Here is a 57671-nt window from a genome sequence, read left to right on the forward strand (position 1 = left end):
CAACGATCGGGATCAGGGCGAACACCATCCAGATCATGGCGACGATGCCCCACAGCACGCTGATCAAGCCCATCGTTCGGTACTCCGTTTCGGATATCGCCACTATGCCGCCAGATCGCGGCGGCGCAACAGTTCAGGCGTGGCTGCCGTCGATTTCCACCGCCAGTTCGCGCCGGCAGACGTGGCCATGCAGGACGATGCGGGGGACATCGGTCGGCAGGCGCGCGTCCAGCAGGGCGGCGACATGTGGCAGGGAACCCGCATCGCGCACATAGACCTTGAGGCGCGACGCCGTACCGAAGTGCGCGGCCAGCCCCGGCCGCTGCGCGCGCGCGGTGACGACCAGGCTGTCCAGGTTGGCCAGCACTTCGTCCAGCTGCGAGGCCAGCGAATCGCCGTGTTGCGAGGCGTGGCCGACGATCGCCGCCGTCCCCGACAGCAGCAGCGGCATCGTGGTTTGCGCCGGCAACAGGGCGCGGGCGAAGCCGGGTGCCTGCGGGCCATACTGGCGCGGGTAACGCCAGGCCTGCAGCTGGCGCGGATTTTCCAGCGGCTGGCCGGGCGTGCGCGCGGCCAGCCAATACAGCTGGAAGCGGCCGCTGCGGTGCGGCAGGCCGATGGCGGTGGCGGCCGGCAATTCGCCTGCCGCCAGTGCGCGCCCGATCCCGCGCGCGCGGCCCACGCAGAAGCGGCGATAGCGTTCGTCGTCGCCATCGCCCTCGGTGATCGCATCCATGTAGTTCCAGATGCGCAGCGGATGCGGGTAGCCACTATTTGCCAGCCATGTCTGCAGCCGCGCATACGCGTCGGCGGCAGCGGTTTCGATGTCGTCGTCGTCCGCCACGTCGAGTGCGCCGAATTGCAGCGTGCCGTCGCCACTGAAGGCGATGCCGTTTTCGCGACCACTGCGGATGCCACCATCCACGAACCAGCATTCGAACGGAGCATCGCCCAGCGTCGGCAAGGCGACATGCAGGTAGCGCGGGTCGACATGCGTGGCGGGTGCCGCGTCGCCGAAACCGAACACGGCCAGCAGCCGCGGATCTGCAAGCAGCGCGTCCAGCGGCTCGCGCCGGTAGTCCACGCGCAAGGCGGCCGTGGCAGGGTGCGGGGCGGTGTCGTTCAAGGCATGCATCGGGGCGCGGATGATAGCGCGCGGCCTGCGCGTGGCCGCGTCAATGCGGCAGCGGTTGCGCGGGCGCGGCGGCGAACTCGCCCGAGGGATCGTCGATCACCGGCGGGTTCTGCAGCACGCGCTTGTGCACCGCCCACAGCCCGCCGCGGCGCACGCACTGGGCGACGATATGGCTGGTGATCCGCCACAGGTCGCGCAGCGGGCGGAAGTGGCTGGGGCGGAAGTCCGGCGCGCCGTGGATCTGGTTGTAGCGGGCCTCGATCGGCACCGATACGCAGCGCGTGCCCAGCTCCTGCGCAGCCGACATCACGATCTGCGCCTCGAACACGAAGTCCTCGCCGGGGATGCCGCTGCAGCCCAGTCGACACACCTGCGCCGGATACAGGCGCTGTCCACTCTGGCTGTCGGCGACCTGGTAGCCAGTGCCCCAGGCGATGCCCCAGTCGCCGAATTCGTTGGCCAGCCGGCGGTAGGTGGGCTGGTTGGCGCGCTTGCGCAGGCGCGCGCCGATCACGATCCAGCCAGGGAAACGGTTGGCGGCAGCGAGCAGGCGCGGGATGTCCTCACCGCTGTGCTGGCCGTCGCCGTCCATCGCGATCACCGCGTCGAAACCCTGCCGTAGCGCTTCGGCAAATCCGTCGCGCAGGCCGGCGCCCTTGCCCATGCGGTTGGCGTGGCGGAGTACGGTGATCGGCAGGTCGGCCACCGCCTCGGCGGTGCCGTCGTCGGAACCGTCGTCGACCAGGATCACGTTCGGGCAGTGCCGCAATGCGCCCTCGGCCACCTCGCGGATACGCAGGGCCTCGTTCAGCGCGGGAATGACCACCGCGATACGATCAGGGGTCAGGGTGGGGGATGCGTTGGCGTTTTCCATCCACTCCAGTATGCCAGCCATGCCCTTCGTCACGGGCGACGGTGAGGTGGCTCGCGGTAGCATCGAAGGAATTGCCCCGGGGCGAATTGGCGACGAGGAACGGGATGAATGCGAAGTATTGGTTGTTGGGAGTGCTGGCCGTGAGCGGCATGGGTGATGCAACGGCGCAGGTCACGGCTGCCGATTACCAACGCGCGACGAAGATGCTGGGCGACCGCACCGCGCCGTTGGTCGACGATACGGTGCGCGCCACCACCTGGCTGGACGACGGCAGCCTGGTCTACGGCAAGACGGACGGCGGCAACACCGCCTGGCTGCGCTTGAACCCGGCCACCGGCACGCCGGCGCCCGCGTTCGATGCCAAGGCGCTGGCCATGGCCAGCGACAAGGCCAACCCGAAAGGCAAGCCGGCCGATGCCGACAAGCTGATGGTCACCGGCTTCAAACACGATGGCGCTGCGCTGCGCATCGATCTGCGCGGCAGCGCCTATCGCTGCGATGCCGCCGGTTGTGCGGCCATCGCCAAGGCCAAGAGCGGCGACGAGCCCGGCGCTGCATCGCCAGACGGCAGCCGCGAAGCCTTCATCCGCGGCTGGAATCTGTGGCTGCGCGATGTCGCCAGCGGCAAGGAAACCCAGCTGACCTTCGACGGCAAGCCGGATTACGGTTACGCCACCGACAACGCCGGCTGGAAGCACACCGACAACGCCATTCTGGTGTGGTCGCCGGATGGCCAGAAAATCGCCACCTTCCAGCAGGACCAGCGCAAGACCAGCACCATGACCCTGGTCGGGACCAACGTGGGTGCCCCGAAGGTTCAGCAGTGGAAGTACCCGTTCGTCGGCGACAAGGACGTGACGATGATCGAGCGGGTGATCATCGACCTGAGCGGCGACAAGGCGAAGACCATCCGCCTGCAGATGCCGGCCGACCAACACCGCTCCACCTGCAGCGACGACATCGTCTGCGACGACGGCTGGGAAGACGTGCAGTGGGCGAAGGACGGCAGGACCCTGGCCTTCATCAGCACCGACCGCGGCCACAAATCCGCCAAGTTGCGCGTGGCTGATGCCGCTACCGGCACCGTGCATGATGTCTACGAAGAAGTGGTGAAGACGCAGTACCAGAGCGCGCCTGCGCTGGGCGGGGTCAACTGGCGCTATCTGCCGGAAAGCAACGAATTCCTCTGGTTCAGCCAGAAGTCCGACTGGGGCCATCTGTACCTGCACGACCTGGCCACCGGCAAGCTGAAGCGACAGCTCACCAGCGGCGACTGGAATGTCACCCGCATCGGTCATCTCGACCTGGCCAGCCGCACGCTGTGGTTCGATGGCGTGGGCCGCGAAGCTGGCCGTGACCCGTACTTCGTCCACTACTACAAGGTGGGCTTGGACGGCGGCGGTGTGCAGTTGCTGACGCCGGAAGACGCCAACCACGCCGTTGTGCCTTCGGATGACGGCAAGTACTTCGTCGATACCTATTCGACCATCGCCACCGCGCCGGTCGCGGTGCTGCGTGACGCCGACGGCAAGCAGGTGCATGAACTCGCACGCGCCGACCTCACGCGCCTCAAGGCTACCGGCTGGGTGGCGCCGGAGTCGTTCACGGTGAAGGCGCGCGACGGCAAGACCGACCTGTACGGCCAGCTGTTCAAGCCGTCTAATTTCGATGCCAGCAAGAAGTACCCGATCATCACTTATATCTATCCGGGCCCGCAGGTGGGTTCGGTGCGCTCGCGCAGCTTCATGCCGGCGCATGGCGATCACCAGGCGCTGGCCGAACTCGGCTTCGTCGTGATTGCCGTGGATGGCATGGGCACCCCGCTGCGCAGCAAGTCCTTCCAGGATGCGTGGTACGGCAACATGGCGGACAACACCCTGCCGGACCAGGTGGCCGCGTTGAAGCAACTTGCGGCGAAATATCCGTGGATCGACGCCACCCGCGCCGGCATGTGGGGCCATTCCGGCGGCGGCAACGCCACCGCAGCGGCGATGTTCCGCTACCCGGACGTGTACAAGGTCGGCATCGCCGAATCCGGCAACCACGACAACCTCACCTACGAAGACGATTGGGCCGAGCGCTATCACGGCTTGCTCGAGGACAAAGGCGATGGCAAGACCAATTACACCGGCCAAGACAATGCCTCCGTCGCCAAGAACCTGAAGGGCAAGCTGTTCCTGTTGCACGGGCTGATGGACGACAACGTGCCGCCGCAATCGACCCTGCAGGTAGTCGACGCGCTGATGAAGGCGAACAAGGATTTCGACTTGTTGCTGCTGCCGCACGCGCGGCACGGCTTTGGTGCAGACAGCTACTACGTGATGCGCCGGCGCTGGGATTACTTCGTCAAGAACCTGCTGGGCGTGGAGCCGCCGGCACAGTTCGAACTGAAGCCGGCGATGTAAGGCCGGCTTGCGACACACGCACGACGGCGCCTGCGGGCGCCGTCGTCGTTTGTGATGTCAGCGTGCGCCCTGTCCGAACAGGATCTTCTTCTCCTCATCTGAGAGCGTCTTGCCGGCTTCCGGATTCACTTGCTTGGAGAGCGCATATGCGCGCATCGTCGCCGGCCGTGCGGCCACGTCGGAATGCCAGCGCTCGATATTCGGGAACGCGGTGAGGTCCAGCGGTGCCTTGTTGTATGGGCTGATCCACGGATAGCTGGCCATGTCGGCGATGCTGTAGTCGCCGCCGGCGATGAAGGCGCGGCCCTGCAACTGTTTGTCCAGCACGCCCAGCAGGCGTTCGGCTTCCTTGCGGTAGCGGTCTTTCGCGTAGCCGATGTCTTCCGGCGCATACACGTGGAAATGCCCGTACTGGCCGGTCATCGGGCCCAGCCCGGCCATCTGCCAGAACAGCCATTCGTTGACCAGGATGCGCTGGCGCAATGCGGTTTGCGCGTCCGCGCCCTCGGCAATGCCCAGGAAGCGGCTGGTCTTGTTGGCCAGGTACTGCAGGATCGCGCCGGATTCGAACACGCTGATCGGTGCGCCGCCGTCGGCAGGAGCGTGATCGACGATCGCCGGCATCTTGTTGTTCGGCGAAATCTTCAGGTAACCGGCATCGAACTGCGCGCCCTTGCCGATATCCACCGGCAGGATGCGGTACTCCAGCCCGGCTTCTTCCAGGAACAGGGTGATCTTGTGCCCATTCGGCGTGGGCCAGTAATGCAGGTCGATCATCGGATATCTCCTCGCACGGGGAGGCCACTCTAGCCCCGGGCCCGCAAGCATGCCGTCAACGCAGTGTTGCACTTGCTTGGCAGGTCCGGCTGCGCCCGTTACCCTGCGCAGGATTTTTCGCCTGAGCCACCCATGTCCACAGACCGCGATACACGCCTGAATCCGTTGCCCGCGCTGATCTTCTCCTCGCGCTGGCTGCAGCTGCCGCTCTACCTGGGCTTGATCGTGGCGCAGGGCGTGTACGTGTTCCTGTTCCTCAAGGAACTCACGCACCTGGTGGCCGACGCCACCACCCTGAGCGAACAGGAGATCATGCTGCTGGTGCTGGGCCTGATCGACGTGGTGATGATCAGCAACCTGCTGATGATGGTGATCGTGGGCGGCTACGAGACCTTCGTTTCGCGCATGCGCCTGGAGCGCCACCCCGACCAGCCGGAATGGCTGAGCCACGTCAACGCCAGCGTGCTCAAGGTCAAACTGGCGATGGCGATCATCGGCATCTCCTCGATCCACCTGCTGAAGACCTTCATCGAGGCCGGCAATCTGGATGGCATGCCGCTGTGCGGTACGCCGGGCGCGTTCGTGGCCGCGAAAGATGCACTGGCGATCGGCTACGCCGGCGTGACCTGCAGCAAGGTCACCGCCACTGGCGTGATGTGGCAGACCATCATCCACACCATCTTCATCCTGTCCGCGCTGGGCATCGCCTGGACCGACAAGGTGATGTCGGCCACGCCGGGCAAGCGCGCCGCGCACTGAGCCTGCCCCCATCGCGCCGGTAGAATGGCGCGATGGATGTTTCCCACCTGCTCGACGGGCTGAACCCGGCCCAGCGCGAAGCCGTGTCCGCCGCACCCGGCCATTACCTGGTGCTGGCCGGCGCCGGCTCCGGCAAGACCCGCGTACTGACCCACCGCATCGCCTGGCTGCACGAGGTGTTCGGCGTGCCGGTGCACGGCATCCTCGCGGTCACCTTCACCAACAAGGCGGCGGGCGAGATGCGCGCGCGCATCGGCGCGCAGCTGGGCGGCGAGCCGCGCGGGATGTGGATCGGCACCTTCCACGGCATCGCCCACCGCCTGCTGCGCCTGCACTGGCAGGAAGCGAAGCTGCCGGAAAGCTTCCAGGTGCTGGACAGCGACGACCAGCAGCGACTGGTGAAGCGCGTGCTGCAGGCGCTGGAGATCGACGACAGCCGCTTCCCGCCGCGCCAGATCGCGTGGTGGATCAACGCGCAGAAGGACGAAGGCCGCCGTCCGCAGCACATCCAGCCGTCCGGCGACGAGTGGGGCGAAGTGATGCTGCGCGCCTACACCGAATACCAGGCGCGTTGCGAACGCGCCGGGCTGGTGGATTTCGCCGAACTGCTGTTGCGCGCGCACGAACTGCTGCGCGACAACGCGGCCTTGCTCGCGCATTACCGCCACCGCTTCGGCCAGCTGCTGGTCGATGAATTCCAGGACACCAACGCGATCCAGTACGGCTTCGTGCGCCTGCTGGCGGGCGACACCGGCCAGGTCTTCGTGGTCGGCGACGACGACCAGGCGATCTACGGCTGGCGCGGGGCGAAGGTGGAGAACGTGCAGCGCTTCCTGCGCGATTTCCCCGGTGCGGTGACGCTGAAGCTGGAGCAGAACTACCGCTCCAGCGCCAACATCCTCAATGCCGCGAATGCGGTGATCTCCCATAACGACGACCGCTTGGGCAAGCAGCTGTGGACGGATGCCGGCGAAGGCGAATCCATCGACCTGTACGCGGCCTACAACGAGATCGACGAGGCGCGTTATGCGATCGAGCGCATCGCGCAATGGGTGCGCGATGGCGGCAGCTACGGCGAGGCCGCGATCCTGTACCGCAGCAATGCGCAATCGCGCGCCTTCGAAGAAGCGTTGCTGGCGGCGCAGATCCCGTACCGCGTGTACGGCGGCATGCGCTTCTTCGAACGCGCCGAAATCAAGGACACGCTGGCCTACCTGCGCCTGATCGCCAATCGCGATGACGACGCAGCCTTCGAACGCGCGGTCAACACGCCGACCCGCGGCATCGGCGAACGCACCCTGGACGAAGTGCGCCGCGCGGCGCGCGAACATGGCGTCTCGCTGTGGCGCGCGGTGCAACGCGTGTGCGGCGAGACCGTGCTGGCCGCGCGTGCGCGCAACGCGCTGGCGACGTTCAAAAACCTGATCGAAGCGCTGGCCGTGGAAACCACGGAGATGCCGCTGCAGGAAAAAATCGACCATGTGTTGGCGCGCAGTGGATTGCGCATGCACTACGAAAACGAATCGCGCGGCTCGCTGGATTCGCGTACCGACAACCTGGACGAACTGGTCTCGGTCGCCTCGCGCTTCCGTCGCGGCGACGACGAGGACGCCGCGCAAATGAGCGAGCTGGTGGCCTTCCTCAGTTATGCCTCGCTGGAAGCAGGTGAAGGACAGGCGCAGGCCGGTGCTGATGGCGTGCAGCTGATGACCCTGCACAGCGCCAAGGGCCTGGAATTTCCGCTGGTATTCCTGGTCGGATTGGAAGAAGGATTGTTCCCGAACATGCGTTCGGCGGAGGAGCCCGGTCGCATGGCGGAGGAACGTCGGCTCGCCTATGTCGGCATCACTCGCGCACGCCAGCAGCTGGTGTTGAGCCATGCGGAAACCCGGCGCATCCACGGCAGCGATATGTACGGCCTGCCGTCGCGTTTCCTGCGCGAGATCCCGAAGGCCCTGCTGCGCGAAATTCGCCCCAAGCCGCAGGCCGCGCGTGGCGGCTACTCGACGCAGCGCGATCGCTATGTGCCGCGCGATCGCGGGCATGCGGCGCTGGAAACCCCGGCGATCCAGCTGGGCTCGAATGTGCGTCATCCCACCTTCGGCACCGGCTTCGTCACCGATGTCGAAGGCAGCGGTTCGCATGCGCGCGTGCAAGTGAACTTCGAGGACAGCGGCAGCAAGTGGCTGGTGCTGGCCTACGCCAACTTGCAGCCGGCCTGACCGCAAGCACTCTCATCCCGAATCAATCCCGCAGTTGCGACATCGCGTCGCATCGAACGACGCCACCACGGAACCCGCCATGATCAACAACGACGTGCTGCGCAGCATCCGCTACATGCTCGACCTCAGCGACAACAAGGTGCTCGAGCTCATCAGCCTGCCGGACCCGGGCTTTGCCATCGACAAGGAGGCGCTGCAAGGCTTCCTGAAGAAGGAAGGCGAGGACGGTTTCGTCGAATGCCCCGATGTCGTGCTGGCGCATTTCCTCGATGGGTTGGTGCAGTACATGCGCGGCAAGGACGACAGCCTGCCGCCGCGCCCGGTGGAGAAGCGGGTCAACAACAACGTGGTGCTGAAGAAGCTGCGCGTTGCCTTCGAGCTGAAGGACGTGGACATGCACGAGGTGTTCGCCGCTGCCGGCTTCCCGATCTCCAAGCCGGAGTTGAGCGCGCTGTTCCGCCAACCCGGGCACAAGAATTTCCGCCTGTGCGGCGACCAGCTGCTGCGCAATTTCCTCAAGGGCCTGACCCTGCGCGTGCGCGGCGCCTGAAGCAACGGCCCGCGACAAGCACACACTTCGAAAGTACGGACATTCCTTGAACAACATCGATGAAAACTCGACGCCGGACACGGGCGATGACGCTGCGTTGATCGAACGCCTGCGCGCCGCGACCTCGGCGCTTGAACAAGTGGCCGACGATCATTCCCTGCTGGCGCGCTTGCCCAAGGAAGATCGCGACCGCCTGCAACGCGCGGTGGCCGGCGTCTATCACCCGGATCCGGTGGCGCGCCGCCAGCGCATGAAGGCCGCCGAACGCGCCCGCGCTGCCGAGGCGATCCGCAAGGACGATGCCCTGCTGGACGATACCGGCATCCGCGCGCTGCGCCGCAAGCCGGTGTTCACCGCCAGCAACTACTTCCCGCCGACCGGCTTCGAAGCCAACGACATCAAGCCCGGCGAGGAAGGCGCGCGGATGACCCAACGCGAATCGATCCATCTGCAGCATTGCTATGTCTGCAAGCAGAAATACACGCAGATCCACCATTTCTACGACCAGATGTGCCCGGCCTGCGCCGAGTTCAATTTCGCCAAGCGCACCGAACTCGCCGACCTGCATGGCCGGGTCGCGTTGCTCACTGGCGGGCGGGTCAAGATCGGCTACCAGACCGGACTCAAGCTGTTGCGTTGCGGCGCGCACCTGATCGTCACCACGCGCTTCCCGCGCGATTCCGCCCAGCGTTATGCGGAGGAGCCCGACTTCGAGCAATGGAAGCATCGGCTGGAAATCTTCGGCCTGGATCTTCGCCACACGCCCAGCGTGGAAGCGTTCTGCCGCGGCCTGCTGGAAACGCACGAGCGGCTGGATTTCATCGTCAACAACGCCTGCCAGACCGTGCGTCGTCCGCCGGATTTCTATACCCACATGATGCAGGCCGAGCGCGCGGCGCTGGCCGATGCGCCGGAACCGATCCGCGCCTTGCTGGGCCGCTACGAAGGCATGCGTGGCGCGGATGCGGGCGAGGCCGGCAACGATAGTGCGGTCGCCGTGCTCGGGCAGGGCGGATCGGCGGCACCCGGGTTGACCCATGCTGCCGAACTCTCGCAATTGCCGCTGTTGCAGGAAGAATTGCTGTCCCAGCAACACCTGTTCCCCGAAGGGCGGCTGGACCAGGACCTGCAGCAAATCGATCTGCGCGAGCAGAACTCATGGCGGTTGCTGATGCACGAGGTGCCGTCGGTGGAATTGCTGGAAGTGCAACTGGTCAATGCCGTCGCCCCGTTCCTGCTCAACGCGCGGCTGAAACCGCTGATGTTGCGCACGCCCGGCCGCGACAAGCACGTGGTCAATGTGTCGGCGATGGAAGGGCAGTTCTACCGCAACTTCAAGACCACCCGGCACCCGCATACCAACATGGCCAAGGCCGCGCTCAACATGATGACGCGCACCTCCGCGGCGGATTACCACGGCGACGGCATCCACATGAACAGCGTCGACACCGGCTGGGTGACCGACGAAGACCCGGTGGCGCTGGCGGCGCGCAAGATCATCGAGGAACGCTTCCATCCGCCGCTGGACATCGTCGATGGCGCGGCGCGCATCCTCGATCCCATCATCGATGGCATCAATACCGGCAACCACGTGTGGGGCCAGTTCCTGAAGGACTACCGGCCGACCGATTGGTGAGCCGTGCGGCTTCAGTTCAGCGCGCTTCAGTCCAGCTTGATGCCGAAGTGGAAGGCCTCGATGCGCAGGCCTTCGCGCAGGTAGAACGCATGCGCGTCCTTGCGCCCGGTGCCGGAGTCGAGTTGCAGGCGTTCGCAGCCCAGTCGCTTCGCTTCGACCTTCAACCAGTCCAGCATCGCCTTGCCGTAACCGCGGCTGCGCACGCCGGCATCGGTGACCAGGTCGTCGACATACACATGCTTGCCGACGGCCAGCATCTCCATCACCCGCCAACAGGCGAAGGCACGCGGTATGCCTTCGTCGTACAGCACGCTGGCGCGGCAACCGTCGGTCGCGATCTGCCGCAGCACCTGCGCCACATAGCCTTCGCCGTCGAATTCGGGACGTAGCTGCTGTACCACCGGCCAGGCGGCGCGCAGTGCATCGGCATCGGCGGCATCGCGGATTTCGATCGTGCCCGCCATCGTTACCAGCTGTAGAGCTTGTAGTAGGTCATCGGCGCTTCGCCCTTGCTCCAGTCCAGCTTGCCGTCGCCATCGCGGTCGTAGACGTAGTAGGTCGGCCCGCGGAACGGCACCACCTTCACCATCTTCAACGCGCCGGCCACGCGATATTCGGTGATGACGTCGCCATTGCCTTCGGTGCGGGTGACCGGCACGGCATCGGCCAGCATGTCTTCGGGCGGCACGGTCGCACAGGCGGACAGCGCGAGGGCGAACAGCAGGGGCAGGATCGGGCGCATGGGGTGGCTCCGGTGGGGCGTGGCGGGAAGTATGGGCGATGGGTGCGTGGTGTGGGGCGTCACGCTTCGCTGGCCTCGGTTTCTTCGATGTTCAATTCAAGGAACCCGCCAGACTGTCGTTGCCACAGCTGCGCGTACAGGCCGCCACTCGCCAGCAGTTCTTCGTGCGTGCCCTGTTCGACGATATGGCCGCTGTCCATCACCACCAGCCGATCCATCGCCGCGATGGTGGACAGCCGATGCGCGATCGCGATCACCGTCTTGCCCTGCATCAGCCGGTACAGGTTCTCCTGGATCACCGCTTCCACTTCCGAATCCAGCGCCGAAGTCGCCTCGTCCAGTACCAGGATCGGTGCGTTCTTCAGTAACACCCTCGCAATCGCGATGCGCTGGCGCTGTCCGCCGGACAGCTTGACCCCGCGTTCGCCGACCTGCGCGTCGTAACTGCGGCGGCCCTTGGCATCCACCAGCTCGGCGATGAAGCCGTCGGCATTGGCCTGCCGTGCGGCTTCGATCATCTCCGCGTCGCTGGCGTCGGGGCGGCCGTACAGGATGTTCTCGCGCACCGAGCGATGCAGCAGCGACGTGTCCTGCGTCACCACGCCGATCTGCGCGCGCAGCGAATCCTGCTGCACGCTGGCGACGTCCACGCCATCCACGGTGATGCGCCCGGCTTCGACATCGTGGAAGCGCAGCAGCAAATTCACCAGCGTCGACTTGCCCGCACCGGAACGGCCAACCACGCCGATCTTTTCGCCGGGCTTGATGTGCAGGTCCAGGTGCTCGATCACGCCGCCGCCCTTGCCGTAGTGGAACGCCACGTCCTGGAAGCGCACGTCGCCGGCCACACGTGGCAGCGCGGGCGCGCCGGGTGCGTCGTCCACCGTCGGCGGCAGCGAGATCGAACTGATGCCGTCGTGCACGGTGCCGATGTTCTCGAACAGCGCGGACAGCTCCCACATGATCCAGTGCGACATACCCAGCAAGCGCAGTGCCAGCGCGGAGGAGACCGCGACCGCGCCGACGCTGACCTGCCCATCCAGCCACAGCCAGATGCCCAGTCCGCCCACCGCCGCGAGCAGCATCATGTCCAGCGTGTACAGCACGCCGTGGACGATGGTGCCCAGGCGCATCTGTCGGTAGACGGTCTGCAGGAAGCCATCCATCGCTTCGCGTGCGTAGGCCTGCTCGCGCTGCGAGTGTGAGAACAACTTGACCGTGGCGATATTGGTGTAGCTGTCGACGATGCGCCCCGTCATGGTGGAGCGCGCATCCGCCTGTTGTTGCGAGATCTTGCCCATGCGCGGCACGAACCAGCGCATCAGCAGGGCGTAGCAGCACAACCAGCCGGCGAACGGCAGCATCAGCCGCCAATCCGCGGAGGCTGCCACCACCAGCGTGCCGCCGAAATACACCACTACGTAGTTGCCGATGTCGAGCAGCTTGACCACGGTTTCGCGCACGGCCAGCGAGGTCTGCATCAACTTGGTGGCGATGCGCCCGGCGAATTCGTCCTGGAAATAGCCCATCGACTGCCGCAGCAGGTAGCGATGTACGTTCCAGCGGATCCGCATCGGGAAATTGCCCAGCAGGGTCTGGTGCTGCACGGTGGAATTCAGCCAGACAATCAGCGGCAGGCCCAACAGGATCAGTGCCGCCATCCAGGCCAGGCGTGGTCCTTCGCTCGACAGGAAGTTCGCGGCGCCCAGACTGTTCATGCGATCCACCACGTCGCCGACATAGGCGTACAACGACACCTCTGCGATGGCGATCAAGGCGGTGGTGATCGCCATGAGCAGCAGCCACGGTTCCGCGCCGCGCGTGTAGTGGCGGCAGAACGCATACAGGCTGGTCGGCGGCTGCGTGGGTGGGGCGTCGGGGAAGGGAGCAAGGCGGGATTCGAACCAGCGCAGCATCAGGACAACTCGATGGAAGCAGGACGCCATTGTGCCAGCGGGTCGGCGCGTAGAATCGCCGCATGGCCAAGCTCGTTCTGATCGACGGATACAACTACCTCTATCGCGCCTTCCACGCGTTGCCACCGCTGAGCAATGCCGCCGGCGAACCGACCGGTGCACTGTTCGGCATCGTCAACATGCTGCGCGGACACCTGAAGGAGCAGCCGGAGTACATCGGCTTCGTGATGGATGCGCCGGGCAGGACCTTCCGTGACGACCTGTACGCCGACTATAAGGCCAACCGCGCGCCAATGCCGGATGAATTGCGCGCGCAAATCGAGCCGATGATGGAAATCGTGGCGGCACTCGGCCTGCCGATCCTGCGCGTCGAAGGCGTGGAGGCCGACGACGTGATCGGCACGCTGGCGGTTCGCGGCGCGGCCGAAGGCATCGACGTGATCATCTCCACCGGCGACAAGGACATGGCGCAGCTGGTGCGCCCGCATGTGTCATTGGTCAACACCATGAGTGGCGGCAAGCTGGATTCCGATGCGGCCGTGATCGAGAAATTCGGCGTGCGCGCCGACCAGATCGTCGATTACCTGGCGCTGATGGGCGACAAGGTCGACAACATCCCGGGCGTGGAGAAATGCGGACCGAAGACCGCCGCCAAATGGCTGGCCGAGTACGACACGCTGGATGGCGTGATGGCGCATGCCGATGCGATCAAGGGCAAGATCGGCGACAACCTGCGCGGAGCGCTGCCGCGGCTACCGCTGAACCGCACGCTGACCACCATCAAGACCGATGTGGCGATGGCGCAGGGGCCGAGCGACCTGGCGTTGCGCGAACGCGATGCCGATGCCTTGCGCACGCTGTACACGCGCTACGGCTTCAACCAAGCGCTGAAGGAACTCGACGGCGGCGCGGCAAGTGCATCAACGACAGGCGAGAAGGAGCCCGGCGTGGCGCGCGGGAGCGGTTTCGTCGCGCCAGCAGCCACTGCGGCGCAAACCGACATCGACCCGGCCTTGTCCGCCCCCGGCGAATACGAATGCGTGCTCACCACTGCGCAGCTCGATGCGTGGGTGGCGAAGTTCCGCGAGGCCGATGAATTCGCTTTCGATACCGAAACCGATTCGCTGGATCCGATGCGCGCCAACCTGGTCGGCATCAGCCTGTGCGTGGAGCCAGGCAAGGCTTGTTACATCCCGCTGGCGCATAGCGCACCCGGCGTGGCCGAGCAGTTGTCGAGTGCGACCGTGTTGGACGCGCTGCGGCCGTTGCTGACCGATCCATCGAAGAAGAAACTCGGTCAGCACGGCAAGTACGATATCCATGTGCTGCGCCGCCACGGCGTCGACCTGCAGGGCTATGCCGACGACACCATGCTGGAAAGCTTCGTGCTGAATGCCGGGATCGCGCGCCACGACATGGATTCGCTGGCGTTGCGTCATCTCGGCTACCAGACCGTGAAGTACGAGGACGTGGTCGGCAAGGGCGCGAAGCAAATCGGCTTCGCCCAGGTCGCGCTGGACGATGCGACCCGCTACGCGGCGGAAGACGCCGACATCACCCTGCGCCTGCATCGCACGATGTTGCCGAAACTGGAAGCGGTGCCGAGCTTGCTGTCGGTCTATCGCGACATCGAGATGCCGCTGGTACCGGTACTGGCACGGATCGAAGCCAACGGCGTGATGATCGATGCCGACGAACTGCGCCGGCAGTCCGCCGAACTATCACGGCGGATGCTGGCCGCGCAGCAGAAGGCGACCGAACTCGCGGGCCGCAGCTTCAACCTGGATTCGCCCAAGCAGCTCGGCGCGTTGCTGTTCGATGAATTGAAATTGCCGGCGTTGGTGAAAACGCCTAGCGGCGCACCCTCGACCAACGAGGAAGCGCTGGAGGCGATTGCCGACCAGCACGAACTGCCGCGCATCATCCTGGAATATCGTGGCCTGGCGAAACTGCGCAGCACGTATACCGACAAGCTGCCGGAGATGGTGAACCCGGATACCGGCCGCGTGCACACCAGCTACCACCAGGCCGGTGCTGCCACCGGGCGGCTGTCTTCGTCCGATCCGAACCTGCAGAACATCCCGATCCGTAGCGAGGAAGGCCGGCGCATCCGCACCGCCTTCGTCGCGCCCAAGGGACGCAAGCTGGTGGCCTGCGACTACTCGCAGATCGAGCTGCGGATCATGGCGCACCTGTCCGGCGATCCGGCGCTGGTGCGGGCGTTCGAAAGCGGCGCGGACATCCATCGCGCGACAGCGGCGGAAGTATTCGGAAAATCACTGGACGAAGTGACGGCGAACGAGCGTCGTGCGGCCAAGGCGATCAACTTCGGCCTGATGTACGGCATGGGCGCGTTCGGCCTGGCGCGGCAGTTGGGGATTTCGCGTGGCGAGGCGCAGGACTACATCGCGCTGTACTTCAGCCGCTATCCCGGCGTGCGCGACTTCATGGAACGCACCCGCGAACAGGCGCGCGAACAGGGCTACGTCGAAACCGTGTTTGGCCGTCGACTGGCGCTGGACTACATCCACTCGCGCAATGCGGCGCAGCGCGCCGGTGCCGAACGCGCGGCGATCAATGCGCCGATGCAGGGCACCGCGGCCGACATCATCAAGCGGGCGATGGTGGACATCGACGCCTGGCTGGCCGGGCAGGGTGGGCGTGCGCTGATGCTGATGCAGGTGCACGACGAACTGGTGTTCGAGGTGGACGAAGCCTTCCTGCCGACCCTGCTGGACGAAGTGCCGGCGCGCATGGCGGCAGCGGCGGAATTGCGGGTACCGCTGGTGGTCGATACCGGGGTAGGCGACAACTGGGACGAGGCGCACTGACGCCCGCTGACGGGCTATCCAGGAACAAACGAAAGTCGTCCTGCAGCGCGGCTTTCACTAGCCTTGCCGGGGCGATGAATCATTCCTGAACCCAACAGTTTTTTAACCCGAATCTTCACGAACCATCCAGCTGGAAAGTGGTCATATCACTCGCGACAGATGCAATGTCTGTCGCTGATCACTACCCCTCCCCTGGTGTGATCCAGGAACAGTCCGGTTCTCCCCAACCGGCGTTCCAAGCCCGGCCCCGCAGTCCCCCCTGGCTGCGGGGCTTTTTTATGTGCCGCCTTTGGCGACGCATAAAAACCCAAAGTTCGCTGCGCAAACTTTGGGCCCCGGCTAGTGCTTCCAATCCCTGCCCCTTCGGGGCGCCCCCTTACCAAGGGGGCTTGCCTTCCGTGTGGGAATATCGCGGTCGAGAGATCACCTGGGGAATCCCGATGTCCGAGTTGTTCCAGTTATCCGCGCCGTGGTGGGTGTTCGTGCTGCGGGCGACGGCGATCTATGTCCTGGTGATGGTGTTGGTTCGCCTGTCCGGCAAGCGGGCGGTGGGGCAGTCCACGCCGTTCGACCTGGTGATGCTGATCCTGATCGGCAATGCGGTGCAGAACGGGATCAATGGCGGGGACAACTCGCTGACCGGGGCGCTGATCATGGCGACCACGCTGATCGTGTTGAATTACGGGGTGGCGTACGTCACCTCGCGCAGTCGCCGCGTGGAGAGGCTGGTGGAGGGTGTGCCGGTGGTATTGGCGCGGGATGGCAAGGTGTTCGAACGAGTGCTGCGCCAGCAACTGGTGAGTTTTGCCGATTTCCACAAGGCCTTGCGCCAGCATGACGTGGTGTCGATAGACGACGTCGCACTGGCATTGCTGGAGACCAACGGCACCATCAGCGTGGTGCCGCGGGAGGATGGCGGTGAAGAACGCGCCGCGCGCTACCTGGCTTATTTCAAGGGGGCGTCGCCCGCCTCGCCTTCTGACAGCCAATCGCGCGGCAGCAAGTAGTCGGCCAATCGCGCCTCGTCGCTGCCGGCCCCAGGTGTGTAGCCGTATTCCCAGCGCACCAGTGGCGGCAGGCTCATCAGGATCGATTCGGTGCGCCCGCCGCTCTGCAGGCCGAACAGGGTGCCGCGGTCGAACACCAGGTTGAACTCCACGTAGCGGCCACGGCGATACAACTGGAACTGGCGTTCGCGATCGCCGTAAGGCGTGTCCTTGCGGCGTTCCAGGATCGGCAGGTAGGCGTCGAGGAAACCATCGCCCACCGCGCGCATATAGGCGAAGTCCGTATCGAAATCGCCGTGCAGGTCGTCGAAGAACAGGCCGCCGACGCCGCGCGTCTCGTTGCGATGCTTGAGCAGGAAATACTCGTCGCACCAGCGTTTGTGCGCGGCGTAGCGCTCGGCGCCGCCGAACGGTTCGCACAGGTCGCGCGCGGTCTGGTGCCAATGCCGCACGTCTTCGTCGAACGGATAGAACGGGGTCAGGTCGAAGCCGCCGCCGAACCACCACGCCACCGTTTCGCCATCACGTTGGGCGCGGAAGTGACGCACATTGGCGTGGGTGGTGGGCAGGTAGGGATTGCGCGGGTGGAACACCAGCGACACCCCCACCGCGCGCCATGAGGCGCCGGCCAGTTCCGGCCGTGCCGCGCTGGCGGAGGGCGGAAGCTTGGTACCGGAGACATCGGAGAAGCCGATCCCGGCCTGTTCGAACACCGCGCCATCGCGCAGGATGCGGGTGCGTCCACCGCCGCCTTCGGCGCGCGTCCAGTGGTCTTCGACGAAGCGTGCGCTGCCATCTGCCGTTTCAATCGCGCTGCAGATGCGATCCTGCAGGACGGTCAGGTAAGCGCGGACGGTGTCGATGTCGGGGATCTGCGTCATGCGCGCATTGTAAGTGCGCGCTGCACGGGCCGTTCCCGGCCCGTCGGCCTGCATGCCGGCGGGCGTTCGCAGGCTCGCAGCTAACGCTGCTCGAAACCCCTGCTCACCCCTTCAGTCGCGGCGTCCCGTGTTCGTCGCGTTCCTCGATGGCGGCGGTGTCGGCGATCTGCTGGCGCAAGTCTCGGCCCGGCAGGTCGAGCAAGGCTTCACCACGTTGGCTACGCAACGCATTGGCATAGGCCAGACGAGCGCGGGTTTCATCGCTGGTATTCATCGCACCGTTGCCCAGCGCTTCCCAGGCCGGTGCGCCCGCACCTTGCGCGATGGCGCGATGCAGCCAACTGTCGGCTTGTGGCCACTGGCCCTGTGCCTGGGCGATGTTGGCCGCGGCGAGCAGCAAAGCCGGGCTGGAGGGGTGCGCGGGCAACCAGCGCTCGACCTGCGCACGCCGATGTTCCAGTCGGGAGACCGGCAGTGAGCCGTACAACCCGATCAAGCCTTCATCCCATTGCGCATCCAGTGCCTGTTCGATGCTGCGGGTGGCCGCTTCGTCCCAGCGCAGCGCGGCGGCGCGTTGCGCATAGGCGGCGACCACACCCGGGGTGGTGCGCAAGGCCTGCGGCAAGGCATCCCAACGATCCGCAAGTGCGTTCGCATCGCCCGCCTGCTGCAGGGATTGCGCGGCCCACTCGGCCTGCAGCGCGTCGAGTTGTGCGGTTGGCAGCGCCTGTTGTTGGCGCAGCGCGCCAAGCAGGCCATAGGCCTCATCGCTACGCCCGGCGGCGGCCAGTGCCTGTGCCCGCAAGCGCAAGCCGCGCGGCGACAGCGGCTGCGCCTTCGGTGCATCCAGCGCGGCGACGGCGGCATTCGCATCGCCGCGTGCCAGTGCCTGCTGGGCCAGCAATACCGCCTGCGTACCGGCGTGGCGTTCGCCCAGCGCCTCGGCATGCGCGGCTGCGGCGGCATCGTCGCCACGCGCCTGCGCGGCGCGTGCGGCGTGGGCGCGCGCCACGGCCTCGGCATCGCCACTGTCGGCAGCCTGCTTCAACAGTTGTTCGGCGCGTGCGTATTCACCGCGCTGGTAGGCCCCGAGGCCATCGGTCAGCTTGGCCCGGGCTTGCCGTTCGCGGTGCCGTTTCCAGGCGCGGAACGGCAGGCGCAGCAGGGTCCAGGCCAATACGAGGACGAACAATCCGGCGAGCAGGATGCCGATGCCGGCGGCGACGCTGGTGGTGTAGTCGGTGCCGCGGTAACGCACCAGCACATAGCCGGGATCCTGCAGCAGTACCTGCGCCAGCAGTGCGCCGAGCACCGCCAAGACCAGCCAGAACAACACGCTGCGGAACAGGTTCATGCGGCCTCCGACCGTTGGTGACATGCAGATAGCATCGCAAGCGCGATGCAATCGCGGCGTGAGCGCGTCATTGCCCGCGCAGGGCGCGCAATTGCTGCAGCGTGCTGCCGGATAGCGGCGAATCCACGCGCAGCGGCAAAGCCTTGAGCTCGGCCACGATGCGCTGCTTCTGCGCCAGCCCCGGCGAACCCGCCAGCAGGCGCTGCAGGCCGGCATCGATACGTACCAACGCAACATCCAGTGCGGCATCGTCGCGACGCTCGATCGCCGCGCGCGCCAGCGTGGCTTCGACTTGCAGCATGGCGAGCGCGGCTTCGCGGTCCGGGCGTTGTTCGATGCCGGCACCTGCGGTGGGCCGTGCACGGATCACCCGCGCCAGCAATCGTTCGTACCACGGTGCGCGAGCATTGCCTGCCGCGGCAGTGGCCGGCACTGCCTGCAAGCCGGCCAATAAGGTCCCCAGCAAGGTATTGGCGCGAACGCGCGGATCCGCGCCCAGCGCTTCCATCGCGGCCTGTTCCTGCGCCAGCGTCTGCCGCAGGCTGAGATAGGCGGGATCGTCGATGCCGGCCAGCAATGGCGCGGCCAGTGACAGGGCACGCCGCGCGCCGTCGATGTCCTCGGCCAGCAGCAGGCGTTGCTGGCCGATGCCCAGCAACAGTTCGATCTCGTCCAGCCGCAGCGATTGCGCGCCGTGGCGATCGGGATCGGCCAGTTTCGACACGCTGTCTTCCAGCAGTGCCGCGCGCTGGCCGATGCCGAGCAGTTCGTCGCGCAGCACCCGGTTGGTCGCTTCCGCCTGCTGCAGGCGTTGCGCTTGTGCCTGCTGCGCGCTGCGCAGCGCATCGATGCGCGCCTGCTCCGCTTCCTGCAATTGCAGCGTCTGCGCGTTGATGCGCGCCTGTTGCGCCCGCCACTGCTGCCAGCCGTACCAGCTGGCTGCGCCCAGCACGATGGCGAACAGCAACAGCCACAACAGGCCGCCGGCGCGGGAACGCCTTGGCGGAGCGGAAGGAGTGGGGGATGTGGCGTTCACGTGCAAATGCTAAACGAAGGCGTCGATGGCGGCGTGCAGCAGCGAAGCAGGGCGTGCGTCCGTGGCCACGGCGATGCGGCGGAAACCGGCTTCGCGCGCCGTATCGGCAAGCCGCGCGCTGGCGGCGGCGATGGCGATGCGGCTGAACGGTTTGCGCAAGGAGGCGGGCAATTCAGCGAGCAATTGCCGCAAGGCTTCACTGCTACTCAGTGGCAACAGCACGTGTTCGGGATCCGCCAGCGCGATGCGGAGCTTCTCCAGCGCCTGCGGCGTGGGCGACAGCGCCACGCGTGCATACACATCCGCCCGCAGCACCTCGGCACCACGCCTGCGCAAGGTAGGCGCGAGCAGGTTGCGCCCGCCTGCGCCGGTGACCAGGCCGATGCGTTGCTCGGTCACGTCGGCCAGCGCGGGCATCGCCAGCAGGCCTTCGCTATCCATTCGCAGTGGTGCTTGCGCAACCACGCCGTGCCGCCGCAATGCACGCTGGGTGCCGCTGCCGACCGCCAGCACGCGCTGCCCGCGGCGTGCTTGCAGCGATTGCACCAGCGCCGCAGTCGCGACGGCATTCGGGCTGGTGTAGAGCACGACATCGGCACGCAATGCCTGCTTGAGCGCGGCACGTGTCGGCGCATCGTCCAGCGCGTCGATGGCGAACGGCGACAAGGCCAGCGTATGCGCGCCATATCGCCTCGCCGCGACGCGCAGCGCGGCGTGCTGTCCGCGCGGTCGCAGCGACAGTACGCACCAGTGTTGAAGCGGAAGTGCTTGATCGGCAACGCGCGGCATGCCGCCAGCTTGGCATGACCTCGGTGTTTGCGTCAGGCTTTGCGCATGGATGTACTCGCAAAACCCGGCTCCGCACTCGACGCACTGAATGCCCACTTCGCCGGGATGCCGCCGGTTGCGGCCCTGCAACCCGTCGTATCCGACTGGCGCGATGGCCACCTGCGGCTGACCGCGCCACTCGACGTCAACATCAACGACAAGGGCTGCGCCTTCGGCGGCAGCATGGTCTCGCTGATGACCATCGGTGCCTGGGGATTGATCTTCCTGGAGCTGGCGCAGGCCGGCATCGAGGCCGACATTTTCGTCGCCGACAGTCGGGTGCGATACCTGAAGCCGGTGTTCGAGGACATCGTGATCGATGCCACCTTCGACGATGCCGGCGAGCGCGCGGGCCTGGTCGATACCCTGCACAAGCAGGGCCGTGCCAGCATCCGTCTTAAATCGGAAACGCTGCTCGCCGATGGCGGGGTGGCGGCCAGTTTCGTCGGCCGATATGTGGCGATCCTGCGTAACGGGTAGCATGCGGTATCCCCCGCGGAGCGTCCCGATGAGCAAGTTGCTGCTGCGTTGCCTGCTGGTCTGCTGCCTGGCGGTGCTGGCCGGTTGCCCGAAATCCGCGAGCAAGGGCACCGCGCTGGACGAAACCCAGTACGCCTATTCGGCGGCGATCCGCTGGGGCGATTTCGAAGGGGCCTACAACCTGGTCGACCCGAAGGTGCGCAAGGAACATCCGCTGACCGATATCGACTTCTCCCGCTACAAGCAGGTGCAGATCTCCGGTTATCGCGACCAGGGCGGTTCGGCAACGCCGGATGGTGAGGTCGTACGTGACATCGAGATCGGCGTGATCAACCGCAATACCCTGGCCGAGCGCACCGTGCGCTACCGCGAGCGCTGGCGCTACGACGAGACCGCCAAGACCTGGTGGCTGACCAGCGGGCTGCCGGATCTGTGGGGCGAATGAGCCGGATGGCGGCAATGGCCTACAATCGCGGCCCCTGCATGACCCGGTCGATCACGTGACCCTAGCCGAATTCATGGCCTTCGCTGGCCGCCATCCACTCCTGTCGCTGGCCTTGGGGGGCATCACCCTGGCCCTGATCTACAACGAGATCGCCGGTCGTCTGTCCGGCGTACGTCGGCTTGCACCGGCCCAGCTGACCGGGTTGATCAACCGCGACAATGCGCTGGTGGTGGACCTGCGCCCGGCCGTGGATTTCGAAAAAGGCCATATCGCCGGTTCGAAGAACGTGCAGATGAGCCAGTTCGATCCCGAGAACAAGCAGCTGGCCCCGGCCAAGGCGCTGCCGGTGGTGCTGGTCTGCAAGGCCGGCGAGAGCGCTACGGCCGCCGCCAAACGCCTGCGCAAGGCCGGGTTCACCAACGTGGGCGCACTGGAAGGCGGGATACAGGCGTGGCAAGGCGCGGACCTGCCACTGGTGAAGGGGCGCGGTTAGGCCCGTATAACGGCCCCTTGCAAGCCGGCCGAGCGCACCCCAAGTCAGATAGAACGCGCCGTTCGGTGCGATAATCGCCGATTCGTTCGCATTTTCTTTTTCGCACGCAACGCATTCTCTGGAGTCACCCATGTCCGATGAAATCCTGAACGGCGCCGTCGCCGAGTCCGAAGCGCAGCCGCAGGGTGCGTCCTTCACCGTTGAGAAGTTGTACGTGAAGGATCTGTCCTTCGAAGCGCCGAACGCGCCGCAGGTGTTCAACGAACAGGGCCAGCCCGACCTGCAGATGAAGCTGAACCAGAAGGTGACCCGCCTGGCCGAGGCCGCATTCGAGGTCAGCCTGGGCATCACCATCACCTGCACCTTGAACGGCAAGACCGCGTACCTGGCCGAAGTGGAGCAGGCCGGTGTGTTCGGCCTGGGCGGTTTCGACGACCAGACCCTGGACGCGATGCTCGGCACCCAGTGCCCGAACATCCTGTATCCGTACGCCACCGCCGCCATCGGCCAGCTGATCGTCAACGGCGGCTTCCCGCCGTTCCCGATGCAACCGATCAACTTCGACGCGCTGTACGGCGAGAGCCTGCGCCAGCGTGCGACGCAGCTGCAGGGCGGCGAAGGCCTTGCCAACGCGGAAACTGCCGGCAACGCGTAAGCTGCCGACCGCATGACGCAGTCAGCGGACAAACCAGCGGTTGCGGTACTCGGCGCGGGCTCCTGGGGCACCGCGCTTGCCGCGTTGATCGCGCGCCACGGGTATCCCACCGTGTTGTGGGGTCGCGATGCGGCCACCATCGCCGCGATCACGGGCCAAGGCGAAAACACGCGCTACCTGCCGGGCATCCCCTTGCCCGGCAGCCTGCGCGCGACCACTTCACTGCACGAAGCGATGGCCGACGCCGACCTGGTGCTGGTGGTCGTGCCGTCGCATGCCTTCGCCGAAACCCTGCGCGCGCTGGCGCCGCTGCGCCCGCCGCATGCCGGCGTGGCGTGGGCGACCAAGGGCTTCGAGCCCGGCAGCGGGCGTTTCCTGCACGAAGTGGCGGGCGAAGTCCTCGGCGATGACGTGCCGCTGGCCGTCGTGACTGGCCCGTCCTTCGCCAAGGAAGTGGCGCAGGGCTTGCCGACCGCGCTGACCGTGCATTCGGACGATGCCGATTTCGCCCAGCAGGTAGCGGATGCGCTGCATGGACCGGCGTTCCGCGCCTACACCGGCGACGACATGCGCGGCGCCGAACTCGGCGGCGCGATGAAGAACGTGCTGGCGGTGGCCACCGGCGTGGCCGATGGCATGGGTCTGGGCCTGAACGCGCGTGCCGGCCTGATTACCCGCGGCCTCAACGAGATGCTACGACTCAACAACGCGATTGGCGGCCAGCCGGAAACCTTGATGGGCTTGGCGGGATTGGGCGACCTGGTGCTGACCTGTACCGGCGACCTGTCGCGCAATCGCCGATTGGGCCTCGCCCTTGGCCGCGGCCAATCGATTGGAGATGCCGTGCGCGAAATCGGCCAGGTGGTGGAATCGATCCAGACCGCCGACGAAGTGATGCGCCAGGCCGACGCTCACAGTGTGGAACTGCCCATCACCAGCAACGTGCGCGATGTCCTGCATGGCGATATCAGCCCGGCCGAGGGCCTGAAGCGATTGATGGCGCGCGAACAGAAGGCGGAATATCCGCAGTCGCTGTTCGGTTAGTGCCGGGCTCGCAGCCGTTCCGCGCAAAGAAAAACGCCCGGCAGTGCCGGGCGTTTTTGCATGGACATCGCGGAGGGGGAGGGCCGCGACGACCGGTGATGCACGCCGAGGGGAGGCGGCGCGCATCGTCCCTTTGGTGACGGCTTACCAGGTCAGGCGCGGGCCAACCGTCCACTGGGTGTCGCCGCCGTTGGCGACCTTGACGTCGGCACCGATGCCCCAGTTCTGGTTGATCTTGAACTGACCGCCAAGGCGGCCGTAGACGTCGCCGTTGTAGTTGTCGCCGTCCTCGTAGCCGAGCATGGCGTAGCCCTGGAACTGCGGGGCCAGCACGCTGCGCACGCCGGCCTCGACGCTGTAGCCGTCGGCATTGATGCCGGCACCCGCGTCGATCTTCTCGTAGGCCACGTTGCCGACGAAGTCGGTGCTGGCGCCGATGGCGCGGTTGTAGCCCACGCCGGCACGCCACTGGTCGAAATCGACGCTGGTGTGGTCGATCTTCTGGTTGGAGTACTCGGCGAACAGGTGGACGTTCGGATGCACCGCGACCGAGCCGCTCAGGCCCCAGCCGTCGGCGTTGCCGGCGTCGGTATTGGTGGAGACGTAGCTGCCCTGCACGAAGTTGTAGTTCGGGCGGCCGGCATCCTGCGCGGAAGCGGCGAACGGAAGGGCGGCGACCAGGGCAAGGGCAATCAGTGAACGCTTCATGGGGGGAACCTCGTTTTATTGTTATTGGGCACGCCAAGGGGGATGGCGTGGAGCGCATTCTGTCGAGGCGTCCGCAACGCAGGCTGAATATAGAACTATTGAGTACAGGAACTATTCGGGGCAGATTCAGGTCGGGATCTGTTCCTGAATGGGGGGGCTTCGGCCATGCCCCTCAGTGTCCGCGGGACGCCCCGACCGACAGCACCACCGCGCCGCTGCCGATCAGCAGCACGCCCAGCCACGACAGCCACGACAGGCGCTCGCCCAGGAACACCAGCGCGAACACGGCGACCAGCACCACGCTGGTCTTGTCGATGGCGGTGACCTGCGCGGTATCGCCGATCTGCAGTGCGCGGTAGTAGCAGATCCACGAGGCCGCGGTCGAGGCAGCCGACAATGCCAGGAACACCAGCGTGCGCGGCGGCAATGCGAAGGGATCGCTCCACTTGCCGGTGGCCAGCACCAGCGGTACCAGCAAGGCCAGCACGATGGCGGTGCGGATCAGCGTGGCCAGGTCGGAATCCACCCCGCTCACGCCGACCTTGGCGAATACCGCCGTCAATGCTGCGAACACCGCAGACAACAAGGCCCAGAACAACCAACCGGTCGTGGTCATCACGTTACTCCGTTTGTGTCGTATCACCATGGGCGGTGGTGGGAAGTTCAAGCAGGAGGTGCCCGGGCGATGCCGCCAGGAAGCGCCAACCCAGCTGCGAGGCCAGCCGCAGCGACAGCGCGCCGGCACCGCCGGCATCGCTGCATTGTGTTGCAGTCGGCGTGTCTTGCCTGGCATGGGTCGACATGTCGAGCCTGCGACCATCGAACTGCATGCGCAACGTGTCGCCGGACGCGGGCCAGCCGAGCTTGTCGATAGCATGGCGCAGTAGCAACAGGGCTTCGCGACGTGGTAGCTGCAGCGTGCCGTCCGCAACGATCTCCACCTCCGGCCGCGAAGCTTGCGTGCGCAGGGGTTCGATGGTTTCGCGCAGGAACGTCGCGGTGTCCACGCGTTCGATCTGCAGCGGTCGTCGGCGTGCGACCACCAACAACATGTCGATGAGGCCGCTCATCTCGCGCACGCCGCGATCCAGCCGGTGCAGGCGCTCGATGCGGCGCGGATCGCTCTCCGCAGCGACATCGTCGAGCATCACCTCGGTCGCACCCTGCACCACCGCGATCGGCGTGCGCAATTCATGGCTGGCATCGGCGAAGAAGGCTTGTTCGTGCGCGTCGGCCTCGACCAGGCGGCGCTGGTAATCGTCGATGGCGCCGGCCAGTTGCCCGAGTTCGTCGTTGCTTGCCTGCGCGCGCAGGTTCGTGACGCGCGGTTCAACCGGCATCGCGTCCACGGCTTGCGCCAACCGACGCAGCGGCATGAGCGCGGCGCCGGCGAAATACCAGCCGAGCAGGCCGGCCAGCAGGGTACCGAACACCACCACCCCTGCCAGCATCCAGTTGAGGTGCGTTTCCAGTATTTCGATGTCGCCGAGGTTGATCACGAACCACAGGCGGCCGGCGCTGGTGTCGAACACGCCGACATGCACGCCATCTTCGGTGCCTTCCTCGTGCACGCCCGCCTCGAGCCCTGCGTATTGCGCTGGCACGTTTGTGCGGGTGTAGCCGCTCAGGCGATGGGTTTTCGGCAGTAGTGCCGGCAGGCCGTTGGCCAGGCGCAGGCCGTAGTCTTCCGCCTGGCCGCGCAGGATTTCGGTGGCGAGCACGTGCTCGTAATCTTCGGTGACCCAGGTGGCGGCGGCCGCGAACAACAGGCTCAACAGGACGCCAAGCAGTGTCAGGGCCAGCGTGACCCGGCGTCGCAGCGGCAACGGCATCGCGCTCATGCCGACACCCGCAAGCGGTAGCCGACGCCGCGCACCGACTGGATCAGCGGTTGCGCGAAGGGACGGTCGACCAGCGTGCGCAGTTCGTAGATCTGGGTTTGCAATGCGGCGACGTCACCACCGTCCTCGCCCCAGCCGGCGCGCAGCAGCGCCTGGTGGGTGCTCACGTTCGGATGGTTGCGCAGCAGGGATGCGAGGAGGGCACCTTGCAGGCGGGTCAGCGGGATGCGCTGGCCCTCGCGGATGGCCAGCATGGCTCGTGGTTCATAACGCAATCCGCCGACATCAGGCGGTTGCGCGGCGTGGTCGGCATGCCGGGTGAGCGCACGCAGCCGCGCATCCAGTTCGCGCATGGCGAAGGGCTTGACCATGTAGTCGTCGGCGCCTTCGGCGTAGCCACGCAGCTTGTCGTCCAGGGTGTCGCGTGCGGTCAGCATCAGCACCGGCACGCCATGGCCGGCGACGCGCAGCTGGCGGCACAGGTCGAGTCCATCGAGCCTTGGCAAGCCGAGGTCGAGCACGATCGCATCGAACGGGTCGCGCAGCGCGCGCGTCAATCCGCTGGCGCCATCCGCGCAATGGTCGACCTGGTAGCCGCGACGCTCCAGGAAATCCCAGATATTGGCGGCGATGTCGTGCTGGTCTTCGATCACCAGCACGCGCAAGCCGGCGGTGGCATCGATAGCATGGGCAGGCATGTGGGTGGCGACCTCCAGCGTGCAGCCTGCCATGTTGCGGGAAGGCCGTGTTAACGGGCGCCTGAGAAACAGCTGAGCTTGGTTTACGCTGCAACGGGCATCGTATGATCGCGCCAATCTTGCGCGACGCCACGATGGAACCCCGTTGGATCGATCTCCTTTGTCTTCGCGGTTCCGCCCGCTGCTCTGGCTTGGCGCCGTCTTCTTGTCGATAGCGACACTGACCCGGCTCGCCCTGTTGCTGGCGACCGGCAGCGGCGTACCGGCCACGTTCGGCAGCTGGGCCTATGCATTCGGCGTGGGCCTGGGCTACGACCTGCTGACCTTCGTCTACTTCGCCTGGCCGCTGGTGTTGCTGCTGTGGTTGTTGCCGCGGCGCTGGCTGGCGCGGCGCTGGGGCAGCGTGCTGGTTGGCGCGTTGTGCCTGGTCTTGTTGTTCGTGATGCTGTTCGTCGCGGTCTCCGAATGGACGTTCTGGGAAGAATTCCAGGCGCGCTTCAATTTCATCGCGGTCGATTACCTGGTCTACACCACCGAAGTCATCGGCAATATCCGCGAGTCCTATCCGGTGGGCCTGATCCTGTCGGTGCTGGCGGCGGTCGGCGTCGGCGTGTTCCTCGCCACCCGCCGCTGGCGGGTCGTACGCGACGACACTGCGGGTTTCGGCACGCGTTCGCTGGTGGTAGCGGGTTGGTTGGCGCTGAGCGTACTCGGCACCTGGCTGGTCACCGGCGACATGAAGGATCGCACCGGCAACACCTACGTCAATGAGCTGGCCGGCAACGGCATCTACCAGTTCTTCGCTGCCTATCGCAGCGCTTCGCTGGACTACCCGCGCTACTACCGCACCATCCCGGACGACGAAGCCTGGGTGCAGGTGCGCGCGCAGGTGGCCACGCCGGATGCGCAGTTCGTCGGCCCCACCGGCATCGCGCGCTGGATCCGCAACCCGGCGCCGGAGCGCAAGCTCAACGTGGTGCTGATCAGCATCGAGAGCCTGTCCGCTGAATATTCCGGCACCTACGGGCGCAAGGAAGCGTCGTTGACCCCGAAGCTCGATGCGTTGTCGAAGGACAGCTTGGTGTTCACCGACTTGTGGGCCACCGGCACCCGCACCGTACGCGGGCTGGAGGCCTTGTCCTTGTCGGTGCCGCCCACGCCTGGTGAATCCATCGTCAAGCGCGAGCACAACGCAGGCCTGTTCACCTTGGGCGAAGTGTTCCGCGGCAAAGGTTACGACGCGCAGTTCCTGTACGGCGGCTACGGCGCGTTCGACAACATGAACCAGTTCTTCGGCAGCAACGGCTACGAGGTCCACGACCGCACCGAGATCCCGGACAAGGACATCCACCACGCCAATATCTGGGGCGTGGCCGACGAAGACCTGTACACCATGGCGATGAAGCGCTTCGACGCCTCCGCCGCGCAGGGCAAACCGTTCTTCGCGCACGTGATGACCACCTCCAACCACCGGCCCTACACCTTCCCGGCCGGGCGTGGGCCGTGGCCGCAGGGCAAGCGCGACAGCGCAGTGGCCTATACCGATTGGGCAGTGGGCGATTTCCTGCGCCGCGCCAGCCAGCACGCGTGGTTCAAGGACACGCTGTTCATCATCACCGCCGACCACTGCGCGTCCAGCGGCGGCATCGCCTCGCTGCCAGCGTTCCGCTACCGCATTCCGATGTGGGTGTACGCGCCGGGCGGGCAGGTGGCGCCGGGGCGCTTCGCACGCATGACCAGCCAGATCGACATCGCGCCGACCATCCTCGGCATGCTGGGCATGGACTACTACAGCCAGTTCTACGGGGTGGATATGTTCCAGCTGCCGCCGGGCCAGGAGCGCGCCTTCATCGGCACCTATCAATTGCTGGGCTACCTGCGCGACGGCAAGCTGGTGCAGCTTGCGCCGCATCGTGAAGTGGAGACGCTGCGTCCAGCCTATGGCTGGGACGAGCCGCAACCGCCGCTGGCGGAAGACCCGGCCTTGACCTTGCAGGCGATCAGCTACTACCAGACCGCGGCGGAGGATTTCGCCAGCGGCAAAATGCGGATGCCGAAGCGGATACCGGAACCTCCCGCCACACCTGCCGTGCACTGATCCAGCCAGGAGCTTGCCATGACGAATGCGACGCAACGCGAATGGGTGAGCAAGGTGCCGCAGGTCACCCTGCTGTTCTGGATCATCAAGATCGCGGCGACCACACTGGGCGAAACCGGTGGCGATGCGGTGAGCATGTCGTGGCTGGGCGAGACCACGCCGGGCGCGACCGGCACGGGTTACCTGATCGGCACCGCGATCTTCGCGGTGATCTTCGCGTTAGCGGTATGGGCGCAGATCCGCGCGCAGAAGTTCCACCCGTTCCTGTACTGGTTCACCATCATCGCCAGCACCACGGTCGGCACCACCCTGGCCGATTACGTCACCCGTTCGCTCGGCATCGGCTATACCGGCGGCTCCAGTCTCCTGCTAGCGATGGTGTTGGGCTCTTTGTGGTTATGGCATCGCACGACGGGCACGGTGTCGGTGGAGAGCGTGCGCGATCCGAAATCTGAAACCTTCTACTGGCTGACCATCATGTGCTCGCAGACGCTCGGCACCGCGCTGGGCGATTGGGTCGCCGATACCGCAGGGCTCGGCTATACCGGCGGCATGCTGATCTTCGGTGGCTTGCTGGCGCTGATCGCCGTGCTGTATTTCTGGACATCGATTTCGCGCACGCTGCTGTTCTGGGCAGCGTTCATCCTGACCCGCCCACTGGGCGCGGTGCTGGGCGATTTCCTCGACAAGCCGGTGGCGAAGGGCGGGCTGGAGCTGAGCCGCTACAGCGCCTCGCTGGCGTTGCTTGCCTTCATCGTTGCATGCATCGTGCTGTTCCCGCAGCGGGCGGCTTCGCGGGCACATTGATCCGATGGTGCTCCTGCGTGCCAGGTTCGAGCCGAGGACATGGCTGTTTGCGCTGTTGCTGTTGTTGGCAACACCGGGCATGGCCATGGCGCAGGCGGGCCCGCCGCTAATCACCAACGATCCGGACACGCCCGGCGACAATGTTTGGGAGATCAATGTAGCGGCTGTCGGCGACCATGGTGATGATGGTTGGGCGGTGGACGTACCCGATGTGGACATCAACTACGGGTTTGGCGAGCGCATCCAGCTTTCCATGCATGTGCCGTGGGCGCACCAACGCGTCGATGGAGCATGGGCGTCGGGCGCTGGAGACCTTGAGCTGGGCGTGCGTTGGCGTTTCCTCGATCAGCACCACTCTGGCGTTGCAATGGCGATTCAGCCGATGTGGGTGCGGTCGGTTTCGCGCACTTCGCAGGATAAAGGGTTAAGCGCGGCAGATCCGGAATTGGTGCTTCCGCTGCAGATTGCGCATCATTACACCGGTGGCGCGATCGGGACGGAAATCGTGCGGCACTTCGTCCGGAACCGCGCCGACACATGGCAGGCGGGGATTTTTGTCGAAGCCGATTGCCGTGAGCGTCTGCAATGCCTGGCCGAGATCAATACCAGTTGGGATGGCGGTGCACAGGGCATCATCAACCTGGGTATGCGACGCGAGTTGACCACCCACTCGACACTCCTTGGATCATTCGGTCGGCAGGCGTTCGGTCCGGGGTCGCCCGCATGGATCTTCTATCTCGGGATGCAGTTCGTCTTGGGCGATTGATCCACACCAGACCGCGCGTCGGCTCAGGCGCCGCCGTCGAAGCCGGTTTGTCGCCACGCCTCGAACACCATCACCGCCACCGTATTCGACAGGTTGAGGCTGCGGTTGTCCGGCCGCATCGGCAGGCGCAGGCGTTGCGCTTTGGGGATGGCATCCAGCACGGCCTGCGGCAGGCCGGCGGTTTCGCTGCCGAACAGGAAGGCGTCGCCGGGGCGATAGGCGATCTGGTCGAAACGCGTCGTGCCACGGGTCGACAGTGCGAACACGCGTGCGGGTTCGCCATTAATCGTGGCGATGGCGGCCAACGCCGCATCGAGATCGTCGTGCACCTGCATCGCCGCGTATTCGTGATAGTCGAGGCCAGCGCGGCGCAGCTGCTTGTCGTCGATGTCGAAACCCAGCGGGCGCACCAGGTGCAGCCGTGCGCCGGTGTTCGCGCACAGGCGGATCACATTGCCGGTGTTGGGCGGGATTTCGGGGCGATGCAGGATGACGTGGAACATCAGGCGCGCACGCTCACCACGGCAGTGGCTGGCCGCGCCAGTCGAGGAAACTGCCGGATTGCGTCGATGTGGCGGTATCGATCACTTGCAGCAGGCCGGTGACCGCATCGGTCGGCGCGACCTGTGCGTTCGCGCCGCCCATCTCGGTCTGCACCCAGCCCGGATGCAGGGCCAGCACCACGATGTCGCGTTCCTCGAGTGCCCGCGCCAGCAGCACGCTGGCCATGTTCTGCGCGGCCTTGCTGATGTCGTAGCTGGGCGTGCCGAAGCGGGTGGTGTTGCCGATCGAGCCCAGTTGTGAACTGATGTTGGCGATGCGTGCGCCATCCGCGAGGAGCGGCGCCAGCGCCTGCGCCAGCAGGAACGGGCCGATCGCATTGGTGCGCAGGCTGTCTTCGAGGATGGCCTGTTCGATGTGACCGAAGCGCTCGCCGGAATGCAACACGCCGGCGTTGTTGACCAGCAGGTCGATGCGGCCTTCGTCGCCCAGTACCAGCGGCAGGTCGTGGGCCAGGCTGGCGCGGGACTTCGGCTCGGCCACGTCCAGCGGCAGCACGTGCAGGCGGCCGGGGTATTCGCCGGCCAGCCCGTTCAGCGCGGTGGCCTTGCCCGGGTGGCGGCAGGCGGCGATCACGTAGTCGCCGCTTGCCAGCAACTGGCGGGCGAATTCCAGGCCGATCCCGCGGTTTGCACCGGAAATCAAGACGTTGCGCGGCATGGCAGGCTCCCGGATGGCTTTCGGCACAGTGTATCGGCCCGCATGGGCGGCTAACATCGGAAGTCTTTGTCGCCCGCTGGAGTTTCCGCATGTCCGTGTTCCGCCCCGCTGCGCTCGCACTTGCCCTCGCCACCGCACTGTCCGCCGGCGCCTATGTCGCGCCCGCGCAGGCTGCAACGGCCTCTTCGGTCGACATCCCGTACGAGACCTTCACCCTGCCGAACGGCCTGCGCGTGGTGGTGCATACCGACCGCAAGGCGCCGATCGTGGCGGTGAACATCTGGTACCACGTGGGCAGCAAGGATGAACCCAGCGGCCGCAGCGGCTTCGCCCATCTGTTCGAGCACCTGATGTTCAACGGTTCGGAGAACTACCCGGGCGAGTTCTTCACCCCGTTCAAGGCAGTCGGCGTGACCGACCAGAACGGCACCACCAATACCGACCGCACCAACTATTTCCAGAATGTGCCGACCACCGCGCTGGACACCGCGCTGTGGATGGAATCCGACCGCATGGGCCACCTGCTCGGCGCGGTTGACCAGAAGACGTTGGACGAGCAGCGCGGCGTGGTGCAGAACGAGAAGCGCCAGGGCATGAACCAGCCCTACGGCCAGCTGCGCGAAATCATTTCGGACACGATGTATCCGGAAGGCCATCCGTACCACCACACCACGATTGGCTCCTTGAACGACCTCAATGCGGCCAAGCTGGATGACGTCAAGAACTGGTTCCGCACCTGGTACGGCCCGAACAACGCGGTGCTGGTGCTGGCCGGCGACATCGACCTGGCCACCGCCAAGCAGAAGGCAGCGCAGTTCTTCGGCGACATCCCGGCCAGCCCGACCATGGCGCAGCCGAAGGTGGACGTGGCGGTGCTCAAGCAGGACGGCCGCACCGAGCTGGAAGACAAGGTGCCGCAGGTGATGGTCAACCGCATGTGGAACGTGCCGCAGACCGGCACCCGCGATGCGGACATGCTCGACCTGTTCTCCGACGTGCTCGGCGGCAGCGCCAGCTCGCGCCTGGACCGTCGCCTGGTGCACCAGGACAAGCTGGTGGACAGCGTGAGCACCGCCAATTGGGCGTCGCAGCTGGGTGGCAATTTCTTCGTCCGCGCGATGGTGAAGCAGGGCGTGGATCCGGCGAAGGTGGAAGCGGCGATCGACGATGAGATCAAGAAGCTGATCGCCGAAGGCCCCACCGCCGACGAACTGGCGCGCGCCAAGATCAATTACGAATCCAGCTTCATCCGCGGCATCGAACGCATCGGCGGTTTCGGCGGCAAGGCCGACGTGCTGGCCTCCTGCGCCATCTACGAAAACAACCCGGGCTGCTTCCGCGACTCGCTGAAGGCGGTGGCCAATGCCACCCCGGCGCAGGTGCGCGCGGCGGGTGCCAAGTGGCTTGCCAACCCCAGCCACGTGTTCACGGTGAAGCCGGGTGCGCGCAAGGAACTGGCCGAAGCCCCGGCCGGCACGCCGGCGCCGTTCGTGTTGCCGAAGGTCGATGCCAAGTACAAGACCACGGCCAGCAGCGTGGATCGCAGCGCGGGCGTACCGCTGCCCAAGACGTTCCCCGACCTGAAGTTCCCGGCCCAGCAGCGCGCCACCCTATCCAATGGCACTACGGTGATCCTGGCCGAACGCCACGACGTGCCGGTGGTGCAGATGAACTACCAGTTCGCCGGCGGCTATTCGGCGGATCCGGCCGGCAAGCCCGGCATCGCCAACTTCACCGCCAGCCTGCTGGACGAAGGTGCGGGTGACTTGGATGCGCTCGGCTTCGCATCGCGCAAGGAAGCCCTCGGCGCGCAGCTCGGCACCAGCGCCGGTCTCGACAACAGCGGCGCGTACCTGTCGGCGTTGAAGCAGAACCTGGCGCCGTCGGTGGCCCTGTTCGCCGACATGCTGCGCAAGCCGCGCTTCGACCAGGCCGAGATCGACCGCGTGAAGGGCCAGTGGATCGCCGGCATCAAGCAGGAGAAGGTGCAGCCCAGCGGCGTGGCCATGCGCGTGCTGCCGGCGCTGATGTTCGGCGCCGACCATCCGTACGGCAATCCGCTGACGGGCACCGGCACCGAAGCCGCCATCGCCAGCCTGACCCGCGACGACCTGGTCGGCTTCCACCAGCAGATGATGCAGCCGAAGGGCGCGACCGTGGTCGTGGTCGGCGACACCACCCTGAAGGAAATCGTGCCGGTGCTGGAGCAGCACTTCGGCGACTGGAAGGTCTCTGCGACCGCCGCCGCGCCGGCGATCCCGGTCGTGGCCAACATCAAGAAGCCGCGCGTGTTCCTGATCGACCAGCCGGGTGCGGTGCAGGCCAACCTGTTCGCCGCGGAACTGGTCCCGTCCAGCAAGGATCCGGGCGCGATCGCCTTCGACATGGCCAACCAGGTGTTCGGCGGCGATTTCACTGCGCGCCTCAACATGAACCTGCGCGAGGACAAGCACTGGTCGTACGGCGCACGCAGCGGCGCTGCCGGTGCGGTGGGCCAGCGCATGTGGCGTGCCTCGGCGCCGGTGCAGATCGACAAGACCGCCGAATCGGTGGCCGAGATCAAGCGCGAGATGGCCGAGTTCTTCGGCGGTTCGCGCAATACCAGCGCGGAAGAGCTGGTGCGCCAGCAGAAGGGCCTGACCTTGAGCCTGCCGGGCGCGTATGAAACCGCCGGTGCGGTGATGAGCACCATCGCCAGCAATGTGCTGTACGACCGTGCGGACGATTACGTGTTCACCCGCAAGGCCGCGATCGAGGCGATTACCCCGGCGCAGGTCGATGCCGCGGCGAAGACGCTCGATCCGAACGCGATCACCTGGGTGGTGGTCGGCGACCTGGCCAAGACCGAGGCCCCGATCCGCGCCCTCAACCTGGGCGAGGTCACCATCCTCGACGCTGACGGCAAGCCGGTGCCTGCCAAGAAGTAATCCACGCAATGCCGATGCCCGCCGAATGGCGGGCATCGCGCTTTCACCACAACGCTTTCAACGCAACGACATCCCCAAGAGACCGTCATGCCCAAGACCGCCATCCTCTCGCTCGCCCTTGCCGCCGCGCTGTCCGGTGGCGTCTATGCGCCGCAGGCGCAGGCCGCGCAGCCCGCCGCCATCGACATCCCCTACGAGCAGTTCACCCTGCCGAACGGCCTGCGCGTGGTGGTGCATACCGACCGCAAGGCGCCGGTGGTCTCGGTCAATGTCTGGTACCACGTAGGCAGCAAGGACGAGCCGAAGGGCAAGACCGGCTTCGCCCACCTGTTCGAGCACCTGATGTTCAACGGTTCGGAGAACAACCCCGGCGAATATTTCGATCCGTTCGAGAAGGCCGGCGTCTCCGACATCAACGGCACCACCTGGTTCGACCGCACCAACTACTACGAAACCGTGCCGACCACTGCGCTGGACATGGCGCTGTGGATGGAATCCGACCGGATGGGCCATCTGCTGGGTGCGATCGACCAGAAGACCCTGGACGAGCAGCGCGGCGTGGTGCAGAACGAGAAGCGCCAGGGCGACAATGAGCCCTACGGCCGCAGCGAGTACTACATGCTGGCGAACACGGTGCCGTCCAACCATCCGTACCACCACAGCACGATCGGTTCGATGGAAGACCTCAACGCGGCTTCGCTTGAGGACGTGAAGAGCTGGTTCCGCGATTACTACGGCGCGGCCAATACGGTGATCGTGCTGGCCGGCGACATCGACGTCGCCACCGCCAAGGAAAAAGTGGCGAAGTACTTCGGCGATATCCCCGCCGGCAAGCCGGTGCCGCAGCAGGCCAAGTGGACGGCGCCACGCGATGCCTCCAGCCGCGTGCAGATCGAGGATCGCGTGGCCCAGGTGCGCATCACCCGCACCTGGAACATCCCCGGCCGTGGCGACCGCGACCTGGTCCTGCTCGACCTTGCCTCCGACGTGCTGGCCGGCGGCAAGAGCAGCCGCCTGTACCAGCGCCTGGTCTACCAGGACAAGCTGGTCGACAGCGTGTCCGCCTCGGTGCAGCCGTTCGAGCTGGTCAGTGCGTTCAACTGGGAGGCCGATGTGAAGCAAGGCGTCGACCCGGCCAAGGTCGAAGCCGCGATCAACGAGGAGCTGGCGAAGTTCCTGGCCAATGGGCCAACCGAGGAAGAACTGGCCCGCTACAAGGCGACCGCCTACGCCGCGAACGTGCGCAGCCTGGAACGCGTGGGCGGCAAGGCCAGCCGACTGGCCGAAAGCCTGCTGTACCTGGGCAGTGCCGATGGCTGGAAGCGCGACTTCGAGTGGTTCCAGTCCGCCACCGCGGCCGATGTGCAGGCCGCAGCCAAGCGCTGGCTGTCCAAGGGCGACTTCACCCTGACCGTGGTGCCGGCGGCCGGCGAGCCGAAGGACACGCCGATCGTCAGCCTGCCTGCCGGCAAGCGGCCCGCCGACCTGCCTGCCGCACCGACCGACAAGTACACCACCACGGCTTCGACCGTGGATCGCAGCAAGGGCGTGCCGGAAGTCAGCAGCTTCCCCGACCTGAGCTTCCCCACCGTGCAGCGCGGCAAGCTGAAGAACGGCATCGAAGTGGTGCTGGCCGAACGCCACAGCGTGCCGGTGGTCAACGTGGCTCTGCAGTTCGATGCCGGCTACGCCAGCGATGCCGGCGGCAAGCTCGGCACCGCCAGCTTCACCACCAGCATGCTCGATGAAGGCACCGCGAGCCTGGATTCGGTGCAGATCGCGCAGACCCGCGAGCGCCTGGGTCTGAACATGTCCACCGGCTGCGGGCTGGATGCCTGCACCGCCAGTGCCAACCTGCTCACCGCCAACATGGCGCCGTCGCTGGCCCTGCTTGCCGACGTGGTGCGCAACCCGGCGTTCCGCGATGCCGACATCGAGCGCCAGCGCGCGCAGTGGATCGCCGGTATCGCCCAGGAGAAGACCCAGCCGGTCGGATTGGCGCTGCGTGTGTTGCCGCCGTTGGTCTACGGCGCCGGCCATCCGTACGCCATCCCGTTCTCCGGCACCGGCAACGAAGCAGCGATCAAGGCGCTGAGCGCCGCCGACCTGCGCGCCTGGCAGTCGGCCTGGATTCGCCCGGATAACGTGCGCATCCTGGTCGCCGGCGATACCACCTTGCCGGAAATCACCAAGCAGCTGGATGCCGTGTTCGGCGACTGGCAGGCGCCCGCGGCCAAGAAGGGCAGCAAGTCGATCCCGCAGGTCGCGTCGCAGGCCAAGCCGCGCGTGTTCCTGATCGACAAGCCGGGTGCGCAGCAGTCGCTGATCCTGGCCGGCCTGTTGGCGCCGTCGACCACCGCTGCCAACAACCTCAACATCGAGACCATGAACGATGCGTTCGGCGGCCTGTTCTCCGCGCGCCTCAACATGAACCTGCGCGAGGACAAGCACTGGGCGTATGGCTCGTACAGCTTCATGAGCAATGCCAAGGGCCAGCGCCCGTACATGCTGTACGCGCCGGTGCAGACCGACAAGACCGCCGAGTCCGCCGCGGAACTGCTCAAGGAAGCGCGCGAGGTGATTTCGTCGCGTCCATTGACCGATGCCGAGATCACCAAGGTCAAGGACAGCAGCGTGCGCAGCCTGCCAGGTGGTTACGAGACGATCGGCGCGGTCGCCGGCGCCCTGTCCGACAACGCGCTGTACGGCCGTCCGGATGATTACGTCGCCACCCTGAAGCGTCGCGTCGAGGCACAGCGCGATGCCGACGTGCAGGCAGCGGCGAAGGACATCGTCAAGCCCGACGCACTGACCTGGGTGATCGTCGGCGACCTGAGCAAGATCGAGCCGGGCGTGCGTGCGTTGAACCTGGGCGCGGTGCAGGTGATCGACGCCGATGGCAAGCCGGTCGCGAAGTAAGCGAACCGTTCAGCCATGACCCCACGATGCCGGCGACACTGCCGGCATCGTGCTTTTGGGAGACACACAATGCGTTCGATCCTGCTGGTGGCCGCGTTGGCCGCGACGAGTGGCTGCACCTTCGTGCACATGGCGCCGGGTGCGACCAAGGTAAAGGTGCTGGCATCGGCCCCCACCAGCTGCGAGAAACGTGGGGAGGTCGAGGTCTCGGTGAAGGACCGGCTGGGTCCGTACGAACGCAGCGAAGCGCAGGTGCGCGACGAGCTGGAAACCCTGGCCCGCAACGAGGCCCCGGGCGTTGGCGCGGACAGCATCAGCCCATTGTTGCCGCCGCGCGACGGCGAGCAGCGCTGGGCGATGTGGCGTTGCGCGCGCTGACCCGGCCCCTTTCGTTCAGGATCTCCGTCAATACGCCAGCGTATTGACGCGAAAACCGCTATCCTGCGCGGTTCATGCGCCTCCGCGCTCCCCCAGAAAGTCCCTGCCCATGCTGTTCCAACATGTCGCCATTGCCGGCCTGGCCCATATCGATGCGCCGCGCCGCTTGTCCTCGGACGAGATCAACGCCCGGCTGAAGCCGACCCTGGATCGCCTCGGCATCAAGACCGACGTGCTCGGCGAGATCGCCGGCATCCACGCGCGCTACCTGTGGGAAGACAATGTGCAGGCCTCGGACGTGGCCACGCTGGCCGGCGTGAAGGCGCTGGCCGATGCCGGCATCGATCCGGCCAAGGTCGGCCTGCTGGTCAATACCTCGGTCAGCCGCGACTACCTGGAGCCGTCCACCGCCAGCATCGTCAGCGGCAACCTGGGCCTGCCGGATACCTGCCAGAACTTCGACGTGGCCAATGCCTGCCTGGCCTTCATCAACGGCATGGACATCGCCAGCCGGATGATCGAGCGCGGCGAGATCGAATACGCGCTGATCGTCGACGGCGAAACCGCCAACCTGGCCTACGAGAAAACCCTCGAGCGCCTGGGCCGCGATGACGCCACCGAAGAACAGTTCCGCAATGAGCTGGCCACCCTGACCTTGGGCTCCGGTGCCGCGGCGATGGTGCTGGCCCGCGCCGAACTGGCCCCGGGCGCACCGCGCTACCGGGGCGGCGTGACCCGCGCCGCCACCGAGTGGAACAAGTTGTGCCGCGGCAACCTGGATGGCATGGTCACCGACACCCGCATGCTGCTGATCGAAGGCATCAAGCTGGCGCAGAAGACCTTCATCGCCGCCAAGCATGCGCTGGGCTGGGCCGCGGATGAGCTGGACCAGATCGTGATCCACCAGGTCAGCAAGGTGCATACCGCGGCCTTCACCAAGGCGATCGGCATCGACCCCAAGAAAGTCCTGACGATCTTCGGCGAACACGGCAACATCGGCCCGGCATCGGTGCCGATCGTGCTGTCCAAGCTGCGCGAACTCGGCCGCCTGAAGAAGGGCGACCGGGTGGCCCTGCTCGGCATCGGTTCCGGGCTGAATTGTTCGATGGCGGAAGTGGTCTGGTAAGCCTGCTTCACTGAAAAGCAAGGGCCGGCCTGCCGGCCCTTTTCATTGCGAAGTCCGATGCACGATTTTCCCGATTACCCGTTCCAGCCCCAGCGCTTCCAGCCGCACCCCGGCATCGCCATGTCCTTCCTTGATGAAGGGCCGCCGTCTGTTGCAGGTGATGCCAGCGAGGTGATCGTCATGCTGCACGGCAATCCGTCGTGGAGCTTCTACTGGCGGCACTTGGTCAGTGGCCTGCGCGACAAGTACCGCTGCATCGTGCCCGACCACGTCGGCATGGGCTTGTCGGATCGGCCGGACGATGCGCCGTCAGCGCAACCGCGTTACGACTACACGTTGCAGTCGCGGATCGACGACCTCGATGCCTTGCTCAAGCACTTGGGCATCGATGGCCCGGTGACGCTTGCCGTGCACGATTGGGGCGGGATGATCGGTTTCGGCTGGGCGCTGCGTGATCCATCGCGAGTGAAGCGATTGGTGATCACCAATACCGCCAGCTTCCCGCTGCCGCAGGCCAAGCGCTTCCCGAGCCGGCTGGCGATGGGCCGCGATTCGAAATTCGGCGGCTGGCTGATCCGCCGCTTCAACCTGTTTGCGCGCGGCGCGGCGTGGTTCGGCACCACCCGTTCGTTACCGAAGGATGTGCGCGTGGCCTATGCCGGCGTCTACGACGGCTGGGATGAAGCGATCAGCACGCTGCGCTTCATGCAGGACATTCCATTGAACGATGGCGACCGCGCCATGCCGCTGGTCAAAGCGGCCGAAGCCGCGCTGCCCGGTTATGCGGATCGTCCGGCGTTCATCGGTTGGGGCCTGAAGGACTTCGTGTTCGACAAGCATTTCCTGGCCGGCTTTCGCACGGCATTGCCGAATGCCGAAGTGTATGCGTTCGATGACGCCAACCATTACGTGCTGGAAGACAAGCACGAAGTGCTGGTGCCGGCGATCCGCACCTTTCTGGATCGCAATCCGCTGTAGGTTGATCCGGGTCAAGGCGTCGCCAGCCCGCTCCGATAGCGTGGGAACCCCGATCCGGGAGGTTTCCCATGCAGTGCGATATCGCCATCGTCGGTGCCGGTCCCGCCGGCCTGTGCTTCGCCCGAGCGCTGGCCGGCAGCGGCCTCAAGGTGGTGTTGGTGGAGCAGGCCGCCGCCGAACGCCTGGCCGATCCGCCGGACGATGGCCGCGAGATCGCGCTGACCCATCACTCGCAGCGCTTGATGGCCAAGCTGGGCCTGTGGGAACGCCTGAGCGAGGAGGAGATCGGCCTGTTGCGCCAGGCCAAGGTGCTGGATGGCGATGATCGCGACGGCCTGCTGTTCACGCCAGAGGAGGCCGGCAAGGACAACCTGGGCTGGATGGCCGGCAACCACGCGATCCGCCGCGCCGCGTGGGAGGCGGTGGCCGGCCAGCCGGATCTGACGCTGCTCGATGGCGAAAAAGTCAGCCTGGTGCATGCCGATGCCGCAGGCGCGGTGCTCGCCCTGTCCGATGGCCGTGAACTGCGCGCGCAGTTGCTGATCGCCGCCGACAGCCGCTTTTCGGAGACGCGTCGCGCGGTGGGAATTCGCGCATCGATGCACGATTTCGGCCGCACCATGCTGGTGTGCCGCATGCGCCACGAGGTGCCGCACGCGCAGACCGCCTGGGAATGGTTCCGCTACGGACAGACGCTGGCGCTGCTGCCGCTGCACGATCCGCAGGTGTCCTCGGCGGTGCTGACCCTGCCGCAGCAGGAGATTCGCCGCCTGCAAGCGATGTCCGAAGACGAGTTCAACCGCGACATGGCCGCCCGTTTCGATGGCCGCTTGGGCGCGATGACCCGGCTCGCGCCACCGGTGGCCTATCCGCTGGTCGGCGTGTACCCGCAGCGTTTCGTCGCCAGCCGCTTCGCCACCGTGGGCGATGCTGCCGTCGGCATGCATCCGGTGACCGCGCACGGCTTCAATTTCGGGCTGCTCAGTGTTGATGCGTTGTCGCAGCGGGTACTGGAGGCGCATCGCGCTGGCCGCCCGTACTGGAGCGACGCGGTGCTGCACAGCTACGACATCGAACATCGCGCCGCCACCCGTCCGTTGTACGAAGCCACCCGCCTGATCGCCGGCCTGTATGGCAACGACCGCCTGCCGGCGCGCGCGCTGCGCAAATTCGCGCTGGGCCTGGGCCGCCGCGCCGCGCCGTTCCGCCGGCTGGTGATGGCCGGGCTGACCCAGGACGGCGGCGATATGCCGTTCGGCGGCGTGCGCCGTACCTGGGTAAGGCTGCGTCCGCGTTAGGTCTCCGGCAGCGGGTTTTTCTCGGCTTCGTCCACGCCGATCCAGTCCTCCGGCAACAGCACCGGCAAGCCGTGCGCGAGGCGTGCCTTGTCGCATTGCGCACTGGCCGCGCCGAATTCGTAACTGGCCGGCACCAGCGCGCAGACCGATGGCCGCCGGTCGTGGATGGTGCAGCGCGAGTAGCGGCCGATGTCGGCATCCAGCGCGATGCAGCGCGGATGCGCCTGCGAGGTGCCGCGCATCGCCCGTTCGTGGGTGCGCAGCGGCTCGGTCAGCTCGAACGGCACCACGCCGCCCAGCGCGGGATCAGCTTCGGACCAGTGGAAACTGACCCGGAAGAATGCGCAGCAGGCACCACAGGTCAGGCAGGGATGTTCGGCGGGCATGCATTATTGTCGGCGACAATGGCGGCATGACGGAAGCCAGCAACATCGCCGCCGCGCTGCCTCGATTGGCGCGCGAACGCCCCGACCAAATCGCCATGCACTGTCCCGGTCGCAACGGCGCCTACGACATCGCCCTGACCTATGCGCAACTGGACGCGCGCAGCGATGCGATCGCCACCGGCCTCGCGAAGCGCGGCATCGTCCGCGGCACCCGCGTGGTGGTGATGGTGCGCCCCACGCCGGAGTTCTTCCTCGTCATGTTCGCCTTGTTCAAGGCCGGCGCGGTGCCGGTGTTGGTCGATCCCGGCATCGACAAGCGCGCGCTGAAGCAATGCCTGGACGAAGCCGCGGCGGACGCCTTCATCGGCATTCCGCTGGCGATGCTGGCGAAGACGCTGTTGGGCTGGGCGAAATCGGCGCGGCTGCGCATCACCACCGGCAAGCGCGCATGGTTCGCCGATGCGACGTTGGCCGACATCGAGCGCGATGGTGCCGGTGCCGGCGCGCAACTCGCGGACACCCGGCCAGACGACGTGGCGGCATTGCTGTTCACCAGCGGCAGCACCGGCGTGCCGAAGGGTGTGGTGTATCGGCACCGGCATTTCGTTGCGCAGATCGACATGCTGCGCGATGCGTTCGGCATCGAAGCCGGCGGCATCGACCTGCCCACCTTCCCGCCGTTTGCCCTGTTCGATCCCGCGCTTGGCCTGACCAGCATCATCCCGGACATGGATCCGACGCGGCCCGCGCAGGCGGATCCGCGCAGGCTGCATGCGGCGATCAAGCGTTTCGGCATCACCCAGCTGTTCGGCTCACCCGCACTGATGCGCGTGCTGGCCGAACATGGCGAACCGCTGCCGACGATCAAGCGCGTGACCAGTGCCGGTGCGCCGGTACCGCCGGACGTCGTGGCGAAGATGCTGCAACTGCTGCCGCCGGATGCGCAGCTGTGGACGCCGTACGGCGCCACCGAATGCCTGCCGGTGGCGGTGATCGAAGGCCGCGAACTGCTGACCTTGCGCGAACGCACCGAAACCGGCGCGGGCACCTGCGTGGGACGGCCAGTGCGGCCGAATGAAGTGCGCATCATCCGCATAGATGACGAGGCGATCCCCGATTGGAGCGATGCGTTGCTGGTCGGTGCAGGGCAGGTCGGCGAGATCACCGTCGCCGGGCCCAGCGCCACCGATGCCTATTTCAACCGCGATGCGCAGACGCGCTTGGCGAAGATCCGCGAGGTTCTTCCCCCTCTCCCGCTTGCGGGAGAGGGCCGGGGTGAGGGCGCGCTTGGCGAGCGCATCGTCCACCGCATGGGCGATCTAGCCTATTTCGATGGCGAAGGCCGGCTGTGGTTCTGCGGTCGCAAATCCCAGCGCGTGGTGGTGGATGCGTCCACGACGTTATGCACCGAACAAATCGAACCAGTGTTCAACACGCATCCAGACGTGGCGCGCAGCGCGCTGGTCGGTGTCGGCGCGAAGGGCACGCAGCGGCCAGTGCTGTGCGTGGAATTGCGTGCCGGCGTCGACAAACGCGAATGGCCGCGCATCGAAGCCGAACTGCGACATCTGGCTGATGGCTATGTACATACCGCGAAGGTCGAGGTTTTCCTGCGCTATCCGAAACCTTTCCCGGTCGATATCCGCCACAACGCCAAGATCGGCCGCGAGAAACTCGCGGCATGGGCCGCGACGCAACCCTTGAAGGACAACGCATGAAGATTCTGGTGACGGGTGGCGGTGGTTTTCTCGGCCAGGCGCTGTGTCGCGGTCTGGTCCAGCGCGGGCATGACGTCACCAGCTTCAACCGCGGCCATTACCCGGCGCTCGATGTCATCGGCGTGCGCCAAATCGCCGGTGACTTGGCGGATCGCGACGCAGTGATGTCCGCCTTTGCCGGCGGCTTCGATGCGGTGTTCCACAATGCTGCCAAAGCCGGCGCCTGGGGCAGTTACGGCAGCTACCACCAGGCCAATGTGGTCGGCACGCAGAACGTGCTGGATGCCTGTCGCACACACAGCATCGGCAAGCTGGTCTACACCTCAACGCCCAGCGTCACCCATCGCGCGACGCATCCGGTCGAAGGCGGCACGGCGGAGACCGTGCCTTACGGCGAAAACTTCCAGGCGCCGTACGCGACCACCAAGACCATCGCCGAGAAAGCGGTGCTGGCGGCGAACGATGCGAGCCTCGCCACCGTGGCACTTCGTCCGCGCCTGATCTGGGGGCCGGGCGACCAGCAGATCCTGCCGCGGTTGGTGGAGCGTGCGAAGGCCGGGCGTTTACGTTTCGTCGGCGATGGCGAAAACCTGATCGACACCACTTTCATCGACAACGCCGCGCAGGCGCACTTCGATGCGTTCGACCATCTCGCGCCCGGCGCGGCCTGCGCCGGCAAGGCCTACTTCATCAGCAATGGCGAACCGAAGACCACGCGCGAGACCATCAATGCGCTGCTCGCTGCCGCAGGTGCGCTGCTGGTGGACAAGACCATTCCGTTCCGTGCTGCTTACCTGATCGGCGCGGTCTGCGAAGGGCTGTGGCATGCGCTGCCGCTGAAGGGCGAGCCGCCGATGACCCGCTTCTTGGCCGAGCAACTGAGCACCAGCCATTGGTATTCGATGGCGCCTGCCACGCGCGATTTCGGTTACGTGCCGAAAGTAAGTTTTGCGGAGGGTATCGACCAGTTGCGGGCGTCGTTTCTTTGACGAAACTGAAGTTGCTTGCACTGCGACATCGGTAGCCCGCTGGCCGGCCGGTATGCGCAGAGCGGGCCATGGATGGCCCGCGCCCGCGACTCAGTCGTGGATGACTGGACGGAGCGGCTGCGCATACCGGCCGGCCAGCGGGCGGGGCGAAGCTACAATGCCCGCATGACCGAAGCGCCATTCAACTGGAAGCAACCCGCCGGCAAGGCGCTGGAAGCCGCGCTCAATCGCGCGCTGGCGCTGGATGCGGACACCCAGGCCGCCTTGCGTGGACTGGACGGCCAGCGCGTGGCGCTGACGCTGACTTCTCCGCAGCTCGCGATGCAGGTGCGCGTGGAGGGCGATGCACTGCGCGTGGGACCACTGGATGGCGAGCAGGAACCCGATCTTGGTGTGCGCAGCACGCTGGCCGGCCTGCTCGGGCAACTGCCGATGTTCCGCAACAACAACGCGCCACCAGTTGGCAAGCTGCGCATCGAGGGCGATGCCGAACTCGCCCGCCGGCTGCAGCAGCTCGCACAGGGGTTCGATCCGGACTGGCAATTGCCGTTCGTGCGCGTATTCGGCGAAGTGCTGGGCGTGCAGGTTGCCAAGGCGGTGGCCGCAGGATTGAAACAGGCGCAGATCGCCGGCAAGAACTTCGCCGAAACCGCCGCCGAGTACGTCACCGAAGAAAGTCGCGACGTGGTGCCGCGCGCCGAACTCGAAGCCTTCCATGATGACGTCGATGCGTTGCGCGACGACGTGGAGCGCATCGCCGCGAAGATCGCGCGCCTGCAACGCGCGCGCGGAGCAGGCGCATGAAGTCCGCATTGCGTGCGCTGCGCATCGGTCGCGTGCTGGTGCGTTATCGATTGGACGACCTGCTCGACGGCACACCCGCCGAACGCTGGCTGAAGCTGATGCGGCCGTTCGTGCCGAAGGCGCCGGCGCAGATCGCCGAATTGCCGCGTGGTGCGCGCCTGCGCCTCGCGCTGCAGGATCTCGGGCCGATCTTCGTCAAGTTCGGACAGATCCTGTCGACCCGGCGCGATTTGATCCCGCCGGATGTCGCCGAGGAGCTCACGCTCCTGCAGGATCGCGTCGCGCCGTTCGATGGCGATGTGGCGCGGGCGCTGGTGGAGCAAGCACTGGGCCGCAGCATTGACGATGCCTACGAGAGTTTCGACACCACGCCGCTGGCCTCGGCCAGTATCGCGCAGGTGCATGCGGCTACCTTGCCTGGTGGGCGCGAAGTCGTGGTCAAGGTGTTGCGCCCCGGCATCGACAAGCAGATCGCCGCCGACATCGCCTTGTTGAACAGCGTGGCCGGCATCGTCGATCGCACCCATCCGAGCGCGGACAAGATCCGCCCGCGCGAGATCGTGGCCGAGATCCAGAACACCCTGGCTGCCGAACTCGACCTGCAGCGCGAAGCCGGCAACGCCTCGCTGCTGCGCCGCAACTGGATCGATTCGCCCGACCTGTACGTGCCGGAAGTGATCTGGTCGCACAGCGCCGAACGGGCGATGACCCAGGAGCGCGTGCGCGGCATCCCGTCGGACGACATCGCCAAGCTCGACGAAGCGGGCATCGATCGCAAGGCGCTGGCCGCGAAGGGCGTGCGCCTGTTCTACCAGCAGGTGTTTCGCGACAACTTCTTCCACGCCGATGCGCATGCCGGCAACATCTGGGTGGATGCCACGCGCAAGGAAAACCCGCGTTTCATCGCGCTGGATTTCGGGATCATGGGTCAGCTCTCCAGCGAGGATCAGTACTACCTGGCCGAGAACTTCATGGCGATCTTCAATCGCGATTACCGCCGCATCGCCGAACTGCACGTGCAGGCCGGCTGGATGCCGGCGCACCTGCGCATCGACGAACTGGAGGCCGCCACCCGCGCGGTCTGCGAACCGTACTTCACCCGCCCGCTAAGCGAAATTTCTCTGGCCGAAGTGCTGGTGAAGCTGTTCCGCACCGCGCAGCGCTATGAACTCACCTTGCAGCCGCAACTGATCCTGCTGCAGAAGACCTTGCTCAATATCGAAGGCGTGGGCCGCCAGCTGGATCCGAAGATCGACATCTGGGCGGTGGCCAAGCCGGTGCTGGAACAGATCCTGGCCGAGCGCTACAGCCCGCAGCGGCTGGCGGGTGAATTCCGCAAGCGCCTGCCGGAAATGATCACCCGCGCGCCGGAAGTGCCGCGCCTGCTGCACGCCTGGCTGCAGCAGCAAGTGGAAGGCAAGCACGAACTCTCGATGCGCTCGCGCGACCTGGCCGAGTTGGCGCGCGTCGCGCGCGATGGACAGAAGCGCGTGGTTGCCGCGGTGCTTGGCAGTGGGCTGATGATCGTGGCGGCGGTGCTGTATGCGCTGGAAGCCGGCGGCCCGCAGTTGCTGGGCGTGCCGGTGGCGACCTGGATCGCTGGGTTGGGTGGCGCGTGGGCGTTCCTGGCGGCGTGGCCACGACGCTGACTGAACGCAAAAGGCGTTATCGTTCGACTCCCCCATCCCGCGGAACTTCCATGACCACCAAAGCCTACGGCGCGACCGCCGCCGACAAACCCGTTGCCGCGCTCGACATCGACCGTCGCGCGCCGGGCGCGAACGATGTGCAGATCGACATCGCTTATTGCGGCGTCTGCCATTCCGACTTGCACACCGTGCGTTCGGAATGGCCGGGCACGCTGTATCCCTGCGTGCCCGGCCATGAGATCGTCGGTCGCGTGACTGCCGTGGGCAGCGATGTCAGCGGCTTCAAGGTCGGCGATACGGTCGGCGTGGGTTGCCTGGTCGGCAGTTGCCAGCATTGCGCGTCTTGCGATGAAGGTCTCGAGCAGTACTGCACGAATGGATTTGTCGGCACCTACAACGGCCGTACTGCGGATGCGCCTGGTCATACGTTGGGCGGCTATTCGCAGCGCATCGTGGTGGACAAGAAATTCGTGCTGCATATCCGCCATCCGCAGGAACAACTGGCCGCCGTGGCACCGCTGCTGTGCGCGGGCATCACCACGTATTCGCCGCTGCGGCATTGGGGCGCGGGGCCGGGCAAGAAGATCGGCGTCGTCGGCATCGGCGGACTGGGCCACATGGGCATCAAGCTGGCGCACGCGATGGGCGCGCACGTGGTGGCGTTCACCACCAGCGAGTCCAAGCGCGAGGAAGCGCGCAAGCTCGGCGCCGACGAGGTGGTGATCTCCAAGGATCCGGCGCAGATGAAGGCGCATGCGGGCAGCTTCGATTTCATCCTCAACACGGTGGCCGCCTCGCACAACCTGGATGCGTTCACCACCCTGCTCAAGCGCGACGGCACCCTGTGCCTGGTCGGCGTGCCGGAGCATGCGCATCCGTCGCCTGCGGTGTTCAACCTGATCTTCGGTCGCAAGGCGATCGCCGGCTCGCTGATCGGCGGCATCGCCGAAACCCAGGAGATGCTGGATTTCTGCGCGGAGCACGGCATCGTCGCCGACATCGAGATGATCGACGCGCAAGGCATCGAGGCCGCCTACGAGCGCATGCTCAAGAGTGACGTGAAGTATCGCTTCGTGATCGATACCGCGACGATGTAAGCATCAACGCATGCACCAACAAAAAAGCCCGGGAATTCCCGGGCTTCTTTGTTGTCGTGGATCAAAGCGGTGCTTACTTCGCCGCAGCGGCAAAATCACCGGCCACGAACACCGACAACTGCTCCGGCTTGAGGAATTTGCGGATCGCCGCATTCACCTGTTCGACGGTCAGCGATTTCAGCTTGGCGTCGAACTCGGCGCGACGCAGCATCGGCCGGCCCAGGTAGTTGTCGGAGTTCAGCATCGAAGCCACTGCGCCGTCACTGGCGCGCGATTGTTCGCGTTGGGTGAGCATGCCGCTGACCGCATCCTGCAATTCCGCTTGCGTGACGCCGTCCTTGACGAAGCGCGCCAGCTCCTCGCGCACCGCGGCTTCCAGCTTGGCCGCGTTCTGTGGCGCGGCGATGGCCTGGATGCTGAAGCTGCCGGCATCGTCGGTGCCTTCGCGGCTGGAGTCGGCGCTGATGCCGCTGCCGATGCCGTAGCTCAGGCCATCCTTCTGCCGCACGCGATCGCCAAGGCGCGACTTCAGGCCGCCACTGCCGAAGATGTTGTTGGCGACCATCAGCGCGGCATAGTCCGCATCGTCATCGTTGAGCGGCAAGTTCTGGCGGGCGATGAACACCGCGCTCGACTTGTCCGGCGTCTCGAAACTCTGTTTGCGTGCATCCACCGCGTTGTAGCGCGTGTGGATCGGCGCATAGGCCACGCCCGGCTTCCAGTCGGCGAACAATTTCTGCAGCAATGGCTTGACCTGTTCCGGGTCGAAGTCGCCGACGATGGCGATCTGCCCATCGGTCGTGCCGTAGGCAGCGCGATGCCAAGCGCGCAAATCATCCAGCTTCAGCGCCTTGAGGCTGGCGAGTTGTTCGTCGGGATTGCGGTAGCGCAGCGGGTGATCGGCTGGCCACGGATCGAAGGCCTTCGCCAGCGCGTTGCCGGCAATCGCGCCGGGTTCCTTGCGTTGCGCTTCCATGCCGGTGATCGCCTGCAGGCGCAACTGCTCGAACTCGTTTTCCGGGAATGCGGGATTGCGCAGGATGTCGGCGGCGAGGGTCAGCGCCTCGGCCAGTTCGCCACGACGGGTTTCCAGGCCGATGCTCGCGGCCTGGCTGCCGCCGCTCACGCTGGCGGCGGTCTTCAGTGCCTCGAAGCGCTTGTCGATCTGCTCGCGGGTCAGCGTCTTGCTGCCGCGCATCAGCATGCTTCCGGCAAAACCTGCCGCGCCTTCAGGGCTGCGACGCAGCGCATCGACATCGGCGAAGCGGAAATCGGCATTCACTACCACCGTGCCGCCACGGGTCTTCTTCGGCAGCAGCGAGACGGTGAGCGAACCGCCAATGGTGTAGGTCTGTGTGCGTGCGGCGATGTTCGCCGGCGTGGGGTCGAAGACTTCGCCGGCATCGACCGCCGCGCGGCCCTTGTAGCCATCGACCAACGATGCCACCGACGGCGCATCGCCGATCGTCGCGCGCACGGCGTTGTCGGTGGGGATGAAGCGGGCCAGCGTGCGGTTGCTGGGGATGAGGTAGGTCTTCGCCACTCGGTTCACGTCGTCCAGCGTGACCTTGTCCATCGCATCGCGCAGCACGAACCACAGCCGCCAATCGCCGGCGGCGACGTATTCGGACAGGGCCATGCCCACCGAGTTCACGTCGTTGAAAGCGAGTTCGTAACCATTGGCGATGCGCTGCTTGGCGTCCGCCAGTTCCTGCGCGGTGATCGGTTGCGCGGCGATGTTCTCGGCCTGCTTCAGCAGTTCGGCTTCGGCCTTTGCGGCGTCGCCGTCCTTCGGTACCGCAACCACCACGCCGAAAGTGCCCGGATCATGCGAAGCGCCTGCGCCTGCACCGGCGAACGCGGCGAGTTTCGATTCCACCAGCGCCTTGTGCAGGCGACCGCTCGGCGCCTGGCCCAGGATATTGCCCAGCACCATCAGCGCTGGCGTGTCTGGATGGGTGGCCGCCGGCATGTGATACGCCGCGCTGGTGATGCGGATGTCGCCGCTGCGGCGCACGGTGACTTCGCGCTCGCCGTCTTGCGTGGGTTCCACGGTGTAGGCGGTCGGCAGTACGCGTGCGGGTTTCTTCAGCGCACCGAACTTCGCATTGATGGTGGCCAGCACCTTGGTCGGGTCGAAACGTCCAGCCACGATCAGCACCGCGTTGTCCGGCTGGTACCACGTCTTGTAGAAGGCCTGCAGGCGGTCGATCGGCACGTGTTCCACGTCGCTGCGCGCGCCGATGGTGGTGTTGCCGTAGTTGTGCCAGAGGTAGGCGGTGGAGCGCAGGCGCTCGTTGAGCACGCTGCCGGGGTTGTTCTCGTTGCGCTCCAGCTCGTTGCGCACCACGGTCATTTCGCTGTCGAGATCCTTCTTGGCGACGAAAGAATTGAGCATGCGGTCGGCTTCAAGGCCCAGCACGTAATCCAGGGTGGCGTCGTTGGCCGGGAAGCTGCTGAAGTAGTTGGTGCGGTCCAGCGAGGTGCTGGCATTGAAGCCGACGCCGCGCTTCTTCAGTTCGCCGGGGATATCGTCATGGGTGGGCGTGCCCTTGAACAGCAGGTGCTCCAGCAGGTGGGCCATGCCGGTTTCGCCATAGTTCTCGTCCACCGAACCGACCAGATAGGTGAGGTTGACGGTAACCGTGGGCTTGCTGGCGTCCGGGAACAGCAGCACGCGCAGTCCGTTCTGCATCCGATATTCGCAGATGCCTTCGACGCAAGCAGCAGCGGTGATGCCCTTGGGCGGGGTGATGCCGTCGGCGAAGGCGGCGGCGGGCAGGGCGAGCAGACAGGCGAGGGCAAGACTATGCAGGCGAGGATGTTTCATGGAATCCGTTCCAGTGCGGGACAATGCGCGCAGTCTAGCGAAGTGCTGCGATCCGCCCATGTCCGATTCGTCATCCCTGCCGGTGCTGTACAGCGACGAATGGCTGGCGGTGGTGAACAAACCGGCCGGCCTGATGGTGCACGACAGTGCGCTGGCACGTGGCGAAACCGATTTCGCCGCGGATCGGCTACGCGAGCAGTTCGGCAAGCCGATCTTCCTGGTGCATCGGCTGGATCGCGCCACCAGCGGCTGTCTGCTGCTGGCGTTCGACCGCGAGACCGCATCGAAGCTCGGCAAGACCCTGATGTCGGGCGAGGTCGAAAAGGATTACTGGGCGGTGTGCCGCGGCTGGCCTGCGGAACAGGCGTTCACCATCGACCATCCGCTGGATGGCGGTCCCGGCAAGCCGCAGAAGAAGCCCGCGCAGACCGAATTCGAAGTGCTGGCGACCTGCGAATTGCCACTGCCTTCCTCCGGCTTCGACACCTCGCGTTATGCGTGGTTGCGCGCCTCGCCGCAGACCGGTCGCTTCCGGCAGATCCGTCGCCACCTCAAGCACCACTTCCATCACCTGATCGGCGACAGCAGTCATGGCGATGGCCGCCACAACCGCAACTTCCGCATGCTCGGCATCCACCGCATGCTGCTGCACGCGCGGCGGCTGGCCTTCGTGCATCCGCATTCGGGCGAGAAGACCGAAGCATTCGCGCCGGTGGATGCGGAGTTCGCCAAGGCGTTGGCGCTGTTCGGCAACGTCGCTGTGGCCGACTAGACTGTGATGATGCTGCAGATCGGATCCATCGCCATCGACGACGACGAACTGATCGAGCGCTTCGTGCGCGCGTCCGGGCCGGGCGGGCAGAACGTCAACAAGGTCGCCACCGCGGTGGCGCTGCGTTTCGATGTCGCCAATTCGCCATCGCTGCCGGAGCCGGTGCGCGCGCGTCTGTTGGCAAAACGCGACCGGCGGATGACGGCCGAGGGCGTGCTGGTGCTGAGCGCGCAACGCTTCCGCACCCAGGAGCGCAACCGCCAGGATGCGCGCGAGCGGTTGGCGCATTTCATCGAAACCGGCCTGCATGCGCCGAAGCCGCGGATCGCGACCAAGCCTTCGCGCGGAGCCAAGGAACGCCGCTTGGGCGAAAAACGCGGACGTGCGACGATCAAGCGCGGGCGCACGGGGCGGGACTGGGATTGAGCGAGACACAAGACAACGACGTGGTGCTGGCGCTGCCGCCGAACGCACCGCGGATGCCGCGTAACCGCTTCGTGGAAGGGTTGGGTCGGGCAATCATGCGGTTGTTCGGTTGGCGCATGGTCGGCGGCTTCCCCGACATTCCCCGGCTGGTGCTGATCGCTGCGCCGCATTCCTCCAATTGGGATGGACTGCTGGGCTTCGCCGCCAAGTTCGGCATGGGGGTGAGGCTGTCGATCCTCGGCAAGGACAGCCTGCTGCGGATCCCGCTGCTGGGTGCGCTGCTGCGCCGGCACGGCGTGATCCCGGTGGATCGTAGTGCGCCGCATGGAGTGGTCGGGCAAGCGTCGGATGCGATCCGCAACGCCGACCGCATGTGGTACGCGATCGCCCCGGAAGGCACGCGCAAGTGGGTGGAGCGCTGGAAGCCGGGGTTCTGGCATATCGCGCGCAATGCCGGGGTGCCGGTGGTGCCGGCGTATTTCGATTACGCCAACAAGGTGATCGGGATCGGCCCGCCGTTCGAATTGACCGATGACATGCAGGCCGACATCGCCCGCATCCAGCGTTGGTACCGGCCGTTCAAGGGCCGCAACCACGACGTGATCCAGCCCACGGAATCGGCGTGACGGAGCACAAAGTGACGCAGGGCGTCCGAAGTTCGCCCTAGGCTGGCCGGCTGGCCGGCGCGCTGCCCCCGCATTCACTCGCCATGGCCGCATTGGCAAGGGAGTTGCGTCTATATCGGGTACAGGGAATCGGGAGCAAGCATGGCGAGCTCCTCATTCGCTGCGCCGACAGGGGGCGGAGCTTGCCCGAGGACGTAGTCCGGGGTGAGCCGCCGCAAGGGGCCCGACCACCCGCGTGTATCGCCGTGGGTGTCAGGGCGTTCGACAGCGGACGGACATGTACAAGCCGAGCAAACGCATCGTTCTCTTCGTGCTCGCCGCCGGGCTGCTGGTAGGCGTGTTCGGAGTATGGGTGCTACTGCATCCGGCCAGCATCTTTGTCCAGCCGTGGCGGGCGGAGCGCGCCGCAGCGCCGGTCGACGGCGTGTTGCTGGGGCCGTATCCGGTCGAAGAGGACTTCGTCGAACTGAAGCGGCGCGGGGTGACGACGATCATCAGCTTGCTCGAACCGAACGTGCCCTACGAGAAGGTGTTGCTCGAGCAGGAGCGCAAGCTCGCGAGGCAATACGGCATGACGGTGCAGAACTTCCCGATGGGAAGCATCCTGGGCCAGAAATTCGGCGATGCCTACGCGGTCAATTCCGAGGCGGCGGCCGAAGCGGCGCTCAATGCCGACGGGATCGCCTACATTCACTGCTACCTGGGCCTGCATCGCGCGCGCAACGTGCAGGGCTACCTGGAGGCGCACGTACGCACCGCGCAGTACGGCGGCAGCATCGCTTCCGCGAACGCGTCCGACCTCGACAACGAGCACGTTGCGCAGACGGCATTCGATGCAGGCGATTACCCGCGCAGCTTGCAAGCGCTCGCCAGGATCCCGAGCAAGGGGCTGCGCGCGGCCAGGCTGGAAGGCTGGAACCACTATCGCCTGCAGCAGATGGCGCAGGCGCGCAGCGCGTTCCAAGGCGTCTTGCGCAGGTTCCCGGACGATACCGATGCGATGGTGGGATTGGGCTATGTCGAACTGTCCGACAAGCACCCGGACCAGGCCGATACCCTGTTTTCCCGCGCAGTCGAAGCCGATCCAGACGATGTTTCGGCGATCGAGGGGATGGGCCATGTCCGTTACCGGCAGGGCCGGTTCGGCGACGCGAGGATCCAGTTCGCCCGGGCGCTCGAATTGAATCCCGGGGATCCGGAAACGCGGGAGATGCTCGCCCGGATCGAACGCTTCGATCCGAACGGCGCATCGGCCCAGGCGGAGGCGCCATGAAGATCCTTGTCCATGCAGAAACGCAACGGCACGCCAGCAACGGAGGCACGCCATGAATTTCGTGATTCCCACAGATCCGCGCATGGCATTCGCCTTCTGGCTTGGCGTGTGCGTCGTGGCCCTTTCGCTAGTGCTGCTGCTCGCCATCCTGGTGATGCGTCAATGGGTCGAACGCAGCGAGCGCCTCCACCAGGCGGCGGCGCGCCAGTGGAGACAGATCCTGGTCGACGCGGCGAACGGCCGGGACGTGCCTGTGCCGAAGCTGCCGCGCCGCGACCTCAACGGTTTCGTCGACGCATGGAACGAACTGCACGATGCGCCCGGAGTGACTACGGCACAGCAGGAAGGAATGGCGAAGGTTGCCGCCCAGGTCGGGCTGCAAGGGCGGCTCTACCAACTGGTCGACCATGGCGGCTTCCACAACCGGGTGATGGCGATCATGGCGATGGGACACCTGAAGAGCCAGGTGCACTTCGATAAGCTGGTGCGGTTGCTGGGCGACAACAGCCCGATCATCTCGATCAGCGCCGCACGCGCACTGATGAAGATCGATCCGGGGCATGCGGTGCGGGTGGTGGTGCCGAGGATCATCGAACGCAACGACTGGGTCGAGGGCGGGATTGCCCAGATGCTGGACGAAGCGGGCGCGAATGTCGTCGCCCCGGAGCTTTCCACCGCCGCGCTGCAGGTCAACGACGACATCGCCCCAAGGCTGGTGCGCTTCCTTGCCGACGTCGATCCCGAAGCGGCGATGCCGGTGATTCGCAAGTTGCTGTCGGAGGGCCGCGACGAGCACCTGGTGTCGACCTGCCTGCAGGTCATGCACGACGACACCTGCATGCCGACGGTACGCCAATTGCTGGGCCATTCCCGTTGGCACGTGCGCATGCATGCGGCCACTGCGGTTGGCAAGTTCGGCGGGCGCGAAGACGTCGGCCACCTTCAGCAACTGCTGGCCGACCCGCAATGGTGGGTGCGCTACCGGTCGGCCCAGGCGATCCGCACGTTGGTGGGTTCAAGCGACGAGATGGAGCGCATCCGCAGGATCCAGAGCGATCGCTTCGCCAACGACATCCTCGAACATGTCATCGCCGAACAGGCGTTGGGAGCCGCGACATGAGCCCGATCGTGCTTTCGGAAGGAACCAAGAACCTGCTGGAAGGGATCCAGTGGGCGTTCTTCGCCTATTTCATCTGCATCAACCTGGTGTATTTGCTGCTGAACTTCATCTCGATGTCCAGCATCATGCGCTACACGCGCGAGCATCTCGCGAAATTCAGGATCCGCAATTTCAAGTCGTACCAGCCGCCGGTCACCATCCTGGTGCCGGCCTATAACGAAGAAAGCACCATCGTGACCACCGTGAAGTCGTTGCTGCGGCTTGGTTACCCGAACTTCGAAATTCTGGTCGTCAACGACGGATCCGACGACAAGACCCTGCAGGCCGTGATCGATGCCTTCGACCTTCGGGAATTTCCCGAGGCCTATCGCAGCCGGATCAAGACCAAGCCGGTGCACCGGGTCTACGCATCGCAGGCATTCCCCAACGTGCGCCTGCTGGACAAGGAAAACGGCGGCAAGTCCGATGCGCTCAACGCCGGCATCAACGCGGCGCGCTATCCGTTGTTCTGCGTCATCGACGCCGACTGCATCCTGCAGCAGGACAGCCTGTCGCGGGTCGTGCACCCCTTCCTCGAGGATGCGCGCACGATCGCTTCCGGCGGCGTGGTGCGTGTCATCAACGGCTGCAAGGTCAAGAACGGCATGCTGGACGAGGTGGATCTCTCCGACAAGTTGCTGCCGTTGGTGCAGACGGTGGAATACCTGCGCGCCTTCCTGTTCGGCCGTCTTGGCTGGTCGCCGATGAATGCGTTGCTGATCATTTCCGGGGCATTCGGCGTGTTCTACAAGGAACGCGTGATCGCGGCGGGCGGCTACAAGGAAGACGTGATCGGCGAGGACATGGAGATGGTGGTGCGCCTGCACAACCACATGCGCGAGGAGGACAGGCCGTACCGGATCACCTTCGTGCCGGATCCGATCTGTTGGACCGAAGTCCCGGAAGACCTGCGCTCGCTGTACAACCAGCGCACGCGCTGGCAGCACGGCCTGGCCGAAAGCCTGTTCGGCAATTGGCGGCTGATGTTCCGCAGCAACGGCGGCGTCGTCGGTTGGGTGGCGTATCCGTTCATGATGCTGTTCGAGTGCATCGGCCCGATCATCGAAGTGCTGGGTTATGCCTCGGTGATCATCCTCGGCCTGGCCGGGCTGTTGTCGGTGCAGGCGTTCTTCGTGTTCCTGTTCGCCGCGATCGGCCTGGGCATCCTGCTGTCGGTCAATGCGATGGTGCTGGAAGAGATGTCCTTCCACCTGTATCCGCGCCCCAAGCAGCAGTTCAAGCTTTTCCTGGTGGCGATCCTGGAGAACCTGGGCTATCGGCAGATGGTCTCCGTGTTCCGGGTATTCGGCCTGTTCCGTTGGTTGGGTTCGTGGTGGCGCAGCCGGTCGAAGTGGGGCAGCGTCCGCCGCAATGCCAGCTGGCAGGACTCCGGTTCGTCCGCTGCCGCCGACCGTCCCGTATCCTGAGGGCATCGTCATGAGCTTGATCCTTTCAGCAATGCTCGAAGCCGCGACCGTGATCGGTGCCGGCGCCGCCGTCCCCGTTGCGGTACCGCAGGAAGCCGTGGCAGTGGAAGGCTACGAGGCGCAGCTGCAACGCGGTCGCGCGCTGGCGACTTCCGGCGATCCTGCGCAACGGGAGCAGGCATTGGCCCTGTACACCGCGATGCTGGCGCGCTCGCCCGACAACAGCGATGTCCTGCTGGCACGTGGCCGAACCTATTCCTGGATGCGTCGCTACCCCGAGGCCGAGGCCGACCTCAAGGCGGTCGTGGAGCGCAAGCCTGGCTATGCGGATGGATGGTCGGCGCTGGGCGACATGTACTTGTGGAGCGATCGTCCCGCCGATGCGGTGGCAGCCTATACGCATTGGGTCGAACTGATGCCGAATGACCCGGCCGCGACGATGGCGCGCGGTCGTGCGTACCGGGCCGCGAACGACGTGGCCGCAGCACGGGCCGATTTCGCCGCGGCCGGCGTGCGCGGCGCGGACGCGACCGAACTCGAACGCCTGCTAGCCAGCCTGTCGCCGCCGATCGCGGTGCCGGACGCGCTGGTCAGCGGGGGTTACCGCTGGAGCTTGCGCGCGGGCCTGGATCACACCGGGTTCAACGGCAGTCGCTCGAATTGGCGGGATGCGGATGTCT

51 protein-coding genes and 1 pseudogene (2 of these 52 only partly in view) are annotated in these 57671 nt (G+C 65.9%); 33 read left to right on the forward strand and 19 right to left on the reverse strand.

The features are described 5' to 3' along the window. The 3 genes in view from G7079_RS01740 to G7079_RS01750 are tightly spaced (at most 60 nt apart) and all read right to left on the reverse strand, a layout consistent with a single transcriptional unit that may run on beyond the window. Positions 1-73, reverse strand: partial view of a hypothetical protein gene (locus tag G7079_RS01740; RefSeq protein ID WP_166054970.1) — the beginning only. Its footprint begins 176 nt before the window's first position; 73 of the gene's 249 nt are visible here — the first part of the coding sequence; it begins with the start codon at positions 71-73; its stop codon lies beyond the left edge, outside the window. A 60-nt stretch (positions 74-133) separates the two neighbouring features. Then, positions 134-1126 (reverse strand): pteridine-dependent deoxygenase, encoded by a 993-nt coding sequence (locus tag G7079_RS01745; RefSeq protein WP_240906215.1) that lies wholly within the window; start codon positions 1124-1126, stop codon positions 134-136. Between the two features lie 49 nt (positions 1127-1175). Further along, on the reverse strand, positions 1176-2030 hold the full coding sequence (locus tag G7079_RS01750; protein WP_240906216.1) for a glycosyltransferase family 2 protein: 855 nt from the start codon (positions 2028-2030) through the stop codon (positions 1176-1178). Positions 2031-2113: 83 nt separating this feature from the next. Between G7079_RS01750 and G7079_RS01755 the strand changes: the two genes are divergently transcribed. Next, positions 2114-4414: a S9 family peptidase gene (locus tag G7079_RS01755; protein WP_166054974.1), complete on the forward strand. Its 2301-nt coding sequence runs from the start codon at positions 2114-2116 to the stop codon at positions 4412-4414. Positions 4415-4471: 57 nt separating this feature from the next. Here G7079_RS01755 and G7079_RS01760 read toward each other — a convergent pair whose 3' ends face one another. Next, on the reverse strand, positions 4472-5191 hold the full coding sequence (locus G7079_RS01760) for a glutathione binding-like protein (RefSeq protein ID WP_166054976.1): 720 nt from the start codon (positions 5189-5191) through the stop codon (positions 4472-4474). Between the two features lie 132 nt (positions 5192-5323). On the opposite strand from G7079_RS01760, the gene G7079_RS01765 reads away from it, so the two are divergent. The 4 genes from G7079_RS01765 (at position 5324) to G7079_RS01780 (ending at position 10358) form a co-directional block, all read left to right on the forward strand. Continuing rightward, on the forward strand, positions 5324-5950 hold the full coding sequence (locus G7079_RS01765) for a TIGR00645 family protein (protein ID WP_166054978.1): 627 nt from the start codon (positions 5324-5326) through the stop codon (positions 5948-5950). 32 nt (positions 5951-5982) lie between these two features. Continuing rightward, positions 5983-8172, forward strand: a complete 2190-nt coding sequence (gene uvrD, locus G7079_RS01770) for a DNA helicase II (protein WP_166054980.1) — start codon at positions 5983-5985, stop codon at positions 8170-8172. A gap of 79 nt (positions 8173-8251) precedes the next feature. Continuing rightward, positions 8252-8722, forward strand: a complete 471-nt coding sequence (locus tag G7079_RS01775) for a DUF1456 family protein (RefSeq protein ID WP_166054982.1) — start codon at positions 8252-8254, stop codon at positions 8720-8722. Between the two features lie 55 nt (positions 8723-8777). Next, positions 8778-10358, forward strand: a complete 1581-nt coding sequence (locus G7079_RS01780; RefSeq protein WP_166057801.1) for an SDR family oxidoreductase — start codon at positions 8778-8780, stop codon at positions 10356-10358. 26 nt (positions 10359-10384) lie between these two features. Here the strand turns inward: G7079_RS01780 and G7079_RS01785 are convergent, their stop codons facing one another. From G7079_RS01785 to G7079_RS01795, 3 genes are read right to left on the reverse strand one after another with little or no spacing between them, the layout of a single operon-like run. Further along, a complete protein-coding gene (locus tag G7079_RS01785) occupies positions 10385-10822 on the reverse strand; it encodes a GNAT family N-acetyltransferase (protein WP_206203231.1) in 438 nt (145 codons plus the stop codon). A gap of 2 nt (positions 10823-10824) precedes the next feature. Beyond that, positions 10825-11100 carry a DUF2782 domain-containing protein gene (locus tag G7079_RS01790; protein WP_166054984.1) on the reverse strand — a complete coding sequence of 92 codons (276 nt, stop codon included), beginning with the start codon at positions 11098-11100 and terminating at the stop codon, positions 10825-10827. A gap of 59 nt (positions 11101-11159) precedes the next feature. Then, positions 11160-13016: an ABC transporter ATP-binding protein gene (locus tag G7079_RS01795; RefSeq protein WP_166054986.1), complete on the reverse strand. Its 1857-nt coding sequence runs from the start codon at positions 13014-13016 to the stop codon at positions 11160-11162. A gap of 62 nt (positions 13017-13078) precedes the next feature. Here G7079_RS01795 and polA point away from each other — a divergent pair, with 62 nt between their 5' ends. Then, positions 13079-15847 carry a DNA polymerase I gene (polA, locus tag G7079_RS01800; RefSeq protein WP_166054988.1) on the forward strand — a complete coding sequence of 923 codons (2769 nt, stop codon included), beginning with the start codon at positions 13079-13081 and terminating at the stop codon, positions 15845-15847. Between the two features lie 440 nt (positions 15848-16287). After that, a pseudogene (locus G7079_RS01805) lies at positions 16288-16758 on the forward strand (YetF domain-containing protein); the annotation flags it as partial. Between the two features lie 35 nt (positions 16759-16793). Here G7079_RS01805 and hemF read toward each other — a convergent pair. The 4 genes from hemF to G7079_RS01825 form a co-directional block, all read right to left on the reverse strand. Continuing rightward, the gene (hemF, locus tag G7079_RS01810) at positions 16794-17726 is read right to left on the reverse strand and encodes an oxygen-dependent coproporphyrinogen oxidase (RefSeq protein WP_166057803.1); all 933 of its coding nucleotides are present in this window, start codon (positions 17724-17726) and stop codon (positions 16794-16796) included. Positions 17727-17838: 112 nt separating this feature from the next. Next, complete coding sequence (locus tag G7079_RS01815; protein ID WP_166054992.1) at positions 17839-19089, reverse strand: heme biosynthesis HemY N-terminal domain-containing protein; 1251 nt, start codon at positions 19087-19089, stop codon at positions 17839-17841. Between the two features lie 67 nt (positions 19090-19156). Beyond that, positions 19157-20125 (reverse strand): uroporphyrinogen-III C-methyltransferase, encoded by a 969-nt coding sequence (locus G7079_RS01820; RefSeq protein WP_166054994.1) that lies wholly within the window; start codon positions 20123-20125, stop codon positions 19157-19159. Between the two features lie 9 nt (positions 20126-20134). Then, positions 20135-20914: a uroporphyrinogen-III synthase gene (locus G7079_RS01825; RefSeq protein ID WP_166054996.1), complete on the reverse strand. Its 780-nt coding sequence runs from the start codon at positions 20912-20914 to the stop codon at positions 20135-20137. Positions 20915-20959: 45 nt separating this feature from the next. On the opposite strand from G7079_RS01825, the gene G7079_RS01830 reads away from it, so the two are divergent. The 5 genes from G7079_RS01830 to G7079_RS01850 all read left to right on the forward strand — a co-directional run bounded on the left by G7079_RS01830 (position 20960) and on the right by G7079_RS01850 (position 24070). Beyond that, positions 20960-21433: a YiiD C-terminal domain-containing protein gene (locus G7079_RS01830; protein ID WP_166054998.1), complete on the forward strand. Its 474-nt coding sequence runs from the start codon at positions 20960-20962 to the stop codon at positions 21431-21433. A 28-nt stretch (positions 21434-21461) separates the two neighbouring features. Then, positions 21462-21878 carry a hypothetical protein gene (locus G7079_RS01835; RefSeq protein ID WP_166055000.1) on the forward strand — a complete coding sequence of 139 codons (417 nt, stop codon included), beginning with the start codon at positions 21462-21464 and terminating at the stop codon, positions 21876-21878. Between the two features lie 73 nt (positions 21879-21951). Then, positions 21952-22371 carry a rhodanese-like domain-containing protein gene (locus tag G7079_RS01840; protein WP_166057804.1) on the forward strand — a complete coding sequence of 140 codons (420 nt, stop codon included), beginning with the start codon at positions 21952-21954 and terminating at the stop codon, positions 22369-22371. A gap of 130 nt (positions 22372-22501) precedes the next feature. After that, the gene (secB, locus tag G7079_RS01845; protein ID WP_166055002.1) at positions 22502-23026 is read left to right on the forward strand and encodes a protein-export chaperone SecB; all 525 of its coding nucleotides are present in this window, start codon (positions 22502-22504) and stop codon (positions 23024-23026) included. Positions 23027-23038: 12 nt separating this feature from the next. Next, positions 23039-24070: an NAD(P)H-dependent glycerol-3-phosphate dehydrogenase gene (locus tag G7079_RS01850; protein ID WP_166055004.1), complete on the forward strand. Its 1032-nt coding sequence runs from the start codon at positions 23039-23041 to the stop codon at positions 24068-24070. 144 nt (positions 24071-24214) lie between these two features. On the opposite strand, the gene G7079_RS01855 is transcribed toward G7079_RS01850, so the two are convergent. The 4 genes from G7079_RS01855 to G7079_RS01870 form a co-directional block, all read right to left on the reverse strand. Continuing rightward, a complete protein-coding gene (locus tag G7079_RS01855; RefSeq protein WP_166055006.1) occupies positions 24215-24778 on the reverse strand; it encodes a diffusible signal factor-reguated Ax21 faimly protein in 564 nt (187 codons plus the stop codon). A gap of 172 nt (positions 24779-24950) precedes the next feature. Further along, positions 24951-25394: an EamA family transporter gene (locus tag G7079_RS01860; RefSeq protein WP_166055008.1), complete on the reverse strand. Its 444-nt coding sequence runs from the start codon at positions 25392-25394 to the stop codon at positions 24951-24953. A 4-nt stretch (positions 25395-25398) separates the two neighbouring features. After that, positions 25399-26619 carry a HAMP domain-containing sensor histidine kinase gene (locus G7079_RS01865; protein ID WP_166055010.1) on the reverse strand — a complete coding sequence of 407 codons (1221 nt, stop codon included), beginning with the start codon at positions 26617-26619 and terminating at the stop codon, positions 25399-25401. After that, entirely contained in the window at positions 26616-27317 is a 702-nt protein-coding gene (locus G7079_RS01870; protein WP_166055012.1) for a response regulator transcription factor, read from the reverse strand. Before G7079_RS01870 ends, G7079_RS01865 begins: the two co-directional genes overlap by 4 nt. A gap of 205 nt (positions 27318-27522) precedes the next feature. On the opposite strand from G7079_RS01870, the gene G7079_RS01875 reads away from it, so the two are divergent. From G7079_RS01875 to G7079_RS01885, 3 genes are read left to right on the forward strand one after another with little or no spacing between them, the layout of a single operon-like run. Then, the gene (locus G7079_RS01875) at positions 27523-29415 is read left to right on the forward strand and encodes an LTA synthase family protein (protein WP_240906217.1); all 1893 of its coding nucleotides are present in this window, start codon (positions 27523-27525) and stop codon (positions 29413-29415) included. Positions 29416-29433: 18 nt separating this feature from the next. Beyond that, positions 29434-30222, forward strand: coding sequence for a hypothetical protein (locus tag G7079_RS01880; RefSeq protein WP_166055016.1), 789 nt, complete (start codon positions 29434-29436; stop codon positions 30220-30222). A gap of 4 nt (positions 30223-30226) precedes the next feature. Then, positions 30227-30988 (forward strand): hypothetical protein, encoded by a 762-nt coding sequence (locus tag G7079_RS01885; protein WP_166055018.1) that lies wholly within the window; start codon positions 30227-30229, stop codon positions 30986-30988. 23 nt (positions 30989-31011) lie between these two features. On the opposite strand, the gene G7079_RS01890 is transcribed toward G7079_RS01885, so the two are convergent. Further along, entirely contained in the window at positions 31012-31491 is a 480-nt protein-coding gene (locus tag G7079_RS01890; protein WP_166055020.1) for a tRNA (cytidine(34)-2'-O)-methyltransferase, read from the reverse strand. Positions 31492-31504: 13 nt separating this feature from the next. Further along, positions 31505-32209 (reverse strand): SDR family oxidoreductase, encoded by a 705-nt coding sequence (locus G7079_RS01895; protein WP_166055022.1) that lies wholly within the window; start codon positions 32207-32209, stop codon positions 31505-31507. A gap of 89 nt (positions 32210-32298) precedes the next feature. Between G7079_RS01895 and G7079_RS01900 the strand changes: the two genes are divergently transcribed. The 6 genes from G7079_RS01900 (at position 32299) to ubiM (ending at position 41835) form a co-directional block, all read left to right on the forward strand. Beyond that, positions 32299-35136 (forward strand): pitrilysin family protein, encoded by a 2838-nt coding sequence (locus G7079_RS01900; protein ID WP_166055024.1) that lies wholly within the window; start codon positions 32299-32301, stop codon positions 35134-35136. A gap of 87 nt (positions 35137-35223) precedes the next feature. Then, positions 35224-38055: a pitrilysin family protein gene (locus G7079_RS01905; RefSeq protein ID WP_166055026.1), complete on the forward strand. Its 2832-nt coding sequence runs from the start codon at positions 35224-35226 to the stop codon at positions 38053-38055. Positions 38056-38124: 69 nt separating this feature from the next. Further along, positions 38125-38433 carry a DUF4156 domain-containing protein gene (locus G7079_RS01910; RefSeq protein ID WP_166055028.1) on the forward strand — a complete coding sequence of 103 codons (309 nt, stop codon included), beginning with the start codon at positions 38125-38127 and terminating at the stop codon, positions 38431-38433. 109 nt (positions 38434-38542) lie between these two features. Next, positions 38543-39559, forward strand: coding sequence for a 3-oxoacyl-ACP synthase III (locus G7079_RS01915; RefSeq protein WP_166055030.1), 1017 nt, complete (start codon positions 38543-38545; stop codon positions 39557-39559). A gap of 57 nt (positions 39560-39616) precedes the next feature. Continuing rightward, entirely contained in the window at positions 39617-40537 is a 921-nt protein-coding gene (locus G7079_RS01920) for an alpha/beta fold hydrolase (RefSeq protein WP_166055032.1), read from the forward strand. 68 nt (positions 40538-40605) lie between these two features. Then, entirely contained in the window at positions 40606-41835 is a 1230-nt protein-coding gene (gene ubiM, locus G7079_RS01925) for a 5-demethoxyubiquinol-8 5-hydroxylase UbiM (protein WP_166055034.1), read from the forward strand. On the opposite strand, the gene G7079_RS01930 is transcribed toward ubiM, so the two are convergent. Further along, on the reverse strand, positions 41832-42221 hold the full coding sequence (locus tag G7079_RS01930) for a YkgJ family cysteine cluster protein (RefSeq protein WP_166055036.1): 390 nt from the start codon (positions 42219-42221) through the stop codon (positions 41832-41834). The two genes, ubiM and G7079_RS01930, sit on opposite strands and share 4 nt — an antisense overlap. Positions 42222-42247: 26 nt before the next feature. On the opposite strand from G7079_RS01930, the gene oleC reads away from it, so the two are divergent. From oleC to G7079_RS01955, 5 genes are all read left to right on the forward strand, one after another. After that, the gene (gene oleC, locus G7079_RS01935; RefSeq protein ID WP_166055038.1) at positions 42248-43939 is read left to right on the forward strand and encodes an olefin beta-lactone synthetase; all 1692 of its coding nucleotides are present in this window, start codon (positions 42248-42250) and stop codon (positions 43937-43939) included. Continuing rightward, a complete protein-coding gene (gene oleD, locus G7079_RS01940) occupies positions 43936-44928 on the forward strand; it encodes a 2-alkyl-3-oxoalkanoate reductase (RefSeq protein WP_166055040.1) in 993 nt (330 codons plus the stop codon). The genes oleC and oleD overlap by 4 nt, the downstream gene beginning before the upstream one ends. A gap of 165 nt (positions 44929-45093) precedes the next feature. Further along, positions 45094-45732 (forward strand): SCP2 sterol-binding domain-containing protein, encoded by a 639-nt coding sequence (locus tag G7079_RS01945; protein ID WP_166055042.1) that lies wholly within the window; start codon positions 45094-45096, stop codon positions 45730-45732. Further along, positions 45729-47381, forward strand: coding sequence for a ubiquinone biosynthesis regulatory protein kinase UbiB (gene ubiB / locus G7079_RS01950; protein WP_166055044.1), 1653 nt, complete (start codon positions 45729-45731; stop codon positions 47379-47381). The genes G7079_RS01945 and ubiB overlap by 4 nt, the downstream gene beginning before the upstream one ends. Positions 47382-47431: 50 nt before the next feature. After that, a complete protein-coding gene (locus G7079_RS01955) occupies positions 47432-48478 on the forward strand; it encodes an NAD(P)-dependent alcohol dehydrogenase (protein ID WP_166055046.1) in 1047 nt (348 codons plus the stop codon). 73 nt (positions 48479-48551) lie between these two features. Here G7079_RS01955 and G7079_RS01960 read toward each other — a convergent pair whose 3' ends face one another. Continuing rightward, entirely contained in the window at positions 48552-51308 is a 2757-nt protein-coding gene (locus G7079_RS01960) for a pitrilysin family protein (RefSeq protein ID WP_166055048.1), read from the reverse strand. Here G7079_RS01960 and G7079_RS01965 point away from each other — a divergent pair. The 7 genes from G7079_RS01965 to G7079_RS01995 all read left to right on the forward strand — a co-directional run. Next, positions 51307-52080: a pseudouridine synthase gene (locus G7079_RS01965; protein WP_240906218.1), complete on the forward strand. Its 774-nt coding sequence runs from the start codon at positions 51307-51309 to the stop codon at positions 52078-52080. The two genes, G7079_RS01960 and G7079_RS01965, sit on opposite strands and share 2 nt — an antisense overlap. A 6-nt stretch (positions 52081-52086) precedes the next feature. After that, positions 52087-52506 (forward strand): alternative ribosome rescue aminoacyl-tRNA hydrolase ArfB, encoded by a 420-nt coding sequence (gene arfB / locus G7079_RS01970; RefSeq protein ID WP_166055052.1) that lies wholly within the window; start codon positions 52087-52089, stop codon positions 52504-52506. A 53-nt stretch (positions 52507-52559) separates the two neighbouring features. Continuing rightward, entirely contained in the window at positions 52560-53132 is a 573-nt protein-coding gene (locus G7079_RS01975; protein ID WP_166057805.1) for a lysophospholipid acyltransferase family protein, read from the forward strand. Positions 53133-53409: 277 nt separating this feature from the next. Beyond that, complete coding sequence (locus G7079_RS01980; RefSeq protein ID WP_166055054.1) at positions 53410-54405, forward strand: tetratricopeptide repeat protein; 996 nt, start codon at positions 53410-53412, stop codon at positions 54403-54405. A gap of 52 nt (positions 54406-54457) precedes the next feature. Then, on the forward strand, positions 54458-55525 hold the full coding sequence (locus tag G7079_RS01985) for a HEAT repeat domain-containing protein (protein WP_166055056.1): 1068 nt from the start codon (positions 54458-54460) through the stop codon (positions 55523-55525). Continuing rightward, positions 55522-56991, forward strand: a complete 1470-nt coding sequence (locus G7079_RS01990; protein WP_166055058.1) for a glycosyltransferase — start codon at positions 55522-55524, stop codon at positions 56989-56991. Before G7079_RS01985 ends, G7079_RS01990 begins: the two co-directional genes overlap by 4 nt. Positions 56992-57001: 10 nt before the next feature. Then, positions 57002-57671, forward strand: the 5' portion of a protein-coding gene (locus G7079_RS01995; RefSeq protein ID WP_166055060.1) for a YaiO family outer membrane beta-barrel protein. 608 nt of this gene lie beyond the right edge of the window; 670 of the gene's 1278 nt are visible here — the first part of the coding sequence; the start codon lies at positions 57002-57004; its stop codon lies beyond the right edge, outside the window.

Origin of the sequence: Thermomonas sp. HDW16 (genome assembly GCF_011302915.1) — a bacterium.
Classification (GTDB): domain Bacteria; phylum Pseudomonadota; class Gammaproteobacteria; order Xanthomonadales; family Xanthomonadaceae; genus Thermomonas.

Coding starts and splice junctions, on each gene's coding strand:
- G7079_RS01750 (WP_240906216.1), bottom strand. CDS start 2,030: ATGGCTGGCATACTGGAGTGGATGGAAAACGCCAACGCATCCCCCACC.
- G7079_RS01755 (WP_166054974.1), top strand. CDS start 2,114: ATGAATGCGAAGTATTGGTTGTTGGGAGTGCTGGCCGTGAGCGGCATG.
- G7079_RS01760 (WP_166054976.1), bottom strand. CDS start 5,191: ATGATCGACCTGCATTACTGGCCCACGCCGAATGGGCACAAGATCACC.
- G7079_RS01765 (WP_166054978.1), top strand. CDS start 5,324: ATGTCCACAGACCGCGATACACGCCTGAATCCGTTGCCCGCGCTGATC.
- uvrD (WP_166054980.1), top strand. CDS start 5,983: ATGGATGTTTCCCACCTGCTCGACGGGCTGAACCCGGCCCAGCGCGAA.
- G7079_RS01775 (WP_166054982.1), top strand. CDS start 8,252: ATGATCAACAACGACGTGCTGCGCAGCATCCGCTACATGCTCGACCTC.
- G7079_RS01785 (WP_206203231.1), bottom strand. CDS start 10,822: ATGGCGGGCACGATCGAAATCCGCGATGCCGCCGATGCCGATGCACTG.
- G7079_RS01790 (WP_166054984.1), bottom strand. CDS start 11,100: ATGCGCCCGATCCTGCCCCTGCTGTTCGCCCTCGCGCTGTCCGCCTGT.
- G7079_RS01795 (WP_166054986.1), bottom strand. CDS start 13,016: ATGCTGCGCTGGTTCGAATCCCGCCTTGCTCCCTTCCCCGACGCCCCA.
- polA (WP_166054988.1), top strand. CDS start 13,079: ATGGCCAAGCTCGTTCTGATCGACGGATACAACTACCTCTATCGCGCC.
- G7079_RS01815 (WP_166054992.1), bottom strand. CDS start 19,089: ATGAACCTGTTCCGCAGCGTGTTGTTCTGGCTGGTCTTGGCGGTGCTC.
- G7079_RS01825 (WP_166054996.1), bottom strand. CDS start 20,914: ATGCCGCGCGTTGCCGATCAAGCACTTCCGCTTCAACACTGGTGCGTA.
- G7079_RS01830 (WP_166054998.1), top strand. CDS start 20,960: ATGGATGTACTCGCAAAACCCGGCTCCGCACTCGACGCACTGAATGCC.
- G7079_RS01835 (WP_166055000.1), top strand. CDS start 21,462: ATGAGCAAGTTGCTGCTGCGTTGCCTGCTGGTCTGCTGCCTGGCGGTG.
- G7079_RS01840 (WP_166057804.1), top strand. CDS start 21,952: ATGGCCTTCGCTGGCCGCCATCCACTCCTGTCGCTGGCCTTGGGGGGC.
- secB (WP_166055002.1), top strand. CDS start 22,502: ATGTCCGATGAAATCCTGAACGGCGCCGTCGCCGAGTCCGAAGCGCAG.
- G7079_RS01850 (WP_166055004.1), top strand. CDS start 23,039: ATGACGCAGTCAGCGGACAAACCAGCGGTTGCGGTACTCGGCGCGGGC.
- G7079_RS01855 (WP_166055006.1), bottom strand. CDS start 24,778: ATGAAGCGTTCACTGATTGCCCTTGCCCTGGTCGCCGCCCTTCCGTTC.
- G7079_RS01860 (WP_166055008.1), bottom strand. CDS start 25,394: ATGACCACGACCGGTTGGTTGTTCTGGGCCTTGTTGTCTGCGGTGTTC.
- G7079_RS01865 (WP_166055010.1), bottom strand. CDS start 26,619: ATGAGCGCGATGCCGTTGCCGCTGCGACGCCGGGTCACGCTGGCCCTG.
- G7079_RS01870 (WP_166055012.1), bottom strand. CDS start 27,317: ATGCCTGCCCATGCTATCGATGCCACCGCCGGCTTGCGCGTGCTGGTG.
- G7079_RS01880 (WP_166055016.1), top strand. CDS start 29,434: ATGACGAATGCGACGCAACGCGAATGGGTGAGCAAGGTGCCGCAGGTC.
- G7079_RS01885 (WP_166055018.1), top strand. CDS start 30,227: ATGGTGCTCCTGCGTGCCAGGTTCGAGCCGAGGACATGGCTGTTTGCG.
- G7079_RS01890 (WP_166055020.1), bottom strand. CDS start 31,491: ATGTTCCACGTCATCCTGCATCGCCCCGAAATCCCGCCCAACACCGGC.
- G7079_RS01895 (WP_166055022.1), bottom strand. CDS start 32,209: ATGCCGCGCAACGTCTTGATTTCCGGTGCAAACCGCGGGATCGGCCTG.
- G7079_RS01900 (WP_166055024.1), top strand. CDS start 32,299: ATGTCCGTGTTCCGCCCCGCTGCGCTCGCACTTGCCCTCGCCACCGCA.
- G7079_RS01905 (WP_166055026.1), top strand. CDS start 35,224: ATGCCCAAGACCGCCATCCTCTCGCTCGCCCTTGCCGCCGCGCTGTCC.
- G7079_RS01910 (WP_166055028.1), top strand. CDS start 38,125: ATGCGTTCGATCCTGCTGGTGGCCGCGTTGGCCGCGACGAGTGGCTGC.
- G7079_RS01915 (WP_166055030.1), top strand. CDS start 38,543: ATGCTGTTCCAACATGTCGCCATTGCCGGCCTGGCCCATATCGATGCG.
- G7079_RS01920 (WP_166055032.1), top strand. CDS start 39,617: ATGCACGATTTTCCCGATTACCCGTTCCAGCCCCAGCGCTTCCAGCCG.
- ubiM (WP_166055034.1), top strand. CDS start 40,606: ATGCAGTGCGATATCGCCATCGTCGGTGCCGGTCCCGCCGGCCTGTGC.
- G7079_RS01930 (WP_166055036.1), bottom strand. CDS start 42,221: ATGCCCGCCGAACATCCCTGCCTGACCTGTGGTGCCTGCTGCGCATTC.
- oleC (WP_166055038.1), top strand. CDS start 42,248: ATGACGGAAGCCAGCAACATCGCCGCCGCGCTGCCTCGATTGGCGCGC.
- oleD (WP_166055040.1), top strand. CDS start 43,936: ATGAAGATTCTGGTGACGGGTGGCGGTGGTTTTCTCGGCCAGGCGCTG.
- G7079_RS01945 (WP_166055042.1), top strand. CDS start 45,094: ATGACCGAAGCGCCATTCAACTGGAAGCAACCCGCCGGCAAGGCGCTG.
- ubiB (WP_166055044.1), top strand. CDS start 45,729: ATGAAGTCCGCATTGCGTGCGCTGCGCATCGGTCGCGTGCTGGTGCGT.
- G7079_RS01955 (WP_166055046.1), top strand. CDS start 47,432: ATGACCACCAAAGCCTACGGCGCGACCGCCGCCGACAAACCCGTTGCC.
- G7079_RS01965 (WP_240906218.1), top strand. CDS start 51,307: ATGGAATCCGTTCCAGTGCGGGACAATGCGCGCAGTCTAGCGAAGTGC.
- G7079_RS01960 (WP_166055048.1), bottom strand. CDS start 51,308: ATGAAACATCCTCGCCTGCATAGTCTTGCCCTCGCCTGTCTGCTCGCC.
- arfB (WP_166055052.1), top strand. CDS start 52,087: ATGATGCTGCAGATCGGATCCATCGCCATCGACGACGACGAACTGATC.
- G7079_RS01975 (WP_166057805.1), top strand. CDS start 52,560: ATGCCGCGTAACCGCTTCGTGGAAGGGTTGGGTCGGGCAATCATGCGG.
- G7079_RS01980 (WP_166055054.1), top strand. CDS start 53,410: ATGTACAAGCCGAGCAAACGCATCGTTCTCTTCGTGCTCGCCGCCGGG.
- G7079_RS01985 (WP_166055056.1), top strand. CDS start 54,458: ATGAATTTCGTGATTCCCACAGATCCGCGCATGGCATTCGCCTTCTGG.
- G7079_RS01990 (WP_166055058.1), top strand. CDS start 55,522: ATGAGCCCGATCGTGCTTTCGGAAGGAACCAAGAACCTGCTGGAAGGG.